At 69.1% G+C, this 42,051-nt stretch carries 47 protein-coding genes and 6 pseudogenes; 31 read left to right on the top strand and 22 right to left on the bottom strand.

Annotated features, from left to right (window positions below; genetic code table 11):
- A partial coding sequence (locus tag ACFVVU_RS09230; RefSeq protein ID WP_387788901.1) for a hypothetical protein occupies positions 1 to 940 on the top strand: 940 nt, incomplete at its 5' end.
- A gap of 449 nt (positions 941 to 1,389) precedes the next feature.
- On the opposite strand, the pseudogene ACFVVU_RS09225 reads toward ACFVVU_RS09230, so the two are convergent.
- The 4 genes and pseudogenes from ACFVVU_RS09225 to ACFVVU_RS09210 all read right to left on the bottom strand — a co-directional run.
- Positions 1,390 to 1,632, bottom strand: a pseudogene (locus tag ACFVVU_RS09225) (ISAzo13 family transposase); the annotation flags it as partial.
- 102 nt (positions 1,633 to 1,734) lie between these two features.
- Positions 1,735 to 2,568: an SAM-dependent methyltransferase gene (locus tag ACFVVU_RS09220; RefSeq protein ID WP_387788900.1), complete on the bottom strand. Its 834-nt coding sequence runs from the start codon at positions 2,566 to 2,568 to the stop codon at positions 1,735 to 1,737.
- Positions 2,565 to 2,945, bottom strand: a complete 381-nt coding sequence (locus ACFVVU_RS09215; RefSeq protein ID WP_387788898.1) for a hypothetical protein — start codon at positions 2,943 to 2,945, stop codon at positions 2,565 to 2,567. Before ACFVVU_RS09215 ends, ACFVVU_RS09220 begins: the two co-directional genes overlap by 4 nt.
- Before the next feature lie 552 nt (positions 2,946 to 3,497).
- Positions 3,498 to 4,091 (bottom strand): DUF6461 domain-containing protein, encoded by a 594-nt coding sequence (locus ACFVVU_RS09210; RefSeq protein WP_387788897.1) that lies wholly within the window; start codon positions 4,089 to 4,091, stop codon positions 3,498 to 3,500.
- A gap of 833 nt (positions 4,092 to 4,924) precedes the next feature.
- Between ACFVVU_RS09210 and ACFVVU_RS09205 the strand changes: the two genes are divergently transcribed.
- The 8 genes from ACFVVU_RS09205 (at position 4,925) to ACFVVU_RS09170 (ending at position 9,519) form a co-directional block, all read left to right on the top strand.
- On the top strand, positions 4,925 to 5,299 hold the full coding sequence (locus ACFVVU_RS09205; RefSeq protein ID WP_387788896.1) for a hypothetical protein: 375 nt from the start codon (positions 4,925 to 4,927) through the stop codon (positions 5,297 to 5,299).
- Positions 5,296 to 5,490, top strand: coding sequence for a S26 family signal peptidase (locus tag ACFVVU_RS09200; protein WP_387788895.1), 195 nt, complete (start codon positions 5,296 to 5,298; stop codon positions 5,488 to 5,490). The genes ACFVVU_RS09205 and ACFVVU_RS09200 overlap by 4 nt, the downstream gene beginning before the upstream one ends.
- Positions 5,491 to 5,833: 343 nt before the next feature.
- A complete protein-coding gene (locus tag ACFVVU_RS09195) occupies positions 5,834 to 6,247 on the top strand; it encodes a hypothetical protein (RefSeq protein WP_387788894.1) in 414 nt (137 codons plus the stop codon).
- Positions 6,244 to 6,618 carry a hypothetical protein gene (locus ACFVVU_RS09190; protein WP_387788893.1) on the top strand — a complete coding sequence of 125 codons (375 nt, stop codon included), beginning with the start codon at positions 6,244 to 6,246 and terminating at the stop codon, positions 6,616 to 6,618. The genes ACFVVU_RS09195 and ACFVVU_RS09190 overlap by 4 nt, the downstream gene beginning before the upstream one ends.
- Before the next feature lie 212 nt (positions 6,619 to 6,830).
- Entirely contained in the window at positions 6,831 to 7,373 is a 543-nt protein-coding gene (gene tpg / locus ACFVVU_RS09185) for a telomere-protecting terminal protein Tpg (RefSeq protein WP_387788892.1), read from the top strand.
- The gene (locus ACFVVU_RS09180) at positions 7,370 to 8,692 is read left to right on the top strand and encodes a hypothetical protein (RefSeq protein WP_387788891.1); all 1,323 of its coding nucleotides are present in this window, start codon (positions 7,370 to 7,372) and stop codon (positions 8,690 to 8,692) included. Before tpg ends, ACFVVU_RS09180 begins: the two co-directional genes overlap by 4 nt.
- Before the next feature lie 304 nt (positions 8,693 to 8,996).
- Positions 8,997 to 9,233: a hypothetical protein gene (locus ACFVVU_RS09175; protein ID WP_387788890.1), complete on the top strand. Its 237-nt coding sequence runs from the start codon at positions 8,997 to 8,999 to the stop codon at positions 9,231 to 9,233.
- Between the two features lie 79 nt (positions 9,234 to 9,312).
- A complete protein-coding gene (locus tag ACFVVU_RS09170; RefSeq protein WP_387788889.1) occupies positions 9,313 to 9,519 on the top strand; it encodes a hypothetical protein in 207 nt (68 codons plus the stop codon).
- 206 nt (positions 9,520 to 9,725) lie between these two features.
- Here ACFVVU_RS09170 and ACFVVU_RS09165 read toward each other — a convergent pair.
- Positions 9,726 to 10,051: pseudogene (locus ACFVVU_RS09165) on the bottom strand (transposase); the annotation flags it as partial.
- Positions 10,052 to 10,392: 341 nt separating this feature from the next.
- On the opposite strand from ACFVVU_RS09165, the gene ACFVVU_RS09160 reads away from it, so the two are divergent.
- Positions 10,393 to 10,980: a DUF6461 domain-containing protein gene (locus tag ACFVVU_RS09160; RefSeq protein ID WP_387788888.1), complete on the top strand. Its 588-nt coding sequence runs from the start codon at positions 10,393 to 10,395 to the stop codon at positions 10,978 to 10,980.
- Positions 10,981 to 11,249: 269 nt separating this feature from the next.
- Here ACFVVU_RS09160 and ACFVVU_RS09155 read toward each other — a convergent pair whose 3' ends face one another.
- A complete protein-coding gene (locus ACFVVU_RS09155; protein WP_387788887.1) occupies positions 11,250 to 11,582 on the bottom strand; it encodes a DUF4288 domain-containing protein in 333 nt (110 codons plus the stop codon).
- Between the two features lie 583 nt (positions 11,583 to 12,165).
- On the opposite strand from ACFVVU_RS09155, the gene ACFVVU_RS09150 reads away from it, so the two are divergent.
- The gene (locus ACFVVU_RS09150; RefSeq protein ID WP_387788886.1) at positions 12,166 to 14,292 is read left to right on the top strand and encodes a HEAT repeat domain-containing protein; all 2,127 of its coding nucleotides are present in this window, start codon (positions 12,166 to 12,168) and stop codon (positions 14,290 to 14,292) included.
- A 286-nt stretch (positions 14,293 to 14,578) separates the two neighbouring features.
- Here ACFVVU_RS09150 and ACFVVU_RS09145 read toward each other — a convergent pair whose 3' ends face one another.
- The 3 genes from ACFVVU_RS09145 to ACFVVU_RS09135 all read right to left on the bottom strand — a co-directional run bounded on the left by ACFVVU_RS09145 (position 14,579) and on the right by ACFVVU_RS09135 (position 16,676).
- Positions 14,579 to 14,752 carry a hypothetical protein gene (locus tag ACFVVU_RS09145; RefSeq protein ID WP_387788885.1) on the bottom strand — a complete coding sequence of 58 codons (174 nt, stop codon included), beginning with the start codon at positions 14,750 to 14,752 and terminating at the stop codon, positions 14,579 to 14,581.
- Between the two features lie 461 nt (positions 14,753 to 15,213).
- On the bottom strand, positions 15,214 to 16,164 hold the full coding sequence (locus tag ACFVVU_RS09140) for a hypothetical protein (RefSeq protein WP_387788884.1): 951 nt from the start codon (positions 16,162 to 16,164) through the stop codon (positions 15,214 to 15,216).
- A complete protein-coding gene (locus tag ACFVVU_RS09135) occupies positions 16,161 to 16,676 on the bottom strand; it encodes an RNA polymerase sigma factor (RefSeq protein ID WP_380682106.1) in 516 nt (171 codons plus the stop codon). Before ACFVVU_RS09135 ends, ACFVVU_RS09140 begins: the two co-directional genes overlap by 4 nt.
- Before the next feature lie 342 nt (positions 16,677 to 17,018).
- Here ACFVVU_RS09135 and ACFVVU_RS09130 point away from each other — a divergent pair, with 342 nt between their 5' ends.
- Entirely contained in the window at positions 17,019 to 17,336 is a 318-nt protein-coding gene (locus ACFVVU_RS09130) for a hypothetical protein (protein WP_387788883.1), read from the top strand.
- Positions 17,337 to 17,498: 162 nt separating this feature from the next.
- Here ACFVVU_RS09130 and ACFVVU_RS09125 read toward each other — a convergent pair whose 3' ends face one another.
- Complete coding sequence (locus ACFVVU_RS09125) at positions 17,499 to 17,909, bottom strand: hypothetical protein (RefSeq protein WP_387788882.1); 411 nt, start codon at positions 17,907 to 17,909, stop codon at positions 17,499 to 17,501.
- Between the two features lie 268 nt (positions 17,910 to 18,177).
- On the opposite strand from ACFVVU_RS09125, the gene ACFVVU_RS09120 reads away from it, so the two are divergent.
- Positions 18,178 to 18,594 (top strand): DUF2690 domain-containing protein, encoded by a 417-nt coding sequence (locus tag ACFVVU_RS09120; RefSeq protein WP_380682103.1) that lies wholly within the window; start codon positions 18,178 to 18,180, stop codon positions 18,592 to 18,594.
- A gap of 375 nt (positions 18,595 to 18,969) precedes the next feature.
- On the opposite strand, the gene ACFVVU_RS09115 is transcribed toward ACFVVU_RS09120, so the two are convergent.
- A complete protein-coding gene (locus tag ACFVVU_RS09115) occupies positions 18,970 to 21,717 on the bottom strand; it encodes an AAA family ATPase (protein WP_387788881.1) in 2,748 nt (915 codons plus the stop codon).
- 200 nt (positions 21,718 to 21,917) lie between these two features.
- Here ACFVVU_RS09115 and ACFVVU_RS09110 point away from each other — a divergent pair, with 200 nt between their 5' ends.
- The 3 genes from ACFVVU_RS09110 (at position 21,918) to ACFVVU_RS09100 (ending at position 24,596) form a co-directional block, all read left to right on the top strand.
- Positions 21,918 to 22,637, top strand: coding sequence for a helix-turn-helix domain-containing protein (locus ACFVVU_RS09110; protein ID WP_387788880.1), 720 nt, complete (start codon positions 21,918 to 21,920; stop codon positions 22,635 to 22,637).
- 23 nt (positions 22,638 to 22,660) lie between these two features.
- Positions 22,661 to 23,641: a helix-turn-helix domain-containing protein gene (locus tag ACFVVU_RS09105; RefSeq protein ID WP_387788879.1), complete on the top strand. Its 981-nt coding sequence runs from the start codon at positions 22,661 to 22,663 to the stop codon at positions 23,639 to 23,641.
- A gap of 790 nt (positions 23,642 to 24,431) precedes the next feature.
- A complete protein-coding gene (locus ACFVVU_RS09100; RefSeq protein ID WP_387788878.1) occupies positions 24,432 to 24,596 on the top strand; it encodes a hypothetical protein in 165 nt (54 codons plus the stop codon).
- 448 nt (positions 24,597 to 25,044) lie between these two features.
- Here ACFVVU_RS09100 and ACFVVU_RS09095 read toward each other — a convergent pair whose 3' ends face one another.
- The gene (locus ACFVVU_RS09095) at positions 25,045 to 25,437 is read right to left on the bottom strand and encodes a hypothetical protein (protein ID WP_387788877.1); all 393 of its coding nucleotides are present in this window, start codon (positions 25,435 to 25,437) and stop codon (positions 25,045 to 25,047) included.
- 554 nt (positions 25,438 to 25,991) lie between these two features.
- Here ACFVVU_RS09095 and ACFVVU_RS09090 point away from each other — a divergent pair.
- Positions 25,992 to 26,603, top strand: coding sequence for a hypothetical protein (locus tag ACFVVU_RS09090; RefSeq protein ID WP_380690196.1), 612 nt, complete (start codon positions 25,992 to 25,994; stop codon positions 26,601 to 26,603).
- Between the two features lie 169 nt (positions 26,604 to 26,772).
- Here the strand turns inward: ACFVVU_RS09090 and ACFVVU_RS09085 are convergent.
- The 3 genes and pseudogenes from ACFVVU_RS09085 to ACFVVU_RS09075 form a co-directional block, all read right to left on the bottom strand.
- Positions 26,773 to 27,217: pseudogene (locus ACFVVU_RS09085) on the bottom strand (transposase); the annotation flags it as partial.
- Between the two features lie 22 nt (positions 27,218 to 27,239).
- Positions 27,240 to 27,824: an SMI1/KNR4 family protein gene (locus ACFVVU_RS09080; protein WP_387788876.1), complete on the bottom strand. Its 585-nt coding sequence runs from the start codon at positions 27,822 to 27,824 to the stop codon at positions 27,240 to 27,242.
- Positions 27,825 to 27,943: 119 nt separating this feature from the next.
- Positions 27,944 to 28,162, bottom strand: coding sequence for a hypothetical protein (locus ACFVVU_RS09075; protein WP_387788875.1), 219 nt, complete (start codon positions 28,160 to 28,162; stop codon positions 27,944 to 27,946).
- Between the two features lie 153 nt (positions 28,163 to 28,315).
- Between ACFVVU_RS09075 and ACFVVU_RS09070 the strand changes: the two genes are divergently transcribed.
- The 5 genes and pseudogenes from ACFVVU_RS09070 to ACFVVU_RS09050 form a co-directional block, all read left to right on the top strand.
- The gene (locus ACFVVU_RS09070) at positions 28,316 to 28,621 is read left to right on the top strand and encodes a hypothetical protein (protein WP_387788874.1); all 306 of its coding nucleotides are present in this window, start codon (positions 28,316 to 28,318) and stop codon (positions 28,619 to 28,621) included.
- Between the two features lie 145 nt (positions 28,622 to 28,766).
- Positions 28,767 to 28,916 (top strand): hypothetical protein, encoded by a 150-nt coding sequence (locus ACFVVU_RS09065; RefSeq protein WP_380688339.1) that lies wholly within the window; start codon positions 28,767 to 28,769, stop codon positions 28,914 to 28,916.
- Positions 28,917 to 28,998: 82 nt separating this feature from the next.
- The gene (locus tag ACFVVU_RS09060; RefSeq protein WP_387788873.1) at positions 28,999 to 29,358 is read left to right on the top strand and encodes a hypothetical protein; all 360 of its coding nucleotides are present in this window, start codon (positions 28,999 to 29,001) and stop codon (positions 29,356 to 29,358) included.
- Between the two features lie 84 nt (positions 29,359 to 29,442).
- A complete protein-coding gene (locus ACFVVU_RS09055) occupies positions 29,443 to 30,027 on the top strand; it encodes a hypothetical protein (RefSeq protein WP_387788872.1) in 585 nt (194 codons plus the stop codon).
- 99 nt (positions 30,028 to 30,126) lie between these two features.
- Positions 30,127 to 30,547, top strand: a pseudogene (locus ACFVVU_RS09050) (ATP-binding protein); the annotation flags it as partial.
- Between the two features lie 49 nt (positions 30,548 to 30,596).
- On the opposite strand, the gene ACFVVU_RS09045 reads toward ACFVVU_RS09050, so the two are convergent.
- Together ACFVVU_RS09045 and ACFVVU_RS09040 are read right to left on the bottom strand one after the other, a co-directional pair.
- A complete protein-coding gene (locus ACFVVU_RS09045) occupies positions 30,597 to 31,208 on the bottom strand; it encodes an SMI1/KNR4 family protein (RefSeq protein WP_387788871.1) in 612 nt (203 codons plus the stop codon).
- A 99-nt stretch (positions 31,209 to 31,307) separates the two neighbouring features.
- Entirely contained in the window at positions 31,308 to 32,003 is a 696-nt protein-coding gene (locus tag ACFVVU_RS09040; protein WP_387788870.1) for a hypothetical protein, read from the bottom strand.
- Positions 32,004 to 33,105: 1,102 nt separating this feature from the next.
- Here ACFVVU_RS09040 and ACFVVU_RS09035 point away from each other — a divergent pair.
- The gene (locus ACFVVU_RS09035) at positions 33,106 to 33,570 is read left to right on the top strand and encodes a hypothetical protein (RefSeq protein WP_387788869.1); all 465 of its coding nucleotides are present in this window, start codon (positions 33,106 to 33,108) and stop codon (positions 33,568 to 33,570) included.
- Between the two features lie 7 nt (positions 33,571 to 33,577).
- A pseudogene (locus ACFVVU_RS09030) lies at positions 33,578 to 34,344 on the top strand (transposase).
- 181 nt (positions 34,345 to 34,525) lie between these two features.
- Here ACFVVU_RS09030 and ACFVVU_RS09025 read toward each other — a convergent pair.
- A complete protein-coding gene (locus ACFVVU_RS09025; RefSeq protein ID WP_387788868.1) occupies positions 34,526 to 34,783 on the bottom strand; it encodes a hypothetical protein in 258 nt (85 codons plus the stop codon).
- A gap of 579 nt (positions 34,784 to 35,362) precedes the next feature.
- Between ACFVVU_RS09025 and ACFVVU_RS09020 the strand changes: the two genes are divergently transcribed.
- Positions 35,363 to 35,659 (top strand): hypothetical protein, encoded by a 297-nt coding sequence (locus ACFVVU_RS09020; RefSeq protein WP_387788867.1) that lies wholly within the window; start codon positions 35,363 to 35,365, stop codon positions 35,657 to 35,659.
- Positions 35,660 to 36,384: 725 nt separating this feature from the next.
- On the opposite strand, the gene ACFVVU_RS09015 is transcribed toward ACFVVU_RS09020, so the two are convergent.
- From ACFVVU_RS09015 to ACFVVU_RS09000, 4 genes are all read right to left on the bottom strand, one after another.
- Positions 36,385 to 36,582: a hypothetical protein gene (locus ACFVVU_RS09015; protein ID WP_387788866.1), complete on the bottom strand. Its 198-nt coding sequence runs from the start codon at positions 36,580 to 36,582 to the stop codon at positions 36,385 to 36,387.
- A gap of 44 nt (positions 36,583 to 36,626) precedes the next feature.
- Positions 36,627 to 36,803 (bottom strand): hypothetical protein, encoded by a 177-nt coding sequence (locus ACFVVU_RS09010; RefSeq protein WP_387788865.1) that lies wholly within the window; start codon positions 36,801 to 36,803, stop codon positions 36,627 to 36,629.
- 113 nt (positions 36,804 to 36,916) lie between these two features.
- The gene (locus ACFVVU_RS09005) at positions 36,917 to 37,258 is read right to left on the bottom strand and encodes a hypothetical protein (protein WP_387788864.1); all 342 of its coding nucleotides are present in this window, start codon (positions 37,256 to 37,258) and stop codon (positions 36,917 to 36,919) included.
- An 18-nt stretch (positions 37,259 to 37,276) separates the two neighbouring features.
- The gene (locus tag ACFVVU_RS09000) at positions 37,277 to 37,570 is read right to left on the bottom strand and encodes a hypothetical protein (protein ID WP_387788863.1); all 294 of its coding nucleotides are present in this window, start codon (positions 37,568 to 37,570) and stop codon (positions 37,277 to 37,279) included.
- Positions 37,571 to 37,926: 356 nt separating this feature from the next.
- On the opposite strand from ACFVVU_RS09000, the gene ACFVVU_RS08995 reads away from it, so the two are divergent.
- The 6 genes and pseudogenes from ACFVVU_RS08995 to ACFVVU_RS08970 form a co-directional block, all read left to right on the top strand.
- Positions 37,927 to 38,133 (top strand): hypothetical protein, encoded by a 207-nt coding sequence (locus ACFVVU_RS08995; protein ID WP_387788862.1) that lies wholly within the window; start codon positions 37,927 to 37,929, stop codon positions 38,131 to 38,133.
- 27 nt (positions 38,134 to 38,160) lie between these two features.
- A pseudogene (locus tag ACFVVU_RS08990) lies at positions 38,161 to 38,441 on the top strand (transposase); the annotation flags it as partial.
- Between the two features lie 1,095 nt (positions 38,442 to 39,536).
- Positions 39,537 to 39,860 carry a hypothetical protein gene (locus tag ACFVVU_RS08985; protein WP_387788861.1) on the top strand — a complete coding sequence of 108 codons (324 nt, stop codon included), beginning with the start codon at positions 39,537 to 39,539 and terminating at the stop codon, positions 39,858 to 39,860.
- Positions 39,857 to 40,516 (top strand): type I-E CRISPR-associated protein Cas6/Cse3/CasE, encoded by a 660-nt coding sequence (gene cas6e / locus ACFVVU_RS08980; protein ID WP_387788860.1) that lies wholly within the window; start codon positions 39,857 to 39,859, stop codon positions 40,514 to 40,516. Before ACFVVU_RS08985 ends, cas6e begins: the two co-directional genes overlap by 4 nt.
- Positions 40,517 to 40,581: 65 nt before the next feature.
- Positions 40,582 to 41,505: a type I-E CRISPR-associated endonuclease Cas1e gene (cas1e, locus tag ACFVVU_RS08975; protein WP_387789201.1), complete on the top strand. Its 924-nt coding sequence runs from the start codon at positions 40,582 to 40,584 to the stop codon at positions 41,503 to 41,505.
- A gap of 112 nt (positions 41,506 to 41,617) precedes the next feature.
- Positions 41,618 to 42,051 (top strand): transposase (locus tag ACFVVU_RS08970; RefSeq protein WP_387789199.1); only part of this gene is annotated, 434 nt, incomplete at its 3' end.

The raw sequence follows: 42,051 nt of genomic DNA, 5'->3' as shown, positions 1-42,051 counted from the left end.
GTCCGACTCCTCGGACGGCCCGGCCGACCGGAGATTCGAGGCCCTCGACCCCATGAACACACCACGGCTCACCGCGCCGCTCGCGGCCGTCGCCATCTGCTTTCTGCTGCTCGCCTCCTGCTCCACGAACAGCGGGACCACCACCGGCACCGCACCTGCCTCCACCGAGGCAACACCATTCGGCCCGGCAGGCACCTCCGCCGACGCCACCGTCATCTCCCTGCCGCTGGACCCGTACTTCCTCCCACCCGCCGACAACGTCCGGCTGCACACCGCCCTGGACCGACTGGTCACCGAATGCCTGCGGAGCGCAGGCGTCCAACCACCCGCCCCGGCCACCGACCCGGCCCCCGTTCTGGGGCGGTACGAACGGCGCTACGGACTCACCAGTGCCGCCGGGGCCCGCACCACCGGCTACCACCTGCCCGCCCACCCGGACCCGGCGCAGGTACCGCTCTCCCCTGACCAGCTGAACGCGCTCACCGGCCCGCAGGGCTGCCAGGAATCCGCTGCGCGCCGGATCACCGGCACTACCAGCTACCCCGGAGACGCCTATCTGGTCCGGTCGGTCAACCAGGAGTCCTTCGACCGATCGACGAAGACCCCGGAGGTCGTGGCCGCCGTCGCTGCATGGTCCCGGTGCATGAAACAGGCCGGCCACGACTACGCGACACCGCTGCAGACCGGCACCTGGCCCTCCGAACAACCCACCGACGAAGAGCGGACGACCGCCCTCACCGACGTCGCCTGCAAACAACAGACCCGGCTCGTCCGGATCTGGAACGAAGCCGAGGCCGCCATCCAACGCTCCCTGATCCAGCAGAACACCACCGCGTTCGACAACGTCCTGGCCGAACGCCGCCGCATGCTCAGCGAAGCGGACACCGTCCTCGCCGAAGGTCCGGCGTCCGGGCCGGGCCGCTCGGCCGCCTTCGGGTAGTCACCGGGCCAGGGAACCCTCAGGGCAGGGACCATTGCGGGCCTGCGGCACGGTGCCCGGTCGGTACCCTGGAGGTTCTGCCGGCCGGTGGCGGGTGGGAGCGGTGCCGGTGGTCAGCGTGCGAGGGCGACGGTGATCGGGACGTCGTCGCAGCTGGCCGCGATGCGGTGGAGGGCGGCGAACTCGGCGGGGCCGACGGACAGGCCTCCGACGTCCGACGACCCCGTCCTCGCGGATCGCCCGCCGAAACTGAGGTGACGTACCCTCTCGCGGTGTGCGCCACCACCGGCGTCGGAGGCGGGCCGGACCAGGCCGGCCGCCGGGCGCGGCCACGGCGTTCGGCGGGAGTGAGGGCAGTGCCGCGTTGCTGACGGCCTATCTGTCGAGGATGGCGCGCGAGGCGGCGGGGCTGGACGAGGCCCTCGGACGCCGGGTCGCGGCCACGGCACTCGACCTGCTGGTGCTGTTCGTCGACGACCGGGCCGCTCTTCTCCGGCGTCCAGCTCGTCCACGCCCCTGCGGACCGTGGTCTCGCTGGCCTGAGCCGCCCGTGCGACGGCCCGGACACCACCATGGCCCAGCACCCGGGCTTCGGCGCCCATCAACAGACGCCGTTGCCGCTCATCCAGGTGCGGGAACAACATCTGGAACTTCAAGGCGAGTTGGTCACGGATCGACTCGGAGATGCGCATACCACATCAACGAGCCCAAGACCATGAAGCAACATCTTGATTCTCTGCAACCCCTTAGCTAAGACATTGTCCGAACGATCCTGTGAGTAGGCAGAGTCGGTCTCAGGTCGACTCGGTGATGCGCTTAAGGTGTTCCGCGTCAAAAGCATCACGAATAACTTCTGGATTGCGTACCGAACGTTCCTCCGTCGGCGGGATGTAGAGTGTCCCTACTTGAAGCCCGTGAGCCAGCACGTCAGCGAGTTCACCCAGGGAGAAGGTCTCTTTCAGCGGTTCTACCAGCGCGTAGGTAGAGCTGAGCATCATGGTCACTTGATGCTCAGCAGCGTAGGTGCGCAACAGATAGTCCTGCAGGCGACGGTATCTCTCGGAATTGCCTCGCTTGGTGGAGTACATGGCAGTCTCGACGGCTGAGACCTGCCACAACAGACAGGGAACATCCGGCTGAAGCGGCCGTTCGCGAGCCAGGAGATCAGTCGCTTCGTACATTTGCAGACCGTGCGGTCCTGGATCGAGACCTAGGTCGGTGATGATGGTGTCCAGTGCTGAGATGCCCGGCAGGGTCCTAACGGCCAGGCCAAGCAGCGGTGCGGACTTTTCGATCAGGTCGGTGGGATACACGTAGATCTTGGGGTGCCCGTACGTTGCGAAGCACACAGGAGAGTCATCGAGAGCCGCATGCACAACCTCAGCTGCCATGGCCCGGTAGGTGTGCAGGCGATTCCCGCCCTCTTTGTACTTGTCCAGCATGCTGTGGACATTCGGAGACAGAGTCGTCAGGTATTCGTCGATACCGAACCCGCCGGCAACGGTGAAGATCTTCTTACTCATGCGCATGGCCTGCTCGGCCTCGCGGGTGATCTGCGAGACGTTCCGGATGCCAAGGCCGACGACGTAGATATCGGTCGGTCGGCGCGATTCATTAGTCGTCTTCACACGTACTCCATTAGCTCATTGATCTTGGCGCGCCGCTCGGCACCACTCAGCGTCCTGATGGCCTCCACCAGTTCCCTGCGCTTTTCCGCTGCCTCGATTCCCTGGTCGCCGCGGAACAAATCGGAGAACGAGTGGTACGTCAACCGCATGGGTTCTGTCAGAGTGGTCGGCGGAAGCGTCATGTCCATGTCGTCTGCCCGGAGGCTTCCAACGAGGTAGTAGTACAGGTCCCCCTCGCGGCGTCGGAGGCTCTCAAGCTCGTCGGGGCTGAGGTCGTAGTCGGCAGCGGCAGTGTCGGGGTCCGTGCGCGCCAGCTCGGCGAAGGCCACGTCGCGTTGTGCGCGAAGCAGCAGGTCTCTCAACGATTGCGCGGTCATGCCGTTAATGTGCCTGCATCACCGCGATGATTCGCGTAGGTAGGTCCGACAGGCGGGTCAGCCCACTCTGTTGGAGGACATCAGCCACTACCATCGGGCCAACGGCGCGAGACGTCGGCAGTCAACGTCTCGAACCGGGTGCCGCAGCCCGTCGACTCCACCCACGTGACGACCACTGGCTGGTGCCGTGGCCGCAAAGGTTCACCGAGTCGGAGCGGCGAGGGAGCGGATGGGTCGATGGAGCGGGTCCGGCCGCGCGTGTCGGGCGTGAGAAGATCGCGATCGCGGCCGTGGCCATCAAGCTTCATAACATTGACGGCGAACGCTCGCTGACGTTGGACGTTGGGGGGCCTTGCTGCTGACGTGGCAGTAGCCGAGGCAGGGCACGAGCCGAACGGGTACTTCTGGGAAGGTCTCGTACGGTTTGTCTGGCCGGACATCGCCGAGCATCTCGACTTCGACAGCGTTTGTGGACGATCATGTAATTCGGCTCTGTCGAAGATCTTGTGATCAGATTCGTGCCGAACCTAAATAGGCAGGGCCCTGCTGTGATCAGCGGATCTTGACAGCCCCACAGGCGAATGTGGCTGTCTCAAGGATCTCTGGCGTCAGGCGGACCCCGGTCATCACGTTCGTGAGGGCGAAGGCTGCGGCTACTGACTGGTCGATTTCCGGCTCTTCGGTGCTGAAGTGGAAGCCGACGCGACGCATCGTCTCCAGTTGGTCATCGGGGGTGCTGCCCCAACGGTAATCGGGGAACATCGGCTCGAAGACCAAGCGCATCGCGGCGTCCTCGGCCCAGAGGAATGAGTCCACGCCGTTGATGTTGCAGAAGTGTGAGATCCAGGTGGTTCCTGCCGAGGCTGGCAAAGCCCGTTCCTCGCTGACACCGAGATAGCCGTTCGGCTCGATCATCAAGGTCCATGAGCCGATGCCGGTCATCGCGACCAGTTGCTGCGTGTCGCCCAGGTCGTAGGCGGCCTCGATGACTGCTGTCACTCCGGTCAGCGCGGGGTGTTCTTCCCCGTTGAGGCGTTTCAGCAGCTCGGAGGGCGCGAGGTCGTTCACGAGCGTGAAGCAGTAGGCCTCAGCCAGGTCTGGGAATCTGTCCTCGAACCACAGGTAGTCAGTAGCAGTCACCGTCATGACGCAGATCCTTGCCCATGCTTCCGACAGCGCGGCGCGAGGGGTGCGATCGTGTGATCGGGAGTGAACTGGGTCAGGACGCAAGGAGTATGCGTCGACGGAGCAGGTCGAGGTTGGCGCGGCCATAGCCCTTGCGTTCGAGGAGCTTGATTCGCGTGACATGGCCTTCGACCTGGCCCGAGCTCCAGGTACTGGACAGCCCAGCGACGACGGGGTCCTGGATGCAGGCCGGCAGTGGCTGGTCCAGCACCGCCGGCGCCTCGGTGGCCGGGCCGGACGGTACCAGCTACAGCAACGTGCCTTCCAGACTTTTCGCCGCGTTCTTCGGGGCCTGGCCCACGGTCCTGTGGTCCATACCGGGAAGTCTTCAGGTCGGCATCGTGTCCGAAGTAGCAGAGTTCACCTCCACGGAGAGTGGGACAGTGCAGGAGAAGACCGGAGGGCGTCGCCCAAGCCGCCCACGTGGCGATGGCCGGCGCTGTCCGGCGCGGTGGGGCGGCCAACGCCCCGTAGGTTGGCGGCGGAACGCCGGAGAGTCGCGTGCTCGCTCTCAAGCTTCGCCGCTGGGGGCGGGTACGTCGTCGGTGCTGGCTGCGATCATGTCCCCGTGATCGGTACATCGCTCTGTTGTCGTCCTCGTCCGCCGACGCCGACGCCGTTGCTGTGCAGACGGCCGCGGCGTACTGCGCGGACGGGGCCACGCCGCTCGGGGCCGACGAGTACGGCGAGCTGGTGCGGGTGATCGCGGTCTACCAGGAGGCGCACCCGGGTGAGGTGCTGCCGGAGTCCCCCCGGGGGGCGCGGTCGCGGGCGACGTGCCGCACAGCGTGCCGATGCTGTCGCTGGACAACGTCTTCTCGGCCGAGGAACTGGACGCCTGGGCGGCCGGGCTGGAGCGCCGTCCGGGCCGCCCGGCGGCCGGCCGGCGTGTGGAGCCGAGGCTGGACGGCCCGACGTTGGCCGCACGTTACCGCGGCGGGCTTCTGCACCAGCTGATCGCCCGTCTTGACGGCCTGGCCGGCGAGGACACCAGCCACGCCGCCGACGCGGCGCCGGGCCCGCCACTGGGTGCCGCCACCACCGCCACCACCATCGCCGGTCCGGCGCACTGCGCCGGCATCGACGAGGTCCAGCAGCGGGTCGAGGGGGAGCGCCGCCCTACGCGCGGCGCTGCCGTTCGGCACCGACCGTCAGGAGGGTGGATGTGAGCGAGGAGTACTCGTCCGGGAGCCTGCGGACTCGTTCTCGCCTGCGCGCCCTGCTCCGGCTGTTGGGTGTCTGTGTCGTGATCGCCCTGCCGGTGAACGCCTTCGTGGCTCGCCCGTTCGCGGTGCCGTCGAGCTCGATGGAGAACACTCTGCGACCGGGCGACCGCCTGATCGTAAACAAGCTGGCGTAGCCTCCTGTTCATGAGGGTTGTTGTGAGGAGTTGTGGTGAACGGGTGGGCGGGGATGGTGGTGAAAGATCCCGCTGAAGTGCGGTGAACGGCAGCTGCGGATCGTGGTCACGGCAGTCCGGCCGGGGCTTGCCGGGGACGGTTTCGCAGACGCGATGGTTTCCCCGAGGGCATTGGATCGTGGGGTGCCCTCGCGTCCGGCGGCTGGACCATCCCCGACAACCTGGACGCCCCCAGCCTGGCCCGCCTGCTCGGCACCTACGTCACCCGCGTCCTCACCCCCGCGGCTCCACCGCCGTCTCCGGGCTCGGACTCGTCACCGCGCTGCGCCCGCCCACCCGCGCGGTGCGTACCGAGACCGGCTGGACGTCCGGACCGGTGGAGGGCTCCCGCCCGAAGGACGCGTTCGACCCGGCGCCGCCGGAGGTCCCGGACGTCCACCCCCTGGCCCAGGACCGCGGGCTGGGGGAGGAGCTGGTGACCGAGGCGTGGGACTGGTTCCGCGAGCTCACCGACGACGAGCAGAAGACGGCGCTGTATGCGGTCGGCCTGGACGTCAGCATGGCCTTCCTCGCGGCCGCCGGCCGTCTGACGCTGCCGCTGTCCGGCCCGGTGCACGAGCTGAACCCCCACTTCGACAAGACGGTCCCCGGCTCGTGGCTGGTCGACCTCTCCCATGTCGACACCGACCCGCTCCTGCCCAGCCCGTCCACCGCCGACGGCTCCCGCAGACCGGTCCGGCCTGGTACTCCACGGTGAAGGTCGCCTACGCCATGGAGCTCGGCGCCCGCCCGCAGCCGCTGGAGGGCTGGCTGCGCCACGAGCACGGCCCCTACCTCGACCCGTGGCACAAGCACCTGCGCCAGGCCTACCTGGACACGATGGCCACCCTCGGTGTCCCGCTCACCCTCGCCGACACCGACCCGCTCGCGTTCCTCGACGCCATGGCAGGCCTGAAGACGACCGGCGACCCGGCGGAGCTCGCGGTCCTCACCGCGGTCAGGCAGACCACGAAGGGGACCATCGGCAAGATGCGCGAACGCCCGCGCGGGCAAGGCTACAAGCCCGGTTCGCGCTGGACGGCGCCCTCACCACCTCCCTGCGTCTGGGCGTCAGCCCGGGGATGGTGAAGTTCGAGGGCTCCCGGCCGATGGCCGAGATCGCCGAACTCATCGCCGACGAGACGAACCCGGCCCGTCACGTCAAGACCGGCGGCCAGGTGTCCGCCGACGAGTAGCCCTCGCGCGGCCCGCCGACACCCGCCCGGCGGGCCGCCTACTCACCGCCACTCGAACACGATGCCGCCCCTGAACCTGGGGCGGCGGGAAGGACCTGATGCCCCGTGGGGGAGATCGACGAGGACCCGGAGCGCGCCGAGCGCACCCGCCCCATCCCGGTGCACCTGAACACCCGGGTCAAGTTCCTGCGGGAGAAGGTCGCCAAGGAGGAAACTGCCCGGCTCGCCCTCGCGGCCGGCGTCTCGGTGCGCACCACGAAGCGCTGGGTCCACGCCCTCAAAGCCGCCGCCGGGGGCGAGCTCAAGGGCGACATCCCGATGGCCAAAGTGAACGTGGCCAAGGTCGAACAGGCCGTGCGCGTCGCCTGGCAGCCGCAGGTGAGGAAGCGGGTGCGCCGTGACGCCGAGCAGCGCGGCTTCATGCTCCACATCCAGGCGACCTTCGGCTACAGCGCGGCCGGCGGCTCCACCGACGACCCCCGCCCTCGCATGATCACCCAGAAGATGCCCGGCTCCGTCGCCCGGCGCCTCTACGAGGCCCGCGACGCCGGAGCCACCCAGGCTCAGCAGGAGCAGATCCTCGCCGAGGCCCTGCTGCCGGTAAGGGCCTCGCCGCGCAGGCCGGCGAGAACTACGTTGCTGGGGTGACTGATCTTGAAGTAGTGGCACATGGGCTGGTGGGCGGCGAACGCTCTTTCGAACAGCTGAGATGCCATCCGCGGCTTCCGCTGGTGGCCTGCTCGGACTCCGAGCGTCCGGCAGTCCACATCTGGGACTGCGGCGCGGGGCAGCTACGCGAACTCGGCTCCGTGAGCCTCACGTCGGATGCCGATGGAGACACCTATGGGTGGAAGCGGGCAGGACAGACGCCCGCTTCGGCGTGGCATCCGCACCAGCCGCTGCTCGTCGTGGCAGGGGAAGACGGACTACGGCAATGGACTCCTGCTGGGGTCTCCGAACCGGAAGGCGCTCCAGCCAACGCCTCCTACCGCAGTCTGGCTTTCAGCCCGGACGGGCAGACCCTGTGGGGTTCACCGTCGTCTCGCGACGAAGGCGGCGGGTGGGAGAGCTCGGACGTCCTTGACCTTGCCTCCGGAACCATCGGTGCCGGACTGCCGTGGGACACAGGAGTCGCGGAACATCCCGGGGGCGGACTTGTCGCCACGCTCACCAGCGACCAGGGCGCCACGCACTGCCTCTTCGCGCGCGTCGATCGGGGGACCGGGCCTGCCGTGATGCGGCCGCTCCGCCGGGCGCTGATCCTGGACTGTGACGGCTACGAGACTCCGCTCTTCAGCGCGGACGGACGTCATATGGCAGTCCGTGGCAACGCGTACGACAACTCGGTGGAGGTATTCGAGTTTCCTTCGTTGCACCGGGTTCTGGCCACAACCCTCGGCGAGCCCTGCCCTGGCTATCCGTACCCGCAGGAGTGGCTTGTCCAGATGGAAGCCTGGTCGCGTCACAACATAGCCTTCGGGCCGCAACCGGGCGTGCTGTGGATCGCAACGCCCGCGGGGACGCTGGTCGAGATGGACCTCGACACCCGGCAAGCGGCCGAGCACGATGTGCTGTCCGGGTCCCGCTTGTCCGCGCTGGCCGTCACGGCGACCGGCGAGCTTCTCGTTGCCGGCAGTGAGGGAGAGCTGGTGCTCTTGTCCGTGCCGACCGGCTCCACGCTCGGCGGCTCCACGCAGGCCCGCACCATAAGCAGGGACGTCTCAAGGGCTGCAGCGATAGCGTTCTTGGAGGCCACCTCCGAGATTCCGGACGACGGCGACGACCTGGAGGCGCACCTTGTCCTGACCGACGGAACCCGCACATGGGAAGCAGACGATCTGGCGACGGTGACCGCGGCCGGCGCGACAGATCCAACCTGGCTTCAACTTCAAGCCGCCATCAACAAGGCACAGGTCCAGAGCAAACAAGCTGCGGAATGCGATGTACCGCCCGCAACCTGTGACTGAGTGCTTTACTCGGCCGGTTAACGGTCGAGCTGGCCCGTTGAGCACCTTGCGTTGTTCCTGGTCAGCGGGCTGCAGGGCTCCAAGGACCGTTCCACGGGGGAGCGGCTTTGGAACATCGTCGCTGGTCAGTAGATTTGCTCAACTCGCCAAGTGAAGCGCTCAGTCACAAAAGAGAAGTCCCGACCGCTTTCCGGCGGCCGGGACTTTTCTATTTCTGCGACCTCTTACGTGAATACGCCGACGAAATTCTGGAGAACCGGATGACCGATACCAATGACACCGCAGCCCCGACGGCGCGCCCGGCGTGCGGATGCCCGTCGCCCTCGACCTCGTCTCCGGCGAACTGACGATTCCGGTCGCAGCAGTTGCCGCGCTGCTGCGCGCCGTCGCAGCGAGCTGGACCACCGGCCCGTGCCCGACCGGGCGGCGGGCCGCGGCGCCGTTCGCCGGCGCGCTCGTCCGCGTCGCCGACCAGGTCGACGTCGAATGCATCGCAGCCGCCGGCCGGGCCGCCGCCCAGGCCGCCGGTCCTACCGGCTGACCTGCCCGCCAGCCCACCCAGGGCCCGCCCTCACACTGAGGGCGGGCCCTTCTCCATGCCCGAACCGAAGGAGGCCTCGATGCCGACGCTGCACTACGCCCCCGCCGCCGCCCGCACCCTGCGCTGCCTTCAGCGCCGCCGGGCCGACGCGGTGAAACTGCGCCGGGTGCGCCGCGCGCTCGACCGGCTCGCCGCCGACCCGCGCCACCCCGGCCTGCGCACCCACCGCTACCACGCCCTGCCAGGCCACACCCGCCCTCGTCACGCCGAGGTGGGAGAACGATGACGAGGTCGAGGTCTGGATCGGCGCCCATCACCGCAGCGCGCTGCGGCCGCTCGGTCATTTCGACCTGGATTGGCGGCGATTCGATGGGTGACACTTCCGACACCAGGAGAACCCGCCGGCCGGATGATGGCTCTGGGCTCTCCGCGGCGGACGGATTGGATGAGTTGTTCGAGCCTGAGATCCGCCGGATCTTCCGGGCTGTGGCTGTAGGTCCCGTCGCGAAGCATCGTGAACAGGACGTCGACCCAGCGCCTGGCCAGACAGAGGAGTGCCTGGGTGTGTCGCTTCCCCTGGCCGATCTTCTTGTCGTAGTAGGCGCGGGAGGCCGGGTTGCTGAGCAAGGCGAACGCTGCCAGGAAGAACGCCCGTTTCAGCTGCTTGTTGCCTCGGCGGGAGGGCTGTTCGCCGCGCATGGAGGCGGACTGCGGGTTGCGGGGGTGAGGCCGGCGTAGGAGGCGAGGCGGGCGGCGCTTGGGAAGGCGCTCGCGTCGCCGACGTCGATCAGGACGCGGGCGCCGGTCCGAGGGCTGACCCGCGCGCTTGCGGGGAGGACCCCTTCGCGACCTGCACTGTTCTGACAGCTTTGCCGTTTCTTGGCCAGCCTGCTGAGCGACTCGATCCGGGCTGGTCTGTTGAGGTGTCAAGGTGCAACGCCCATGGTGGCAGGTGTCGGGGGTGCTGTGTCGGTGTTGCTGTTTCTGGGGTTGGCGGGCTCGGCTTGGCTTCCCGGTGGGCTGTCGGCCTGTTCGTGCGGGGTCCTGGGGCCGGTCGGGTCCGGCTGGATCGCCTGGTCTGTCGTACGGGCCGTCTAGCCTCCTCGGGGAAGGTCGGTCGTTGCCGCCGGGGGGAGTACGGGTGAGTGGCCTGGGCTGGATGTATGGGGCGGACCTGCCGCTGGTGAGCGTCACCTTCGCCCGTGATCTCACTGCGCGACAGCTCCTGGAACGAATGCGCGCGGACCCCTCAACACTCGCCGAGCGGACCCAGGAGGAGTTCCGCGAGGACTTCGGTGACATCCTCTACAAGGACGGCGCCTACGTGGTCACCGCCGGCCGGTACGAGTCGTGGGCGTGGGTGTGGGAGCACGACAGCTGGCTGTGCGTCGGGGACGACGACCTGCTCGGCGTGGTCTCGGCCGGGACGGCGGCAGTGGCCCTGCACGCCAACGAGAAGCCCATGGTGGACTTCCGCTATGCGGAGAACGGGCGGCTGGTGACCGGTCTGGACACCCTGCTGGGCATCCAGCCCGAGCACCGCACCGGCCAGGACCCCCACCGCTTCGACGCCGAACTGCGGGCACTGGGCGCCCGACCGGACACCGGGGAGACCGGGCCGCTGGGACTGCGCGGTCTCTTCTACCGCCTCGCTGAAGGGCTCGGTGCGGGCATGGACCGAACCGATCTCCTTGCCGGGACAGTCCTCAGCGCCCGACTACAGCCACACCCCGACCGCGCTGTGTGACACACCCGGCCTGTGCACCCACGAGCTGGCGACCGTCACGATCACCGGCCGAAGAAACGGCCGAAGTCGTGCACGGCAATGACGACTGGTCGGCCAGCGGCCCCGGGCGCCCCGGAACGGGGAGAACACGTACTGGTCCGAGAACTACTCCCGGAACTCCGGCTGACCCCCGCCTGCGTGGGGAAGACGGGCGCACACAACGGTGAAGGCGAGGGTGGTCGAGCGGAGACATCCACGCCCTTCTGCCAGACCGAACCTCGCGAACGACATCACTCACTGATCTGAGTGTGTGCCGGTCCCGAGTCGTAGCGGTCGAGGAACGCGTTCGCCGGGAGGTCGAGCGCATGAAGCTTGGAGAACACCTCCGTACCCGCGCCCACCTCCTCGTCGCCGTCGGAGATCCGGTAAGCCTGCACCATGCCGAGGACTTCGAAGTCGCCCTCCCGGGCGTACTCGGCCGACTCCCGCTCGGCCAGTTCCACGGCCTCGTCGAGGGACCGTGCGCGAAACAGCACGACACGCTCCTCGTAGGGACGGGTTTCCCCGGTCAGCCATCTGTAGAAGGTTCTGGCGCTGTACCACGCCTTCGGCTCTTGCCCCATTGCGGTCCGTCACCCCCTCGCGCCAAACCATGATCGTTGCAAAGACAGACCCACTTTCGCAACAGGCCCAGCTCCCTCTGCTCAAAGGCGATTCTCTGCTCGACCGACCCCCGCGCTTGCGGGGAGGACCCGGTTGAGGTGAGGGCCAGCCCGGCGGCGGCCGGCTGACCCGCAGCGGCGAGCTCGTCACGGACCCGCCGAGCCAGCTGCTCGACGGTTGCCCGCACGTTCTCATCACCCATCTCCTCCATGACCGCAACCTGTCCAACTGCTCCGACACGAAGGGCACGCCCCATGACCACGACTCCGTCCCCTGCACCGGTCCGCCCCCGACTGGCCGCACTGGCCTCGGCCGTCGCGGCCTCCGGGGCCGCGTTCGGCGAGGCGTTCGACGAGGCGATGGCGCTGACCCGTCGCCTGAAACCGCCTCACATCCGACGGGCGATGGCCGAGATCATCCCGACCGCGAAGGCCCATTGCTGGGAACCCGCCGCGATCGTGCGGGCCCTGCTGGCTGAGGAGGCCGCCGGGCGGGATACGGCCAACCGCGGCCTTGTCAGTGACCTGTGCCATGGTGCGGTTCATGATCAACGAACACCTTGCGGATGTCGACTGGTCGTCGATGGGCCACGCCTACGGTCCGGCCGTGGAGGTCCCGCGGTGGCTGGAGCAGATGGCCTCGCCCGATGCCGACGTCCGGAAGAAGGCATTCAGCAGCTTCTACAGCGCGGCCCACCACCAGGGCGACGTCTACGCCTGTACCGCGGCGAGCCTGCCGTTCCTGTTCGCGCTCGCCGACGACGCGAAGACGCCGGATCGTGAAGCAGTTCTCGCCCTCCTGGTCAGCATCGGCCGCGCGGCGCTGGAATGCGACCCCGACGGCATCTACTACAGTCCGGCCGGCGACATGTCGACGCCCCACGCGGATGTCGTGCCCCGGATGCGCGAGCGCGTCGGCGACTTCGAGCGGCACGCGGCGCACCCTGATCCGCGGGTGCGTCAGGCGGCAGTCCCGGCCCTGGGGCTGTTCCTCGACGATGCGGACCAGGCGTTCGCGCTGCTGCGCGAGCGGCTGGCGGCCGAGAGTGGCACCGTGGGTCGGCTCCTGGCCATTGAGACGGCCGCCGTTCTGGCCCGGCGGCTGCCGGACGCGCTCGGCCCGGTCACGGCCTGGCTCACCGCTCTGGCCACGGACTCGGGACTGGACGCCGACATCAGGCTGGCCGCCCTCGTCCACCGCGCCGCCTGCACACCGGAGACGCTCGGTGCCGACCTCGTCCCGACCGCCGTCGCCCTGCTCCAGCAGCTCTCACTTGAACCGGAACCCCAGGATGAGGCCGACGCCCGGCCGGCCGCCTGCGGGCAGTGCGCGGCGTGTACCGGGGCCGCCACCGGACCGGCGCCGAAGAGTCAGGTCCCGCCGCGGCTCGCCGCGGTCTTCGCCGACCTCGACCGGCGCGGCCGCACCCACGCCCCGACCACCGACCTGCTCACCACCCTCCATGAGATCCTGGACACCCGGGTCGCCGAGCGCACCGCTCTTCTCACCGCCCAGCTCCGCAGCCCGGACCGGGCCACCCGCTACGACGCCATCGGCATGGCCCAGACACTGATCAGCTCCTGGCGCGGCGACCACACCCACCTCGTCCGGCTGCTCGCCGACTGCCTGCAGCCCCACGACCCCTACACCACGGCCGAAGCCGCCGAAACGCTCGGTCGAATCCCCACCGCCCTTGCCGAACCCGCTCGCGAAGCCCTCGCCACCCTCGTCGCAGCCCACCGCTCCGCCCACGGGCCGACCGCGTGGGCCGCCCCGAACCCGCTGCTGCGCCGGGCCCACCAGAACGCGGTAGCGGCGCTGGCCGGCCTCGGCGACGAGCGTGCCCTGCCTGATCTGGTGACGGCGCTGGACGCCGGTGTCGACTCCTGGCGCGCGGTGCAGGCCGCCGGCGACCTCCCGCAGGCCGCAGGCGACCTGCTGCCCCGTCTGACCCGGCGCCTGGCCGACGCGGACCTCTCCCAGGACTGGTCCTGGTCGGAAGCCTGCGCGCTGATCGCTGCCCTCCGCAAGCTCGGCGACCCGGCAGCTGTGCCTGCACTCACCGCGGCTCTCACCGCCTGTGTCGTCCAGGACCAGCGACGCGGCGCAACCGCGACCCTTCACGCGCTGGCCCGCTTCGGCACCGACGCCGTCGGCGCCCTGGAGAGCGTCCGCCCGCTCGCCGAAGCCGAGGACCCGAACCTGCGCCTCGCCGCAGTGGAAGCGCTGTGGGCCGTCGAACGTGACCCCGCGGATGCCGTACCGCGCCTGACCGGCCTTCTCGACACCCACCAGCTGCGGGGCGCGGCCGACGCTCTGGGCCGGATCGGCATACCGGCGGCCGAGGCGCTGCCCGCCCTGCGACGGATGCTCCAGGCCGAGTACGAGTGGACCCGGGTGCACGCGGCTGCCGCGATCCACGCCATTGCCGGACCTACCGAGACGGAATCCGTCCTGCAGGTGCTGCTGGAGGCCTGGGGCAAGAACGACGCGACCGCCGGCTTCGTCCTGGCGTGCCTGCAGCGGATGGGCCCCGCCGCAGCACCCGCCCTGCCCCGGATCCGCGCGGAACTCTCCCGGGCCCGCCGCGGCGGAGGCTTCTTCTCCGGCTTCGACGACGACGAGGCACTGCAGCGCGCCGCCCGTTCCCTGATCGACCGGCTGGCCTAAGGCAGTCCTCCTGGTGCGCCGGTCCGCCGCGGCTGGCGCCACGCGAGAGCCGGTACAGACGGGCAGGGACCGCGGCCCTGGGCCCGGCTGGACCAGGGCCGGGCAGATCCCGGCCACAGCGCCGTCACGCGTGACATGGCAGGCCTGGGGGTGGGTGCTTTCTCCTGCAGTCCCGGCACGGCTACCTGCCGGAAGAGGCCACGGAGTCGGCGCGCCCGGTGAGAGGGCTTCGGTGCACCGTCGCCGCGTCGGGGACGAGAGCGTGGCGACACCGGCTGGCGGGCGGTCAGAGGCAGGCCACGCATCGGGTCACGGACGCGTTCAGGAAGGCGAGGTACGTGCGGCCCAGCGCGCTGATCCGGCCGAGCAGGACCAGCTCCTCGCCCGCCTGTTCCAGGCGCGGCAGGGCCGTGGCGAAGTCCATGGGCGTGTCAGGCGGAGACTCGCTTCTCAGCTCCATGCGTCGCTTCTCAGCTCCATGCGTCGCTTCCAGATACCCCAGCAGTGCCGGGCCAGATCCAGCAGCTGACGCAGAGCACCGACTCCCTCGCCACCGACTGGCACAACTGCCCCGCGGGCGCCGCAGACAACCGCTGGTATTGCTTCTACCCAGGACGAGAACTTCGGCGGCAGGGGGCTGCAGTGGAACTTCGAGCACCGCAACGACCGGATCTACTTCAACAACTACGGGTTCCAGAACCAGACCTCGGGCTGGGTCGACACCGGCGTTCTCACGATCAGGCCGAACGGTCGTCCGTTCCTCGGCCCTTACACGGAGCTCTGGACCGAGCCGCCGTACTCGATGGCCTCCTACGTCGGCGACTACACGAACGACAGGGCTGAGGACTTCACGGCCTGCAAATAGCACAGCGCCGGGTGGCAGGCGACCCCCTCGCCCTGCCACCTGGCGCGTTCGCGTGGTCAGCCGGAATTGCCGAGGTAGACGTTGTAGCTGGTCACCGAGGGGATGGGGACGTTGAGCATGCCTGCGGTCTCGGTGAGGGTTGCTTCCTGGGCCAGGACCCGGCCGGTGCCCGGGTCGATGATGAAGGTGTAGCGGGTGGGCAGGCCGCTCTCCTTCGAGCTCGCGGAGTACGCGACGCCCACCCGCCCGGCCCGGTCGGTCACGGTCCCGGTGACCTCGAGGCCCGGCAGCAAGGCGATCAGCTCCAGCACCGCGGCGCGCTGGCCGCCGGTCAGGGCTCGGGCGGTGAGCAGGTCATGGACCGCCTGCGAGGCCCCGCCCGGCCCGTCGACACCAGCGGTGCGCCTGCGCAGCCAGTCCTTCAGGGCCTGGCCGTCCAGCGGTGTGCTGACGTCTCCAAGCGTGGGGTGGAAGGGGTCCGTGCGGGTCTTGTCCGACCCGCCGAGGCTGCGCCGTCTGATGACGAGGCCGGCCGGGCCGTTGAGGATCTCGTAGTCGTACGGGACGACGCGGGAGGTGACCTTTCCGCGGTCGTCGCGGGTGTTGAGCGCCCACTGCTGCCAGTGCAGCCCCAGCGGGGTGACGGGCGTCTCGCCGGCCGACCGGGCGGTGCGGGCGACCTGCAGGAGTTGCGTGCGCGCGTCGGTGGACTCCTGTTCCGCCGTCAGGTGGTACGCCAGCGGTGCAGGGGTGGCGGCCGCGGCGGGGCCGCTGCCCCCGGGCAGCACGAGCAGCGCCGTCGCCACCGCCGAGACGGTCGCGGCGGCGGCCAGGCCGAGCACCAGACGCCGCGGCCGGGAACGCCTCGGCGGGCCCTCAACCGGCCGTCCGGCAGCGTCGCCCAGGATCATCTCCAACGCGGCCTCGGCCTCGGCCCGGTCCGGTAGCTCGCCCGCAGCCGGATCACTGGCCACCATCATCTCCCTGACCCGCTTCGCAGTACTCACCGCGCCACCCCCACCTTCCGCGTGTCTGCCGCTTTCGTCCGCGCGGAACCGTCCTCCGAGGCATCCAGAGCCGTCCGTAGCCGTTTCCTCGCCCGCAGGAGCCGCATCGAGAACACCGCCGCACTGCACCCCAGGGCCCGGGCGGCGTCCCGGACCGGTAGCCCTTCCCAGCCGGTCAAGGCCAGCACCTCCCGGTCGGCCGGAGACAGCCCCGACCACGCCCGCTGCACGGCGTCACGGGCCGCGACCTGCTCTCCGACGTCGCGCGCCGCGACCACCGTCACCGACTCGCCGGCCCGCACCGCCGCCAGCGCGCTCTCTCGCGCCCGAAGGTGGTTGGCGACGGTCCTGCGCGCGACGCCGTACAACCAGGGCAGCACCGCCGAACGAGGACGGTCCCCGAAGCGCCGCCACACCGTGGTGAAGACCTCGGCCGTCACATCCGCGGCCTCCTCCGGAGCCACCCGCCGGCGGACATAGCGGTAGACCGCTGTGTGATGCTCGCCGTACACAGCCCGGAACTCATCCTCTACCCCCAAGACCTCTCCCCAGATCGGATCCCACCCTGTCTATGTCGAGAGGGCGACGGATCTCACACCCCAAAGAGCCGAGGCGGTTGTGGATCAGCTTGGGATCGATCCTCAACGGGTCCAGGCGCGGGCCTCCTCGTTCGCCACCGCGCCGCCCTCGCCGTCGCCCGCCGCCTCACCGTTCCGCTGCGCACTCCCCATGCACCTTGCAGAACCTGTACTGGTACCGCGTGACCAGGACCGCCCTACCGCCCGCCCGCCGACCGCTACCGTCGACCCTGCGGCCGCCGCCGCCACGGCGGCCGCCACCACCGAGAGGACCAGGTGACCACCCAGCCCGAACCCCAGGCCCCGGCCACGCCCAGGCCGGCCACCGTGCACGAGCTGCGCACCGCGCTGTCCCGCTACGGCCTGCCCGGCGACCGCGACCTGTTCGAGCAGGCCCTGGCCGCCGCCCTCGACGCCTCCCCGATCGGCGACCTCGCCGCCGTCACCGAGGTCATCGCCACCTACCTCCACCGCCTCACCCTGCGCACCGGCGAACGCGCGATGGCCTCCCTCGCCGCACCCATCGGCGGCCAACAGCGGACCCGGGCCACCGAGGCCTTCGCCCGGCTCCGCGTTACCGGCGGCAACTGGTGACCGATCAGCCCGACCACGAGCAGCCGGCGGCCCCGCTGCACGTCTTCCTCCCCGACGCCGCCGAACAGGTCGGGCGCCCGCACCGGCCCTGAGCGAAGCGATCCGGTCTGGTGGCCCGTCTCCTCTCGGAGCGAGCCACCAGCCCGGTGTTCACCGCATGGGTCAGCGGTAGATCCGTGCTGACCGTTCCGGGTCGCCAGCCACGTTCGCCACGAAGAGACCGAGGTCGAAGTGCTCGGCTTCGGCGAACGGCGTCAAGTCGTCCTTCAGGCCGTACCACTCAGGCGGGGCCGGATAGCGCAGCTCGATGCTCCGTCCTACGGCCAGGACACAATCGGCTCCGACCACATGGTGCTGGACGTCAACGGACCCGTCGAGCCGGACCACTTCCTTGCCCACCCGGAGTCGGAGCCCGCCGGCCTCCCGGTAGAGCACGACATCGGTGGCGGCCAGCTTGCCGTAGTGACCACATGCCGTCTCTGACGGCTTGACGCTTCTCACGTGGTCCGTCGCACCGGTCGTGGGATCGAAGTGAGCGACGAGGCCGGCGGTCTTGAAGGATGCAACGAGCATGGCTACCTCCTACCCAAACCCAGGTCCTGGCCGCCGGTCCGTGTTGCGCTTTCTCGGATCGGTGCTCAGGCCGGAGAATCCGCCCGTTCCGGTGACAGTGGATCGGACCGACCTGGGTGCGCGGGTGTTGAGCTCCGAGCGCCGACGGATTCGAGTTCTGGCGCCCTTCCGTTGCGGGGAGAGTGCAGGAGAAGAGAACCGGCACCGGCTGGAGCGGCGACTCGCCGTACGCAGGGGTGTCCGGTCCCTGGAATGTCAGGAGAAACGCGTGTTCAAGAAGGCTGTCGGTGTCGCTGTCGCGGGACTGGCCATGGCGGCGTTGTTGCCCGTGGGGACGGCTGAGGCCGCGACGTGCGGGGGGTCCGGGTGCACGGGCAAGAACCCGATCTCGACCGGTTGCGGAGATGACGCCCGCACCATCGACACGATCTCGCCGGCTGGGGGAGGCCCTGTGGTCGAGCTGCGCAATTCAGCCACCTGCAGTGCAGCGTGGGCCCGTATCGAGAAGGCGAACAGCAACTGGCGGTTCAAGATTGAGATCAAGGGTGGGGCGTCGTATCTCGCCAACGCTTCGCTCGACCGCCAGGTACCCACAGCCATGGTCGGGAGCAGCAACGCCTACCAGGCCTGCGTGGAGCAGTACGACGGGGCAGGCGGCTCCTGGTCGTGCACCGGCTGGCACTGACCGCTCAGAGCGAGACTCCCGGGACCGGAGCCCGCCCGGTGGCCCCGGCTGCAGGCGTGTCTCGTTGGGTCCTCGACGCTGCCCCGCTCATTGGCGTGTGCTCTGTCGGGGCTTTCGCGGACCTGTGCTCGTTGGGCTTGGCCGGCTGCGGTCCCGGTGGTCAGCGGGCGCTGCTTCCGCCTGGTGGCCGGGGGTAGCGGAAGAAGAGTTCGGGACCCCCTCGTCCAGGCCGTCGACCAGCCCGACCGGATGCCAGCCCGCCCGGTGCAGGAGGCGCTGGACGGGCTGGTTCGAGACGTTGGTCGAGGGGTGTCCGTTCGCGGCATGCGGCCGGAACGTCTCGGGCGGGGCCCGTGCCTGTCGGGCGGGTCGTGTTCAGTGTGGGCCCAGCTTTTCGCTCAGCTGGCTGCGGGAGGTGATTCCGAGCTTCGGGAAGATCCGGTACAGGTGTGTGCCGATCGTCCGGGGTGACAGGTGCAGCTGCCGGCCTATCTCTTTGTTGGAGAGTCCCTGTACCGCCAGCTGGGCGATCTGGACCTCCTGGGGCGTGAGGAGGTCCCGGTCGGGGCGGCCCTGGCTCGTGGTGCCCTCGCCGGCGGAGCGGAGTTCCTGGGCGGCGCGCTCGCGCCAGGGTTCCACGCCCATGGCGGCGAAGGAGTCCCGGGCGATCCGCAGCGGTGTGCGGGCCTCCATCACCCGGCGGCGCCGGCGCAGCCAGGTGCCGTAGGCGAGCATGAGTCGGGCGCGGACGAAGGGTGTACGGGACATGTCCAGGTCGAACGCCGCCCGGTAGTGTTCTTCGGCGTGTTCGTCGTCGGCGAGCAGCGCCTGGGCGAATCCCAGGCTCACCCGGATCATCTGGACCTCGCTCGTCCCGGCGGACGTGAGGAGCTGTTGGAGGGCGGCCTTCGCTGTGGCGCGCTGGTCGTCGCCGGTGGCGGCCTCGGCCAGCTCGGTGATGGCCATGGTCTGCATGAACGGGTGGTAGGAGGGGTCGGCGGGGTCGAACACCCGCTGGACGCAGGAGAACGCCTCGGCGAAATGGCCCGCGGCGAGGCCGATCAGGCCACGGGTGATCTGGATGTAGGCGAGCTTGGAGGGGTCGACCACGGTCAGTCCCTGGCCCTCCGCCTCGCCGATCGCGATCCGCGCGGTGTCCAGGTCTCCGCGCAGCGCGGCGAACTGGGCCTTCGCCACCCGCGCGCCGGTCAGCCAGCGTGGTTGCGCGGTCTCCTCGGCCAGTCGGGCGGCCTCGGCCGCCGCCGGGAGTCCGGTCTCCCAGTCGACGGTGTGGACGGTGGCGAGGGCGAGGAGCACCAGTGTCTTGGTCAGCGGGCCCCGGCGGCCCTGGCGGCGCAGTCCGTCCGCTGCGTGGCGGGCGAATCCGGTGACGTGGTCGAACGCGTTCACCATGATGGCCGCGTTGCCCAGGGTGGCGGCGGTCACGACGTCGTACCCGCCCTCGCGTTCGAGGCGCCGCAGCCGGTCGATGACCGTCGCCGACGCCTCCAGCGGGGCGGCCCCCGCCAGTGTGCACACCAGGTCCGGGTGGAGTTCGGGGACCGGTAGCCGCTCGGCGGCCGTCACGACGCGCTCGCGCAGTTCCCGCCCCGGGTCGGCCCACCAGCACCGCCACGCGGCCACGCGCAGCAGCCGCAGCGCGAGTTCGGGATCGCCGGCCTCGGCGGCCTGCTCGGCGGTGGTGATCAGCAGGTGGATGCGGGAGGTGGTGGTGTCGGACTCCGACTCCAGCCATTCGCGCAGCAGGACCACGCGGGCCCGCTCCAGCACGTCCGGGCCCAGCGATTGGGCCTGCTGGAGCAGCTCTGACACGCGATCGGCCTGGCCGAGTTCGAAGTGCAGTTCCGCCGCGCCGAGGAGGCGGGCGACGCTGTGTGAGGGAAGCCCGCTCAGCGCGGTGGCGCGTTCCAGCGCCGTCAGGGCCACCGCCGCGGCGCCGCGCTGCCTCGCGCTGAGAGCCGCCTGGTCCAGTTGCCGTGCCACCGCTTCGTCGGGACGGCCGCCGGCGGCGGCCCGGTGCCACGCCTGCCGGTCGGGCTGTCCCTGGAGGGTACGGGCGAGCGCGCCGTGGGCGGCGAGACGGTCCGCGAGCGAGGCCGAGTTCAGGACGGCGGAGGGCACCAGCGGATGGGTGAAGTCGATCCGGAACCCGTCGACGCGCACCAGGCCCGCGGCGATGGCGGGCTCCAGGGCACGTGCGGACACCTCGGTGCCCGTCAGGGCCGAAGCCGCGGCGAGCACCTCGTTCAGCGCACCGTCGTCGGCGGTGGCCGCGACCAGCAGCGCGAGGTGCGTGTCGCACGGAAGGTCGGCCGGCCGCGGGGAGAAAGCCCGCTCCAGTCGGGCGGTGAGGGGAAGCCCGGGCGCCAGCGCGGATCCCGGGGGCGCCCCGTCCGTTCCCAGGGTGGTGGGCAGCTCGGTCAGCGCGAGGGGGTTGCCGGCCGACATCTGCGCCACCAGGCGGCGCGTGCCCGGGGCGAGAGCGGGGCTGCGGGCGGTCAGCAGGGCGTCGGCCGCGTTCGGCTCCAAGGGCTTGAGGTGCAGCTCGCGGATGTCGGGGGCACCGCGCCACACCGTACGGTCCTCGCGGACGGCGACGAGCAGGCCGACCGGTTCGGCGCCGACACGGCGTGCGACGAACGCGAGGACGTCCAGGGTCGGCGTGTCCAGCCACTGGGCGTCGTCCACGACCAGCAGGACGGGCGCTTCGGCGGCCGCCTCGGCGAGCAGGCCGAGGACGGCCAGCGAAAGCACGAAGAGCTGCGGCCCGGAGGTGCCGGGGGACTGCTCCGCCATGCCGAAGACCCCCTGCAGCGCCTGCGCCCGAGGGGCGGGCAGGCGCGGGATGCGCTCGGCCATGGTGTGGGTCAGCTGGTGCAGCCCCGCGAACGGCAGATCGCTCTCGGCCTGGACACCCGAGGCCCTGAGGACGGTGAATCCGCCCGCGCGGGCCCGGGCGGCGGCGTGGTCCAGGAGGGCGGACCTGCCGACCCCGGGGGCCCCGTGGATCAGCAGCGCGTCGCCACGCCCGGGCAGGGCGTCGACCAGTGCGTCGACGGCCGCCAGCTCCTCGTTCCGGCCGAACAGTGTGGTGCCTGACATCCGATGTTCCTCTGCGCCTGCGCCAGGGCTGTGACCTGGACCGTTGCAGTGTAGGTGCGCGCATCGCACGGGTTGGAATGCGCTGAGATTCATGTGTCCGGCGACACATCACCCACAGTCGCTTCACAGTCATTCGGCCGCCGACGTAAGTCATCCCGTGTCCCATGCTGGATGCCATGGCGACCGAAGGGAGAGGACCCGTGACATCCGTGACCGACCCGGCCGGGTTCCCGCAGGACGGGAACACCGGTCATCGTGGGAGCCGCGCCGTCTCCGTCGCCGCCGTGCCGGTGACGGTCGCCTCGTACGAGCCCGCGTGGGACCCGGGCCGGATGACGACCCGGCGGTTGGGGCACCGGCTCTTCACCGCGACGGAAACGGGCCCTCGCCGCTGCACCCGCGGCCTGCGGGAGATCGCTCGTGGCACCGGGCAGGCCGAGGGGTTCTTCGTGGTTGCCGTCATGGGGGCCACTGGTGCCGCCACCCTCGTCACCGAGCAGGCCTCCCGTCGAACGCCGGCCGCGCAGGACTCCCGCCACACCCGGATCCGGGAGGTCCACGCCTACGTGGACCGCCACCTCGAGGATCCGCAGCTCGGACCGCGGACGATCGCGGCCGCGCACCGCATCTCCGTCCGCTCCCTCCACAAGCTCTTCGAAGGGGAGGGGGCGACCGTCGGCCGCCTGATCCAGCGCCGCCGGCTCCGGGCGGCGGCCGAGAACCTCACCCGCACGGGCAGCGGCGACCGCACGGTCTCCGGCGCGGCCCGGCGGTGGGGCTTCACCGATCCGGCCCGCTTCAGCCGGCTCTTCCGTGCCTCCTACGGCATCTCAGCGAGCCAGTGGCGCGACATCCGCGGCGCCCGCGGGGCGGGCGAGCCGTCCGGCCCACGGGACGCCCGGGGTCCGGTGTCCCGATGACGCGTCGACCCGAAGGGAACCCGGTGTCCGCATCGCTGTCCACTGCGTCTCTGTCCACCGCGTCGCTGTCCGCCTGCGGCCGGGCGGAGAGCTGGCAGGACGCCGTGTCCCACGCCTTCGTGCCGATGACCGTGGACTTCCTGGAGGAGGTGCCCTCGCCCGGGGAGATCGTCGGGCACCGGCTGGGTCCCGTGTGGATCTCCAGGGTCCAGGCCGGGCCCCAGGTGGCGACGCGCAGCAGGCGCATGATCGCCGCGGGCGACTCGCCGTCACTGATCCTCAGCATCCAGGAGCGTGGCACCGCGCTCAAGGAGCAGGACGGACGGGAGACGCTCGTCCGGCCGGGCGGGTTCTCCATCAGCGACACCTCCCGGGTCTTTCGGAAGAAGCTCGAGGAGGAGTTCGTCTTCACCTCCTTCCATTTTCCCCGCGCCGAACTGGACGTGCCCGAGAAGGACCTGCGGGCACTGACGGCCACGGCGTTCGACGGGAGTGAGGGCAGTGCCGCGTTGCTGACGGCCTACCTGTCGAGGATGGCGCGCGAGGCGGCGGGGCTGGACGCGGCCGTCGGGCGCCGGGTCGCGGCCACGGCACTCGACCTGCTGGTGCTGTTCGTCGACGACCGGGCCGGGCGCACCCGGCCGCAGGGTTCGCGGAGCGCGGCCTCCCTCGAGCGGGTCAAGGACCACATCCTGCGCAACCTCCGCGATCCGGATCTGTCACCGTCCACGATCGCGGAGGCGAACTTCATGTCCGTCCGCCTCCTCCACAAGCTGTTCCAGCCGGAGGGTGTCACGGTCGGCGGGTGGATCCGCACGCAGCGGCTGGAGCGCTGCAGCCGGGACCTGCTGCGGCCGATGGCGGGGGAGCTCGGGGTGGCGGGGGTCGCCCGGCGCTGGGGCTTCGCCAACTCCAGCCACTTCACCCGTGCCTTCCGCGCGGCGTACGGCATGACGCCGCGGGACTGGCAGGCCGGCGCCCACCTCGCGCGCCGCGACGGCTGATCCGTCTCCTTCGATGGGCCCCGCGCCGCTCCCGGCGCCGCGCCGGCGCGGCCGTCCGCCGTGCCCGGGGTGCCGGGCTGCTGCGCACCGCCCTCGCCGACCCGTGCGCACGCTTCGGCGGGCCCGATCGGCTGGGCGACCTGGCGGTGTCGTTCGGACCGGGCGGGCAGCCGGCGGCCTGGACCGCGCCCGGGGTGGAGCCCCCGCACGAGGGCATGGCGCAGGGCCGGACCCGCCGTCTTCCGGACGGCCTCCGGGGCCCGGGCGGCTGGATCGCCGTCCAGTACCAGGACGACGGGCGCCCCGTCCGGTTCATCGCCCACCGCTTCAGCCGCCCCGGGACCTTCCCGAGCGCCGACCTCGCCCTCGACGTCCTCCTCCGCGCCGCAGCCCCGCCCACCCCGCTCTGCGCCCCCGCTCCGGCACCGGCCGCGCCCGACGGGGTGCCGGTGCCGGACCCGGCGCTCGCGGCGGCCGCCAGCCCCACGCTGACGCGGGCTGAGTGGGACCTGGTCGTGGCGCTCGGGATGGCGGTATGCCATGGAGGTCTGCCCGCTGGGCGGACCGTTCTCGTCCAGGGCAGGCAGTTCGCCCCGAGATCCTGGCCGGTGTCCGGTGCGCTGCGGCGCGGGACATCCGGCCGCTGTTTCAGCAACGCTCTGCGGGTCGCCCACCGCGCCGGTGGCGCCTATGTGGAGGGCTTCGTCCTCGCGGATGGGAGCGTGCGTAGACACGCCTGGAGTACGGACGCGGACGGTGCTGTGCTCGCCCCGACCTGGCCCCGTGGTTCGTGGACGTCTTCCAGCAGCGCACTCTCATCAGGACCCGCTTCGTCGGGGTGCTGGACGACCGGGTACAGACGGAGCGGGACGCCGGGCGCATCCACAGCGACGGCGTCCCCGCCGCCGCACTGCTCGACATCGGCGCAGCCTCACCCCGGCCGATCGGGCCTTGAGCACCGCCCCACTGAGGCCCGGGCCGGCACCGCAGGACAGCGAACGAGTACCACCCACACGGTGAGGGCGGCTGAGGTGGCTGTCCAACCGACGGCGGCCCCCTTCGAGGGATCACCCCCGTGGCCGCCGGGAAGACATCTTTACGGCGTAAAGGCCGAATCACCCCAAAACAGCTGACCCCACCTCCTGCAGGCCTCCGGCGCAGGTGATGACGCTCTTTGGAACGAACCAGAGGCTGGCCTCCGCCAACTACATGCGGGCCTTTGTCGCCCCGCGCTCGCACGGACCCCGTGGGCACTACGACGCCCGACGCGCCGGCGGCGAGCGGCGCACCTCAGGCCTGCAGAATCTGTTCAACAAGCTCCTCGGTCGCCTCCACCACTGCCCGCAGAACCGCACGCGCCACGACTCCGAACGGGCCTTCGCGCAGGCTGTCGCACTCACCGCCTAGAGCCGCGCGCCGACGGAGATGTCGACTGCAGTCGCGTTCCAGCCGGGCTCGTCGACGGCGACCCGGATCCGCCGCGTGCCCGCTTCACCAATGAGGTTCACGAAGCGCGTCACACCCATGACATCACCGATGACCAGCCGTCCGTCGGCCAACGAGATCGGCCCCTCGAAGACAGTCGAGAAGGAAGGATCCGGTCCCGACCCCTCGTCGAACGGCTCGGAGAAGAGCCGGACCTTGACCAGCCGAACCTGAGCCTGAACCCGGACCACCACATGGGTGTCACACCCGATCGCAGCTTCGTCTCGCAAGTCCAGCGCCGGCAACCAGTCGGTCCACCCCAGCGCCAGAACCGGATGATTCATCTGAAAGTCAACACCAGCGACCTGCATGTTCGGTCCCTCCGGACTCCCCTTTGCAACGCTCGGCGATGCTATCGGGCGGTTCCGACATTCCGGCTGAGGATTCAGAACCCCATCGACTACAAAGAGCTGGACGTGAGGCCGCCACCCCCGAGTTGACCGCCGGCGACATGAGATGTCCGGCCTCCGCATCCAGGGTCCGCGCCCGTGAACGCCGGGAGATGGCTGCCCTCCTGCCCGCACAGGCAAGGGGGGCAGCGCGTTGTCCGTCGGCATGGCTTTGTACACCAGTAGCCGTACCAAGCCAGCTGGCCGTCGCGGGTGCGGGGAGGGCCCTTCGCGGCCTGCGCCGTTTCGACGGCGCCCGTGCCGGCGGGCCTTCGGGGGTTGACGGCCCTGCGGGTAGGACTATGGGGCCAGATATCCGCCAAAAGCTACGCATTTCAATGAATTAGGCCACGCTCTCGAGCTTTGGGTGGCTGGCCGAGAACATGGCTGGTTTTTATGCGGTGCAATCGCTTCGAGTGTCATTTACTGACGTTCACGAAGCAGTTGACCGATTGGTTGAAAAGGGGAAAACAGTCATGCGACTTCGTGCACTGACCGCTGTCTCGGCGCTCACCGCGCTCACGCTCCTCGGCGCGATGCCGGTGGCGCAGGCCGCCGACTCGTCCGCTCCTGCGGTGAACGAGGTGACCAAGGTCAAGGAGCTGAGCCCGGAGGAGATCCAGGCGATGGCCGCGGCGCAGGCCGACACGAGCACGCAGGGGGTCACGGCCGGCACCATGACCCAGGGGCGCCGCGTGTGCTTCCAGGCGCACACGCGGAAGGCCGGGTGGACCAACACGATCTGTACCGACCAGTCGGGCTTCACCGGATCGCAGGGGCAGGCCGACCCGATCGACGCCGTCCGCTTCGCCGTCGGCGCGACCGGCGGGATGGACTTCAACGTGCAGCTGCACTGGTCGAACGACGGCACAGGCTCGGAGTACCACATCGGCCCCGGTGCGGCGGTCGAGCTGTACAACGGCAACGACCTTGAGGCGATCCACCTGTGGAGCTCCAACGAGAGCATGATGGCCGCCGCCCACGTGAAGGACGTCGGCTGGAAGGGCACGGGCCTGTGGTCGTACAACCAGTGGATCGGCAGCATCGACGAGGGCCGCTGGATGGAGGCGTTCTGGATCGACATCTGATCCGGCCCGCTCCGGCGCCCGGCCGATGAGGCCGGGGGTGGGAGCGTGATGAACACCGTCGGGGCCGGCGTCGGACACGACACCGGCCCCGACGGCTCGCGCCTACACCGCGTGGACTTCGTAGTCGCCCCGGCTCGGGGGCAGGGCTATCGGCTTCTTCCAGGTGGGCCGGGTCTCCTTGGTCCGTTGGCGGACGAAAGATCAACCCCGCCTGCGCGGGGAGGACCTGGCGCCGGTCGACCTGGTCGTCCTGGGCAGTGGCTGACCCCCGCCGGTGGGGGAGGATTCGGCGGTCCAGTTCGGTCAGCAGGGCGGAGTGCGGCCGAGGCCGGACGCCGGCCTCGGTCCAGTCCCGCAGCCGGTGCCACGCCGTGGCGCCGGAGCAGTCCACGGTCTCGGTGGGCACGTCGCGCGAGGCAACATTGGTTCGCAGTACGTACATGACGCCCGCGAGGGCAGCCCCTGTCCGGGACACGGAGTCGCCCGGGATGGCGGTAGCGCCGCTCGGGAGCGGGTGGCAGCAGCGGAGCCACCCGCTCCCACAGGTCGCCCGGAACAAGATCAGAACGCACCCGGACACCCTGCCTACCAAGATCGTCGAGCGCAAGACCCACAGCTCAACTCATTCTGAAACGATCAGTAAGGGCGGCGCGGCCCGCACCGCTCTACGGGACCGGTGCCCCCTGGCGCCAGAAGGTTGGTCAGGGGCAGAGGATTGGGAAAGTCCTGAGCACTATTGGGGCCTGCCATGTCCTCGCCTACGAGATACCGGTAGAGCCACTCCGCAAACCCCATGTCATATTGATAGAACTCGAGGTCGGCCCCCACAAAGACGACGATCTGCCAGCGCCCCCTCAAATGATCATTAAAGAGGAAGACCTCTTCCCCGTGCGCAGTGCCGGACACCGGAATCAAGCCATCAGGGCCACCGAACCCGAGGGTGCGCGAAAAACCCGGGAAGTTGTCAAGCGAAAACGAGCACGCCTGATAGGCGGCCACCGTCTCGCGAATATGCGATCCGAGATTATAGTTCACCGTCCCCGGGTTAGAAATCCGAATCGACCAGCCAATCCGGATCGGCGCATACCACTCCGTGAGGACCTTGAAATCTTCCGGAAGCGTCACACCGAGCTCGCCCTCCAATTCTCGCCAGTTCGCAGCTGCCACGCCCGGACCGCCCGCCGGGCCAATGACTGCACGCAGTTTCTCCAGATAATCCACTTCAACCCCCGATTTCAACGACCATATTTCGAGCAATTTTGGGTATCACTCAGAGTGCCGCCGCTCCCCGGAGACTGTCTAATGATGCAATGCTTGTATATTTTATCCTCAAGAATTACTTAGGTTGAACTCGTGATGTCGGGGTAGCTGCGGCGCAGGAAGCGCAGCAGCCTGACGTACCGGCTCCAATTTGCGGGTGTTCGAAGCTCGCTGTCGCAGACTCGCTCCGCCCGATCGAGGCTGTCCTCAAGCAGGGCGTCGTGCAGCCAGCGGAAGGCGAGCGGCCAGGTGAGCCTGGCCGCTCCGCGCATGGTCATCGCAAGCGTGTGCCGCAGCACCGCGCTACCGTCGTCCGCGGGGTGGACTTAACCGATCGTGCTGATCCGGCCCAATCTATTGAGGTGTCAAGGACCGGGTCCATCGTGACAGGCAACAGCGACAGTTCATGCTTCGGACGGTGTCCATGGATCGGGGTGTGAGGTAATGGGTCAGTGAGCTACTTCATGTACGACGTCATGGGTGTGACGGTCGAAAAGCCTGACCCGGCGATGATAGAGCGGGTGCTGGACGGTCTCACCGATGCCGATGACGAGCACCCCGACGTCTCACTGTCGCACGAGAACGGATGGTGCCTCAGCGTATTCAGCAACGGCCTGCTGATCTGGGAGAACCCCGACGACGACGTGCCGCGCCCTGGGGAGATGCGTGACGTCACCCGCGATGAGACGCTCCGTCTCCTCGGCCGTCTCACTGCGGGTGACATCGAGTCCATCGAGACGCTCCCCTGGCTGCGATGACCAGGCTTCGCAGGCAAAGGCGGGCCGGAGAAAGACCACTGCACGCCGGCTGATCCCCGCGGGTGCGGGGAGGACAACCCTGCGAGGCCAGCAACGGGCTGACCATCGGCCCCTCCGACAGGAGCCCGCAGCCGACGACGACACGGTGATCCATAGCCTCACCGAGGCCCTCCGCCGCGAACGCGCCGACCACCGTGAGCGCGTCCAAGATCTCGAACAACGGTTGGCCGCCGCCCACGGCGAGATCCTCCGCCTCCAGCGTCAGATCCGGGAGCGCGGCGACGTGCCCCGGTGAACGACATGCCAGCCGCCGCACCCCCGCAGCATGCCAGAACAATGCAGTTGAGGCTGGAGGGTCAGCCCGGCACACTCGCCCGGTGAGCCACAACAAACAAACGGGCAGATGGGACGGGCCCTGGTTCAGGGTCTGCACGGAGCACTTCGAGGCGGCGTTCCTGCCGAATGCCGGCGAGGACTTGGAATCGGTGGACAACATCGACGTCTTCGTGGACCTCAACGACGGAACCCGGTGGAGTGCGACCGTCATCACCCTTGCTCAGGTGGAGACCAACATGGAGCGGTGGGCGGTGACTGGGGAGGCCCTCGGCGGCGCCTACTTCTCGTGCTCGGACGGCCTCATCGTCCGCGACGCCGGCATCAGCAAGATGGCCCAGGTCCTCGTCGGCCTGGTCGAGACCGGCGACTTCACGCACATCCTTCAACGCATCGACGAATGACGGCAGCCCTGGTCCGCGACGAGCTGATTCTGAACCACCAGTAAGCTGCTCTGGCCGAGCCTGGGACATCATCCTGAGGACACGATGCTCTCCGAATACCAGCAGCAGCTGAGGGATCGTTTCCTCGCTGCCCCCGTCATCCCAGCACCACACCCCTGGCAGCCCGTCTCCGCACGGCGAACGCCCATCGGCGGGCTACTCGGAGTCGGTTTCGGGGTCGACCCCGACAGCGGAAACGACCTCCTGATGGTCGTCTCCAGCAGCGGCCACGGCATTTTCAACGCCTCCACGGGCCAGCGAATCGCCCGCGACCACGACCCCGACTTGGATCACAGCACACCAACTGGCCCCGACTTGTCCTGCCCTGGACTCGGACCGCTCGCCGGCACCGAGGTCCGGATCGCCGGCCTGTTCGGCGGCGGCCTCCACTCCACCACCGAAGACGGATGGACCGTTGAGGTCGTCAGCCCGGATTGGCCGCACCAACGCGTCCTCCTCTCGGCTGATGGCGGACTCTGCCGTGGTTCTGCCGGTGAGAAGTGGTGGCACATCTTCCACGCCCACTACTCCGAACTGCGAGCCGCCGGGTTCTCCCCCTCCGGACGCACGCTCGTCGTTGCCACCAGCAGCGACATCACGCTCTGGACAAGGCCCAGCCTCGACGCCTGAACCAGAGCGTCGTCCACGTTGCGGACGCCGTCGGCAACGCTACGATCTGCAAATGCGGTCGCCGCTGCCACCGACCCCAGATAGTCGCAGGACTTCGACTTCACCAAGAACCCGAACGTCACCCCGGAAGTCGTCGCCGACCTGAAGTCCCCCGGCTGGGTCCGCGAGGGCCGCCCGCTGGTACTGATCGGGGAGTCCGGCACCGGCAAGTCCCATCTGTTGATCGGGATCGGCACCGCGATCGCGGAGGCGGGTCTGTCGGTTCGCTACACCACCACTTCGGCGCTGGTTGCTGTTCCAGATTTTCACGGAGCGCGAGGAGTGCAAGGCCACCGCGGTCGCGACGAACTCCCCGTTCACCGAGTGGGACAAGACCTTCGGCGACGCCCGCCTCTGCGCCGCCCTCGCCGACCGGATCCCTTCCGCTGCACCCTCATCCAGACAGACACCGAGTCATACCGCTTTCAGACCACCCAGGAATCCCTCTTCACGGCACCGAAGTGACGCCCCAGCGTTGTGAATGAGCGCTTCAACGGGCGTTAGTCGTCAGGCCGAATCGCTTGGGCCAGTCACATGCCACGCTCTGTGCCGTACATCGGTGCGGGGCGGTCATCGGGCGACATCGGAAGCCGTTCAAGCAGCACCGGGCCGGGGTAGAAGGCGGAGCTGTTCGGGCCGACCATGTCCTCGCCGGCCAGATAGCGGTAGAGCCACTCGGAGAAGCTCATCCGGTACTCGTACCAGGATCCGTCGTGCTCCACCGCACAGATCCGGTGTCCCGTGCGGTCGGGCAGCGGGGCCAGGAAGATGTATTCGCCGCGATCGGTGCTGGTGATCGGGATCAGGCCGTCCTTCGTTCCGAACCTCACCTCCTGCAGGTTGAGGACGACACGGATGTTCTCCTCCGGCTCCAGCCAGTGCTCCCGGTCCCAGTCGAGCCCGGCCCAGACCTGGGAGGTCTCGCGGATCTCCTTCCCGAGGTTCCAGCGCTCGGTGGCCGGATGCGAGAGATACAGGTGCCCGTTGATTTGCATCGGGGCGTAGGCGTCAACGACCGCCTTGTAGTCCTTGGGGAAGTCCGTGCCGATCTCGGCTTCCAACTCGGCCCATGCATCGGGGCTGGTGAAGCGCTGTTCGCCAGGGCCAAGCATGGCGAAGACCTCAGCGAGATAGTCGCGCACCGGCTCTCCTCATCGGGTTCGGGCGTCAGGACGCCGCGTCATCGCCACCACGGATGCTGTGGCCTGCCGGTGAGGGTAACGGGGACCAGCGACATCGACTCAGCCGGGCAAGCCGTCGTCGCAGGTTTCGGTCTGGTGGTCTTTGTAGCCGACCCACTCGGCCTTGCCGGGCTTGTGGCTGAAGCGCGCCTGAGGATCGCGAGGAGAGACGATCTCCACCGACGACCAGGGGACGCGTGCCGTGGCCGGATCGGGTCTGCCCTCAGCGGCCGCTCCTGAGGACGTCGTCCGGCGGGCGGTATGGCGTCGGCTCTGCCGGTCGCGGGTCTGCTTCGGCCCGCGCCATCGCAGAGCGTCGTGCTCGTCGAACCAGTACTGCTGGACCGAGACCTGCCGCAGCACCTCCACCTGCGGCAGGCGCCGGAGCCTGGCCGGGGTGTGGGGAGCGATGAGGGCCTGGAACAGCCGCATGCCGTCCTTGCCGACTCTGAGCGCGTACTGCTCGTGTTCCTTGCTCTCCCTGGACAGCCGGTCATAGCGCACTGGCCGGCCGTAACGTCGGGCCCACTCGTCAGTGACCAGGGCGGACACCCATTCCTCGTCGGCGGCGGTCACCTCCTCCAGGGCCACCCGCAGGGTTTCCCCGACGAGTTCGATCCGGTCCAGGCGCCGCACTGCCGCCAGGACGTGGGTGGAGTCGGTCCGCTGACGCCCGCGTCGCTTGACCAACCTGGCCTCTGCCAGACGATCGATCATTACGGCCAAAAGCCGGTCCGCCCGATCGTCCTCGGCCATCCGGTCACGGAACTCGCTCAGCACCGAGTAGTCGAAGCCCGGATCGTCCAGCTCCAGCCCCAGGCCGTAATTTCCAGTCCAGGCGACACCGGACGGCCTCGGCGGCCTGCCGGTCGGTGAGATTCTCCGCGTACTGCAGCACCGACACCAGCGCCAACCGAGCCAGGCAGGGACACGAGAGATTCGAGGTCGTCAACAGGAACAGTCGCCCTCCTTGTACAGGCACCGGGCAGCCGCAGGGTCACCCCCCACGCCTGCAGGGAGGACCCACCCGTGGTACTGGGTGGCCAGCACCACGGCGGCTGACCCCCGCGCCTGCGGGGAGGACCTCGGGGTCGGTCCAGCGCGCGCAGTGGGAGCAGGCTGACCCCCGCGCCTGCGGGGAGGACCCTTCGCGACCTGCACCGTTCTGACGGCTTTGCCACTTCTTGACCAGTCTGCCGAGGCTGGCCACCGGCCTGTTGAGGTGTCAAGGAGCAGCGCCCATCGTGGCAGATGTCGGTGAGGTTGTGCTGTGCTTTCGCGGTCGGCCGCCGCGGAAGGGCTGGCGGGTTCTTAGTGGTGACGAGGTACGGGTCTGTTCGGATGGTGGCCGCGGCCGTCGGCGAGCTGGTGCCGCTCGCCGGGGGCCGGCCCGCCCGTGGTCGGGAGAGCCGGGGGAGAGTTCACCAGGTCGGTGTCCGACTGGCTCCGCACTCGCGAGGATGACCCGGTCGCAGATGACGGGCGCCTGGACGGCGCGTCGGGTGACCCCAAGTTTACGGGGAGGGCCCCAAGCGCCGGTCCGAGTACGAGGACGGCAACAACTGACCCCCGCGCCTGCGGGAAGGACTCGCCCCGTGGCTCCTGGAGCAGCTGCCCGTGCGGCTGACCCCCGCAGGTGCAGGGAGAACGACCATAAGCCGGATCCAGCGGGGCCTACTCAGGACCTCGTTCGTACGTCACACGCACGGCCACCCCGTGAGCCGCCTCTTTAGTCCCGCTGGTTCGGCCACAGGGCCAGGTGCTCATGTTCCAGTACGGCTTGCTGCGCTTCCAACTCTAAGGGCTGTCCCGTTTTAAGCAGGCGAGGCGGCGCTGACGGTCGCGGTACGGTCCCCGGGTGGAGTTTTCGGACCCGGCCTGCCCACTGCACGAACCCGGCATCGACCCCTTGTCTTTGGTCGGTAGCCGGCTCGTCGGGGTGCTGGCGTCGTGGCACATTGACGACGGGCACCCTGGCGACAGCCCGGTCGAGGTGTGGCTGATCGACGATCGAGGCAGGTCCACCAACATCGCCAGCGGAACGGACTGGTGCCTCATGGTCGAGTCCTCCGGGCCGGATGATGGGTTCGACATGGGCGATTGGGGTTGGATCGACGTTCGGCCCGTGCATGACGAGACCCCGTTCGCGGCCCACCTCGGCGAGGTTGTGCTCGACGTTCGGCAGGAATGGGAGCCGGCGACAGGGCGTGTGGCGCTTGAGTTGGACTTTCTATCGGGCAGTGTCCGCTGCGAGAGCTGGAGCGGTGACCTCCGAGTCCTGGCCGTGGACAGACCCGCGGGCCCGACCACGCCAATGCCGTGATCTTGGAGTGGCTGGTGTGATCACGGCGGCGGAGCCGACCTGGATAGGCCCGTTCACGGGGCTGGGCCCGCGTGACTTCCAGAAGCTGGTCACGATGCTCCGCCGCGAGGGCGCCGACATTGTGCGCCGCGGCCGCCCGTGGGGCCTGCCGTTGGAGGACCGGGTCCTGCTGGTCGCCGCCTACTGGCGCACGAATCTGACGTTGCGGCAGCTCGCGCCGCTGTTCGGGGTGTCCAAGTCTGCGGCTGGCCGGATCATCGACCACTCGGGCCCATGCTCGCGCTTAAGCCCCGGCGCCGGTTTCGCAGAGGCACCGTGCTGATCGTGGACGGCACCCTGGTTCCCACCCGCGACCACACGATCGGCGAGCAGTCGAAGAACTACCGGTACTCCACCAACCACCAGGTCGTCATCGATGCCCACACTCGGCTGGTCGTCGCTGTCGGCAAGCCCCTGCCTGGCAACCGGAACGACTGCAAGGCTTGGGAGGAGTCCGGCGCGAAGGCCGCCGTCGGGCGGACAACGACCATCGCCGACGGCGGCTATCCGGGCACCGGCGTCGTCATCCCGCACCGGAGGCCGCGCGGCGGCGAGCTCACCGAGTGGCAAGCCGAGCACAACCGTGAGCACAAGCAGGTCCGTGCCCGCGTCGAGCACGTCTTCGCCCGGATGAAGACCTGGAAGATCCTCCGCGACTGCCGCCTCAAGGGCGACGGCGTCCGCCACGCCATGCTCGGCATCGCCCGCCTCCACAACCTCCTTCAGTCTGCATAGAGGAAGCCCACCCACAGGCGGATCACGCCCCGGGTCCGCCGGAGATCAATTACGGGACGACCCTCAGTCTTTGCGAGACTGGGCAAAGCTTCCGCGCGGTCGGCTTGCGCGAACCGCTCCGATGTCCCATCGCAACGGTTCCCTTATGGCCCAGAGTCTCCGGCCGCAGGTCACAACAGCCCTAACGCCTGTTCCAGCGCCAGCGCTTGGTCAGCCCGTACCCCGCCACCGCGAGACCTGAAGCCACGAAGATCAGCGGCACGAAGCCGGTGGCGATCGCGAGGATGAACACGATGCACCCGCTGGGCAGCAACCAGCGGAACCACGGCTCTCCCGTCATCCGTAGCGCGTTCCAAACGCAGGCGCCGAGCACAGCGAGAAGGATGAGAAAGCTCCCGACCGGCATGCCTTGAGGTGTCAAAGTTGCCGCCAGCCACATGGAATTTATCCTTCCTGAGAGCTGGAATTGATCTTACCATCTGGTAATACTCCACGTGTATCCAAATGTCTGCCGGAAGAGTCGGGCCTGACCGAGACGGGTGTTCGCGGCCATGCCCAGCGAGACCATGCAGCTACCGAAACATGCCCACCCCGCGGACGGCCCTCAACTTGTAAGTACCCGATGAAGTCCATGCCGAGTCCGACGCCGAGCTTGGCGGTGGTCTTCAACGAGTACTCACCGCCCGTGCCGTAGTTGTACAGCCGGGTCGACGCCGACGCTGCGAAAGCAACGGTGCCGACCACGGCGCAGGCGACGGCGCTGGCGACGGTGCAGGCCGCGAAAGCGGCGACTGCGGTGATCTTGCCCCGGTTGTCCCAGGTCCACTTCGCCGCCGCCTTGGCCTTGCTGGCGCCTCGGCAGGAACCGTTCGGGTTCTTGCCGAAAGCAGGCCCGCACCACCACCGCCCGGTACCTGCTCCTCGAGCGCCTGGAGACCGTACGGGCGCTGCGCGAGCGCGCCGACCGCATCCGCTCGACCGCGGCCACCACGCTGGTCCGCGAGGCGGTGAACGCCCGATGACCCCGATCCCGACCACCGGTGCCGATCTCGCCCGCACCGCGCTGCGCGCCGCCCGTCAGGCCGCCCGCACCCACGGCAACACGCCCGCCCTGCGGACCGCCCGCGCGGTCCGGCCGGCCACTGCCGTACGACGTGGCCCGCGCGAGCCGGAGCTTCTCGCGGAGGTGTTCCTCGCCCTGGTCGCCGCCCACGGCTGGACCCTCGGCACCGCCGGCGGAGGCCTGCGCGACCACTGGCCCACTGTCGTCGGCCCCGATGCGGTCTGCGCCGCGCGGGGCGGGGACGACGCATAGTGGTAGGGCTGGGTGGTCACCTGATCCTCCTCCTGGACTGAGCTACCCGGCGTTGGCCCTCGCATCCAGGTACCGGGAACCCGGCCGGCCGCAGGACTCCTCAACCTCCCGCCGGCCGCCAGCAGTGTCCCCACCAACCACCTGGAGACCCGGGGCGGGGACGAATCAGGGCTTCCGATTCCTCTTCATCAGAACTCCTCCGCGCCATCCGACGACGAGCCCCGCGAGCGGCAGAGCCGTGAGGCTCTGGCCGTCGGGCAGGAGCCACACGCTGAGGATTCCGAAAACAATAAGGATCGCGAAGAATTCCAAGCGGAATCGCCGATTACTGAAGAGATCCTGACCCGGACTGTCGACCGAATCCTCATCCTTCTCGTCGTTGTTCCCTGCGCCATCCACGGTTGACCCTTTTCTTCCTCTAGTTACTCTGCGGGCGGCCGGGCGGAGCGTCGGTGCTCCGCCTGGCTGACCCGCTGTCATGTACTCAGGTCCCAGGTTCCGAAAGGCGTCCTCGACGCTGCGAAAGCTGATCACCCCGATGGCGGCCAGGACCGCCACGAACTCGGTAGCGAACCACCGGTCGTGGAGGACCGTCGGCGCCTCCGGTTGGCGTCACGACCGGTTTTCGTTCCCTGTCCCGTCTACGGTCCGCTCCTGTCAATCGGCCCCGAAGCAGAGGGCCCATCCGGTCAATCCGGGTGGGTCCCTCTCTCACCGTGCCTGCTCTACAGCTTTCGGCGGAAGGTTTTCGAGATGTAGCCGTCCCACACGAGCGCGGCGGCCATCAACGGCCCGAAGCCCACCGCCCGAAGCACCGACCCGGGCCAGGAGCCCGCAGGCACCAGGCCGAGCAGCACAACCATGCCAAGGAAGAACATCAACAGGCCGAGCGCCGCCAGGGCGGCCTTCCCGTATCGGTTCACGGGTAGCTCGTTCCTCCGAAGATCGGCCGAGAGATGCCGGTAGCTCACTTCCGATCGAGATCGGAGCGTATGTACCGCACGGTTCCGACGATGGTGATGAACGCCCAGATCATGCCGAGCGGTGACGAGGCGGTGACCAGGCCCAGGTACCTGAGGGCCGCGGCGACGGCCACACCGAGCGCGCCGAAGACGATGAAGACCAAGAGGAATCTGGCTTTCACGGACAACACTTCCTGAACTGGAACAGGGACGGGAACTGAACCACCGGGGACCGGCCGGGCCCGGGAGCGGTCAGTACAGTCAACGGACCATCGGCCGCTCCCGATCCCGGCTGCTACGTGTAGGTGATCAGCCGGCCCCGCTGCGCGTCTTCCGCTCCGACGCCGCCGAAGCCGCCCTCGCCCAGAGATCGCACGTGGTCAGTACTCGCCGTCAAGGTCGACCTTGAGCCGGCCGTTGCCGTCGATGTAGGTGGGGTAGAGGCGGGGTAGATGTAGCGGTCGACGACCGCGCCGTCGACGTACACCTCGATGTTGCCGTGGTCGGGGTCGATGAAGACCCTGTTGTACTCGTCGAAGGCGACGTCGTAGACCACGTGGTCGGCAACGACCCCTTCGACCTCGATCTCCGGGCTGTCCCAGAACCACCCCGTGCCGGCCCCCTCCGTCGTGTGCAATGCCGGGTGGTGTGATCCTCAGGTGCGGCTCACGGCCGGTCCGCGTGCCGCCCTTTCCTGAGCGGTCCGTCCGGTGAAGCCGACTGGTAGCTGGCGCAGGAGGTGGTGGTAGCCGGTGGCGTCCCGGACCAGGGACTCCAGGTGGAGAACGGAGTGCACCGCCGCCAGCTCGTCGTCGGTCGGGTTCATGGTGTGCCGCAAGGAGCCGGACACCGGCCTGGCGCCAGCCAGCGCCGTCCGCAGGGCCGGGACGTCGACCCCGGGAAGTGCGCCGGCCTCCGAGGAAGCGAGAGCGCTGCGCAGGATGTCCATGTCCGCGCCGTGGATTTCGATCCGGGCCGGCGCCGGGTTCGGGTCCGGTCGAGGTACCGGGTTCTGCTGGAGGGCCCGGTAGGTCAGGACGGTCCGGCCGGTCGACTACTCCGGTCGGATCACCTCTTCGTGTGCTTCCGTTTCCGTCTCCTGACCGGGTGACGTGCGCCGCGGTCACGACGGCGACGGCGTACCCGGCCAGGTCGGCAGTGAACGCAGGAGGTGAGGCCTCCGTCCAGTGGTAGAAGTAGGCTTCCACGCACCTGCGGAACCGGTCGGGATCTGCTGGACCGGCGAGCTCGAAGGCGACGTCGTTCTCCTTCGGACCTGTCGCGAACAGCCTCAGGAGCCTGCCCGTGGCGTCGAAGGCGTCCCTGATGTCGCTGACGAACGCCGGCTCGGACGCCAATCGGATTTCGTCCGGGGATTCGCAGGGAATCATCCAGTCGTCATCGTCGACCAGCACGCACGGGAAGGCAACCGATTGCACCGGTTCCCTGTCGTACGTCATCTCACCACTTCTTTCCGTTCTTGTTCGCGGGCTGCCAGAGGCGGTGCTGTGAGATGCCGCCGTCGCCACGGCGGTGGTAAAGGTCTGGGTCGACGGCGGGTACAACAACACCGTGATCAATCATGGAGCTGCCCTGGGAATCGACGTGGAGGTCGTCAAACGCCCGACCCCCATCGGATTTCAGGTCCTGCCAAAGCGTTGGGTGATCGAGCGGACCTTTGGCTGGCCGATGCAGCACCGCCGCCTGGCCCACGACTACGAAGCACTGCCACAATATCCCGCGCCATGGTCCACTGGGCCATGGCTAACAAAATGAGCCGAGAACTCGCCGGAGAATCCACCCCCAACCTGGCGAATTGATCCAGGTGAAACTGACATAGCTGCCTAAAAGTTGATCAGATGCCCTAAAGGGGTGGGGCCGGGCGCCGGAGGCGCCCGGCCCCACTGAGTCCTTGAGAGGGACCCGCCAAAGCCGGCCGACGTACATTCGACCAACCGGCGCTAAGGACAAGCCATTTCTTCGGGCCCGGCTTTTTCAAGATCCGTCCCATATTCCCAGACGCTTGAGGTGATGCTGCCGGACCCGTTCCGAGATCGCCGTGAGAACGAAGACAAACCCCAGGAACAACCCGGATGTCACAGCGAACAGGGGATCGTTTAGCTCCTCCTCTCGCGACAGCGACAAGAGGAAGAGAGTGAAGGGCACAGCGGCACAGAGGCCGGTGCCGATCGGGTGTCGGGCCACCCACTTCTGGGTTCGCGTCGGGCGCCGCTCCCCACCCAGGGCCCGATTCCAGGCCCAGAACCGATTCACCAGAGAACGTCGCCAATTCCCCTCGCCCGGGGGACTTGCCGGGCCGATCGGATGCCGACCAGAGCCGGGCTGCGGACCGGGTGCGTTCGGAGCCCCGGTTCCTTGCCGTCGTCCCGTCCCGTACGGACGAGGTATGCCAGATAGCGAAAGAGACCTATCGTCGCCATGGCGAGCACCCCCCCGGCTCCGGCCTGGGCCGAGGTTCCCGGAAGGGAGGAAGTGGACAGCTTTCCGACCCAGTAGAGGCTGAGCACCACCAGGACGGTGAAGCACAGGACCGCTGCGAGCGCTCTGGACAAGCGGGAGTGGATCATCGTGGTGTCTCCGGATCTCGTGCCGCGTCTTTTTGAGGGGTTGGCCTCGGGCGGAGGCCACTCGATCTGGGGTGGACCCGGTGGGCCTCCGGGCGGAGGCCCACCGGGGACTGCTGTGGCTGTGCAGGTCAGCTGCTCAGTCAGGGTAGGGAAGGGGTAGGTGCTTCTTGTCATCAGCGCCAGCGTCCGCGGTGCAGTCCAGGTCCGCGGACGAAACGAAAGATCGCCGCGCCCCACTGGCCGCCGTTCCTCGGCCGCCGTTCCTGCCCGCCCGAGGGCCCGCTGCTGCTCGGCCTGTTCGACGACGCCACCCAGCACCTCGTCCGCTTGCCGATCGCCCGCCGCCGGCCCGCCAACACCGGAAGCGTCGACGTCGTCTTCCACAGCGACCGCCCGCTCACCACCCTCAGCACCACCGACAACCCCGGCGGTGCCGGCGGCGACGGGACACACCCGGCCGGGCAGGTCACCGACGAACCGTCCACCTTCCACCCCCGCCACCGCGCCTACCGCGCCCGCCCCCGCTACCAGCGCACCCTCACCCTTCCCGCCGACCGGTGCGCCGGCCTCGGCACCGCCTACCTCACCGCCCTCGGTGACCACCTCGACCGCACCGCCGACCGGCGCCGCCCCGAAAGCACCCGTCCATGAGCCTGTGGCTGACCCGCATCATCCCCGACCAGCGCAGCCGCGAGGCACGCCGCGACGGCACCAACGCCGTCGACCTCCACCACCGCCTCATGGCGCTCTTCCCCGACCACGTCACCACCACCGCCGCCCGCCAGGACCTCGGCGTCCTGTTCCGCACCGAGGCCACGGCCGACAGCGGCCACCAGATCCTCCTGCAGAGCAGCGTGCAGCCCGACCTCACCCGGCTGCCTTCCGGCTACGGCCACGGCACCACCAAGTCCCTGGCCCCGCTCCTGACCGCCATGCGCCCCGGCCTCGCCGTGCGCTACCGCATCGCCGCCAACCCCATCCGCAAGCCCGGCCACACCACCCGCGAGCTCTACAACCTGAGCCCGGTCGTCCCGCTGCGCGGAGCCGCCGCCGACGACTGGTGGACCCGCCAGGCCGGCACTGCCGGCCTGCAGCTCACCGCCCTGCGCTCCGAACCCCTCGACGCCGCCCGTGGTACCCGCCGCAGCGACCAGCACCGCATCAAGCACGACCGCGTCCTGTTCGAAGGCACCGCCCGCATCACCGACCCCGTTCTCCTGCGCACCCGCCTGACCGCCGGGATCGGCAAGGGCAAGGCCTACGGCTGCGGGCTGCTCAGCCTCGCCCCCCACCGGGACGACCAGTGACCGCAGCTGCCCGACGTCCCGATCCCAACGGCGCCCGCCGCAAACTGGCCGCGCCCACCGTCGCGATGCTGCCCCGCATCGCCGATTCGCTGTCCTTCCTCTACCTCGACATCGTCCGCATCGTCCAGGACGACACCGGAGTCTGCGCCGAAGTCACCAGCCCCCAGCACGGCACCGAAACCGTCTACCTGCCGACCGCCGCACTCAGCTGCGTCCTCCTCGGACCCGGTACCTCCATCACCGCCCGTGCCCTGACCACCCTCGCCCGCCACGGCACCACCGTCGTCGCCACCGGCTCCGGCGGCGTGCGCTGCTACGCCGCCACCGTCCCCGACTCCCTCAGCACCGTCTGGCTCGAACGCCAAGCCCGGGCCCGGGCCGACGACAGCACACGCCTGACGGTCGCCACGGCCATGTACGAACAACGCTTCGGACACGGCACCGCGCCTCCCGGCAGCAACCTCAACAAGCTCCGCGGCCTCGAAGGCCAACGCATCAAGGCCCACTACCGCCTACTCGCCCAGCAGTACCGCATCGGCCGCTTCCGCCGGAACTACGACCCCGACTCCTGGGACACCCAGGACCCCGTCAACCTCGCACTCTCATCCGCCAACACCTGCCTCTACGGCATCGTCCACGCCGCCACCCTTGCCCTCGGCTGCTCACCGGCGCTCGGTTTCGTCCACAGCGGCAACCAGCAGGCCTTCGTCTACGACATCGCGGACCTCTACAAGGCCGAGCTCACCATCCCGCTCGCGTTCTCCCTACACGCGTCTCCTCACCCGGAGGCCGAGGCCCGCCGTGGCTTCAGGGACGGACTGCGACTCTTCCGGCTGCTTCCACGGATCGTCACGGACATCCAGAGGCTGCTCGCGCCGGACCAGGACATCGAAACCCCGGATCTGGAAGAGCAACTCGTGGATCTGTGGGATCCGGTCGGCGGAGCCCTGCCTGGCGGTGTCAACTACGCCGACGGTGGGGACCTGTGAGGCGGCTGCCAGACATCGCATCCCTGAGAAAGTGTTGGGTAATTGATCGGCTGCATGGCGTGATCAGCTGGCGGTGATCTTCGCGGTCGAGGTGTCCGCGAAGATCACCGCTATGTGTGTCTGTGTGTGCAAGCCGTCCTACGACTCGTCGTTGACGGATGCTCAGTGGGCGGTGATCGAGCCGTTGCTGCCGGTTCGGGATCCGCGCAGGGCGGGCCGTCGGCTGAAGTTCCCGCGTCGGCTGGTTGTGGACACCGTGTTGTACGTGTTGGTCAGCGGGTGTGCGTGGCGGCTGGTGCCGCACGACCTCGCCCCGTGCCGGTGGTTCCGTGCCTGGACGGCGGACGGCACGTGGAACCGGGTCCACGAGACACTGCGCGACCGTGTGCGGGTGGCGGACGGGCGGGATCCACAGCCCTCGGCGGCGATCCTGGACTCGCAGTCGGCCCGCAGTCACCAGGGCGGCGCGGCGATCGGCTACGACGCGGGCAAGCGAGTCCGGGGCCGCAAGCGGCACCTGCTCGTGGACACCTGCGGCCTCGTGCT

Source organism: Kitasatospora sp. NPDC057965 (assembly GCF_042887135.1).
Classification (GTDB): domain Bacteria; phylum Actinomycetota; class Actinomycetes; order Streptomycetales; family Streptomycetaceae; genus Kitasatospora.
This window is presented reverse-complemented; position numbering and strand designations above follow the sequence as displayed.

What these genes read in the sequence shown, in the direction of transcription:
- cas6e (WP_387788860.1), top strand. Translation starts at nt 39,857, where the DNA reads ATGAGCCTGTGGCTGACCCGCATCATCCCCGACCAGCGCAGCCGCGAG.
- ACFVVU_RS09205 (WP_387788896.1), top strand. Translation starts at nt 4,925, where the DNA reads ATGCTGTCGCTGGACAACGTCTTCTCGGCCGAGGAACTGGACGCCTGG.
- ACFVVU_RS09160 (WP_387788888.1), top strand. Translation starts at nt 10,393, where the DNA reads ATGTATGGGGCGGACCTGCCGCTGGTGAGCGTCACCTTCGCCCGTGAT.
- cas1e (WP_387789201.1), top strand. Translation starts at nt 40,582, where the DNA reads ATGCTGCCCCGCATCGCCGATTCGCTGTCCTTCCTCTACCTCGACATC.
- ACFVVU_RS09210 (WP_387788897.1), bottom strand. Translation starts at nt 4,091, where the DNA reads ATGACGGTGACTGCTACTGACTACCTGTGGTTCGAGGACAGATTCCCA.
- ACFVVU_RS09025 (WP_387788868.1), bottom strand. Translation starts at nt 34,783, where the DNA reads ATGTGGCTGGCGGCAACTTTGACACCTCAAGGCATGCCGGTCGGGAGC.
- ACFVVU_RS09215 (WP_387788898.1), bottom strand. Translation starts at nt 2,945, where the DNA reads ATGACCGCGCAATCGTTGAGAGACCTGCTGCTTCGCGCACAACGCGAC.
- ACFVVU_RS09170 (WP_387788889.1), top strand. Translation starts at nt 9,313, where the DNA reads ATGCCGACGCTGCACTACGCCCCCGCCGCCGCCCGCACCCTGCGCTGC.
- ACFVVU_RS09155 (WP_387788887.1), bottom strand. Translation starts at nt 11,582, where the DNA reads ATGGGGCAAGAGCCGAAGGCGTGGTACAGCGCCAGAACCTTCTACAGA.
- ACFVVU_RS09150 (WP_387788886.1), top strand. Translation starts at nt 12,166, where the DNA reads ATGATCAACGAACACCTTGCGGATGTCGACTGGTCGTCGATGGGCCAC.
- ACFVVU_RS09090 (WP_380690196.1), top strand. Translation starts at nt 25,992, where the DNA reads ATGCGACTTCGTGCACTGACCGCTGTCTCGGCGCTCACCGCGCTCACG.
- ACFVVU_RS09095 (WP_387788877.1), bottom strand. Translation starts at nt 25,437, where the DNA reads ATGCAGGTCGCTGGTGTTGACTTTCAGATGAATCATCCGGTTCTGGCG.
- ACFVVU_RS09040 (WP_387788870.1), bottom strand. Translation starts at nt 32,003, where the DNA reads ATGGCCGAGGACGATCGGGCGGACCGGCTTTTGGCCGTAATGATCGAT.
- ACFVVU_RS09125 (WP_387788882.1), bottom strand. Translation starts at nt 17,909, where the DNA reads ATGCTCGTTGCATCCTTCAAGACCGCCGGCCTCGTCGCTCACTTCGAT.
- ACFVVU_RS09145 (WP_387788885.1), bottom strand. Translation starts at nt 14,752, where the DNA reads ATGGAGCTGAGAAGCGAGTCTCCGCCTGACACGCCCATGGACTTCGCC.
- ACFVVU_RS09020 (WP_387788867.1), top strand. Translation starts at nt 35,363, where the DNA reads ATGACCCCGATCCCGACCACCGGTGCCGATCTCGCCCGCACCGCGCTG.
- ACFVVU_RS09115 (WP_387788881.1), bottom strand. Translation starts at nt 21,717, where the DNA reads ATGTCAGGCACCACACTGTTCGGCCGGAACGAGGAGCTGGCGGCCGTC.
- ACFVVU_RS09055 (WP_387788872.1), top strand. Translation starts at nt 29,443, where the DNA reads ATGCTCTCCGAATACCAGCAGCAGCTGAGGGATCGTTTCCTCGCTGCC.
- ACFVVU_RS09000 (WP_387788863.1), bottom strand. Translation starts at nt 37,570, where the DNA reads ATGGACATCCTGCGCAGCGCTCTCGCTTCCTCGGAGGCCGGCGCACTT.